This window comes from Lacticaseibacillus suihuaensis (genome assembly GCF_054785075.1).
The window spans coordinates 1-48,689 of record NZ_BAAGBJ010000016.1; the positions used below are offsets into that span (position 1 = coordinate 1).

Genomic DNA, 48,689 nt, shown 5'->3' on the forward strand with positions numbered 1-48,689 from the left:
GACCTATGGTCTTCCACATCGATTAGTGACTGATCAGTACGGAGCGACCCTAAAGGCAATTAAAAAGCTTACTAGGGAAGGCTATCTGCACAAAGGTGTGCATCAGTGCTCCAAATATCGCAATAATTTGATTGAGCAAGATCACCGTTTTATTAAGCGGCAACAGGTTCGTTCCGCAAGTTATCAGAGCACTCGGACAGCAGCTAGTACATTATACGGCATTGAAACCATGCATGCGATACACAAAGAAAGCCGAAAGAAGCTAGGCCTCTTCGGCTTTTCAGCGTACCAAGAAGTCGACCAATTGTTAGCGGCATAGGCTACAACCACTAAAAACAGTCACTTTGATCTACGCTTAATTTCAACTTTGCACCAGAACCCCCAGCATACACCACTCCCTTAACTTCTATGCAGACAATATCGCCGGCTGATGTTGCAATCATTTGTTCAAAGCTCGGCTTAAAGCGATTAAAGGTGTTTCTTTCAGCATCAGAGCTGCAATCCTGAGCTACACGCGAAACAAATTGTGACAGGTCAAGTGGCTGCGTTGGCTCGTTTTCACGAATCCATCCGATACCAACGATGCTAAATCTAAGCCATAGTCGTCCGGCTTGTTCCTTCGTTCCCGTTTTTTCAACTGGATTATGGTTATACCAATACACTTTGGGCATTTAACTGACCCCCATCATTGTGTGGTTGCTAGGCGTTTTGTGCTGCATAAGAAGCCGAAATTGGAGTGTCATTAGCTGGATGTATGGAAGCCGCGTAACATTAGCGAGATTTGCGTACAAGAGGGCCTGAGCCTCGGCATACGATTGGCGCTCTGCAAAGTGCCACGTGGCTCCATCGACTTGTCTAACCGAGCAACGGTAAAAGTGCCATCCTACCTTAAGGATGAGGACATCACCAGGTCGAATATCAATGATTGTTTTGTAGTCACGCTTGAGACGATCACGTCTGTTGGGCCATCGACGCAGCGCTTCTTGATAAAGAATCTTCGGGCGCAAAGGCCAGGCATTTTGAACAACAACGGCATCTGTGCCGAAGATTCTTGCTGTAAGCCAGGTTCGGCCAACTTCGCGGGAAGGGGCACGCCAGAAATAAACTTTAGTCATTGGCAACCTCATTCCCTTGTTTGGCGCGGTAGGCTTCATAGTTTGGGGTAATATCAGCCTCCGTCAGTTGTTCCCGAATGGAAGGCGAAAGCGTGCTTTGGTAGTAATGTCGCAGAAAGGCGGCCGCGTCACTGACTTCGGCAAACTGATCGACTGTTTCTCCGGTATCGGGGTTTTGATAGTAACCGTAACTTAGCGTGAGCCGTGGGCGGATATTGTAGTCGTTAATGTTGCGTGGCTGGTTATGACCCGCCTGCTTAGGGACCAACAGTTGAATCTTAATTACGTTATTGCCAGTTATAGGGAATCCGGTATCCTGTTTGACTCCACTCGAGCCGTTAACACGTGCGGTGCTTTCGTTCCCAATTGAAACTTTGTACACGGATCCTTGCGGGTGATAAACATTGTGTGTTGGGACCAAGATATAAAGACTCGCGGTGTATTGTCTGGACATAAAAGTTCCTCCTTGGTTGGCGCCTGTTCCTAAGATCCCATTTCACAGATATTATATCCGAGTAATTAGTTCCGGTCAACCGAAAGTTAGGCTTTAAATTCCGATATATATCTTATTGAAGATGATTTCGGCGTGGCGTCTGCGAGGACTCATTATCTAGTCTGTGCTGACAACCCTAATGACTAGTCCATAATTATATGTGACAGCAAAGGAGCCGCCACCTCCAGCGGGTGACGGCTCTTGTTGATTGGAAACAAACGATGTCAATACATAGTTTTTGTATACGGTATACGAGGAGTAAGCAACACTGCCTTCAGATAAGCCGACTCATTCTGCACCTGGCCCCACAGGGTCCTCTATCTACCACGTTTTGCTGCTACCCACATGTCCGCTCGACAGAGCAACCGATTGGCGGCCTTGATTCCTTGCCAGAAAATCCAGATAATACCCGCAGCAATCAGTGACTTAGCGCCAAATCGAAAGAGGCTTCCCAGCGCCACAAAGACCCCACCGACAAAGGGGGCAAGGAATAAACCACCCACAACCACCGGCCACTCATACAACGCCCAGAACGCCACCAGAATCACTATCAGGACCCCTAAGAACATGGCAACGCCTGGTAGACTGTTGCCGAAGATCGCGTGCAGGATATAGCTGAACATGGGCTTCAAGACGTGTGAGAAGATATATTGAAATGGGGCGATGATCAGGTACCCAAGAGCGTTCAAGATGCGCAGTAGATTATCAAGTACAACGTCCAGTGCCCAGCTAATCCAGTTTGTTAGTTGCGTTGTGCCTCCCATTTCCCCATCCTCCGTTTTCTATTGTAAGTCTTTGACCTTATCGCTTAGTTTCCCAACTTTGCTGCGCAGCCTGTTGCGCTTCCGGGCAACGGCGCGGGTGAGCTTACGATGTCCTTCGTACTCTTTGCGGTGAGTTGCCAACTTATCTCCCAGCTCCGCAACCCGGTGCCCCATCGCCTTAATCTGTGCTGGCGTAGCCATTTCGTCCGTTAGCGTTAGCATTTCGACCGATGGTTCTACCTTGCCGCTGCGATAGCGGCGCTGCTGCCCAACGTGGCTGTATGCGTAGAGTACCGACTGCGGCCGACCCTCTCGCCCTGGCACCTTGATGATCTGGCCGAAGCGTGCACTAGATAGGTCAATCGTTTCTGGAACTAACCACTTGTAGGTGTGCGGATTCAATGAGCCATCGTCGTTAAGAAAGTAAGCTATTGCGATGGTAGCATTCCGCTTCAATACCGCATAGCGTTGCGGGTTATTGTTCTTTGGTGCCTTGGCATCGAGTCCCCGCAGCTCGCGCTTCACACGGTTCAGAGCTGTCCGCTGCCGTTTTAGTTCAACTTCTCGTTCTGAGACTTTCGGCTTCTTTGGCTTCGGCACGACGGGTGCTGGGGCTTTCTTGTGTGGTTGCCCCGGCACCTGCAAGTCCCGCCGCCTGATCTGTATCTTCTTTGCCATCCATTCCTCCCTTGACGCTGTTATGCGAGCGTCCAACCAATTTGGCTGTCGTAGTCGTAAAGGGCTTCAAAATCTGTTTGTGACAAGGCCAGGAGGCGTCCGGTAGCGAGCCTAATCAGGATGTCACCAACCTCCAGGGAAAAGCTTGGCTGCTTGCTGCCAGCATAAGCGTCAACTTGAACCTTATCATGCTTTTTGGTGAAGTGCGCATTTGCTGGTTCAGCTATCTTCTGAATAGCGGCGAGGTTCCCGCCGTCAAACTGAACGTACTGATCGGCCTGGCTTTGCTTGCGCAAGGCCGTCCCTTTGGCAAGCTCAATCTCACCCCAGGTAGCAATCGTGCCACCTGCGCGGCCCATGCGCTTGATTGCCTGGTCTAGCGTTATGACCTTGGTTCCTTCTATTGCGATACCGAGCCTAAGAGCCTCACTTGATTCCATCTTGCGACGTTGTTTGCCACGAGCAAGCACACTCTGTTCCTGTCGATGGGTGACGGTACGGATGATGCTAACGGAGCCATCATCTTCTTCTACTTCCCACACAGCAGGAATAGCCTTTTGCGTCGGTGTCTCAACCATGTCCAGTTGAACCGCGCTGGTGGCTTCAGGATGACCGTCAAGCTGCAAGGAAATCAAGTTAATCTCATCGCACACGGCACAATCCGGGTCGCTGCCGGGCTCATGTAGATCATCGAGCCCGGTTTTGGTGTGCTTTGCATAGGCTGCATACAAATCCTTCTTTGTTACTGCCATGTTTCTCCCCCTAGCCAGGTGAGCAGCAGCCGCTCCCTGGGATTTATACATACACGCTAACGCCGTCAAAATATTAGTAAGGTGTGGTTCTCCGAAAAGCCTTAGTTGGTGTCGTTGCATCCAATGTTACTTTGGTACTTTAGTAACTGAACGCTGCTTGGTTTACACATTTACACTGGTGTAAATGTACACATGTACTTTGTTCCTAAAGTCTACTTTTCCATTATCTGTTTCAGCGCAAGGTTAAACTCGTCCTGGAAATGCTCAACCTTTGCTGTCGAAAGCCTCTGATTGACATACGCGTCAGCCAGGGCACTGACTAACACGTCGAACGTAACCCTGCCTTCCGCCGAACGCAACTCGGTCACATACTCTTGCAATACATCAAGCTTTGCCTTAGTTGCTGGTGATATTCGTTGGGGTAATGTTGCAACATACAACGGGTCTTTTTTGGGCCTGCCCATGGTTACAGTATCAGAGTTCCTCTTTTGGTCAGGTGACTTAGTCTTTCGCGATGATTCGGGTCGTTCCTTTGCCCGCATTGTCTCCCGCTGTTTAGGTAACATCAATCCGCCCCGAGAAAAATCATCGTCACCTGCAATGCTGACCGCTGGCTTCGGTTTCCGTACCAGTTGATTAAATGCCTTGGGCGCATTCCCCTTTGAGGAAGGGAACTCGTTACGTGCCGTCATAGTTTACGCCTCCTTATTTCCCTGAACGTATTCATCACGCGCATCCAGTTCATTCAGAAGGTCGATGAAACCTGCGTGTGCACGATAGTCCCACTGTTCATAGTTACCGTTTCGATTTCTATTAAGTGTAATACCAGTACGTGAATATCCCTTCAAACGTTTTTGGTACTTAATAACCGTAGAAGAAACGGCGTCTCCAAACTCCTTGCGGGCCTCAGCGAGTACGTCATGATCCAATTTGTCGTCTGAGGTTAGCATACAAGGGATAATGTCGATTACTTGTAGTGAAATTCCGTAGTGATCCACCATGAAGTTTTGGTAACTCACGTACTTCTTCACGCCTTGCAAAGACTCGTCGACAGTCTGGAAAGCAATTATAGAGTAATCACTCGCCGCCATTGCGTTATCGGAGAAAACTGAAATGGTTGGTGGAACGTCCAGAAAAATTGCCTGGTAGTCGTCTTTGAGCGGATCAAGAAGATTTTTGAACACAGTCACTTGGTCGGCTTCGTCTGGGAAACCTTGGATAACGTATTTTTCAAAGGTCGAGAACTTGGTCGTACAAGCAATCAGATCAAGATTGTCGGATAGTTTTATGATTCCCGCTCTCATATCGCCGGCGTTAATGCCATCCATGATGGTGACCGGTATTTCATCAATCCCAAACGACTTTCCGAGAACATCACTGGCATTAGCCTGTGGATCCAGATCAACCAGTAACGTTTTTTGCCCGCGTACTTCTGCGTTGTCGTAAGCAAGCATCGTGGCAATTTTTGTTTTACCAACGCCGCCCTTAAAATTACCTACTGTGAATGTTTTCGCTGTCATAGCATTTCCCTCCACCTTATTTACTAGAAGTATACGAAAAGTGCAGAACCCGGTCAATAGCGTATACGAAAAATATGTATTTTGGCCGGTATGGTGTACGCATGCGACATTTAACATAACGTATACGGTATACGGTGACCGGTGATCTCCTGAAAACCCAATACACGGCTGATATTTAGGAATTTTGAAAAGAGATTGTATTGGAAGTTGATTGACGGATCTACATTTCGTATACCGTATACGAAATTTATATTTACGTATACGGTATACGTAAACTAAGCAGAAAAGGGAGACAATGCCGGTACCCATACTGCTTAAGGTCTGGCAGGTATCTACTCATCCGGCATGTCAATGTGGTTTCTTTTAGTATACCGTATACGAAAAGCATATTTATGTATACGGTATACGTAAACTAAGCAGAAAGGCGAGACAATACCGGTACCCATACTGCGTAAAGTCTGGCGGGAATCTACCCATCTTGTATGTCGGTGTGGTTTGTTTTCGTATACCGTATACGAAATGCGTATAAACGTATACGGTATACGACAAGTGTTCCTACCTTCACTCTGTTTCACCAACAGTATTAACTGGATCTCTCGACCTGTGGGTCGAGCATTGCCATTTTCTCGTTGGTAGTACCGACCGCAACCGAAAAGTTCAGAATACACAAACAGTCCTCGCTTTCAGCAGATGGTGAAGTGAAAGCCCTGGGTCCAGGTTGTATTAGTTACTCCAAAAGCAGGTCCAAGGGATTAACGTGTCGGCAGCATCTAAGAACCGACCATCCGTCCGGAAACTTGTGCTTCACAAAAAATTTTGGGAACACCCACTTCAACTAATCTTGCATTTTCGTATACGGTATACGTTATTTATTGAACTTTACGTATACAGTATACGTTTTGTGTTTAAGTTCCGTTTGTTTTTCACCCTAAGCAAAACTAAGCACGGTAAGCATTTCCGATTTTCGTATACCGTATACGCGCTGACGGGTTAACGTATACCGTATACGCAAGGATTTCTTTTCGTATACGGTATACAAAAACACTCTCCGTATACCGTATACGAAAAGTGTTTTATGCATTGCGCCAGGCAAATCACCATGGTACTCTCCAGATATAAAAGAAAGCCCGATCCGTAGACCGAGCAACCAAAAATCTTCTTCAAAGATATTCTACCGCATTCTCTGGAATTTTGGTAGTGAGGTTGCTTCAAAGTTGCACAATAGAATGTGGCAGGTTATATTTACCTCGAACTACTTCTGTTTGTGATTAGAGTCGTCTGCGGAATCGCAGGGGACTCTTTCGTGTGTCAACACAACAGGAGGAAACAAAATGTCGAAATTCAACTACACAAAGAAGGCTACGGTCTACGAACGCCAATTCTTCAAATTTCCCGCGGCTCTTCTTTACGCTGAAAAGTATCGGACACTCAGTGACAAGGCAAAGATTGCCTACATGGCTTTACAGGATCGCTTACAATTCTCAGTCCTGAACAACTGGGTTGACGCTGATGACAACGTATATTTCATCTACACGATTAAAGACCTCGAAAGTATTCTTAATTGCGGTCATTCTACCGTTGTCAAAGTGAAACACGAGCTTGAAGAAACCGGCTTACTTGCCCAAAAACAACTCGGGTTGAATCAACCGAATCATCTGTATCTCGCTGAGCTCGAAATTGATACCAGTGAAACCTACAATCAGGATCCAGTAGAAGGCGCGCTCCATTCAGTTTCAGAAAGCGGAGTTCCAGAAAGTAGAACCCCAAAGAACGCCGTGGATAAAGGACTTCCACTTCCTGGAATTCCGAAAAGTGGAAACAATCTAGAACTAGGTTCTAGAGACCTTACTAGAGACCTTAGAGAGACTGCGAATACCGACTCTTTAAACACGGAGTCTTCGACACCGGAAAAGGGAGCAGAGCAAAACCAACCACTCAAGTCCGAGCTTTCGCCTGAGAAGGATGACGAGCTAGAAAGAATGCTGCTGGATAACTTCGCAGACAGCATTGATCCAGCTGTGTCTGGCGACATTCTGAGTCGTAGTAGTCTTCAGCTGATTGGCAAATGGAGCCACTCGGTGAAGGAGGCCCGCGAACGCGTGGGGGTTATCCTGAACGCCAAGCGCGACGCGGAACTGGAATACGACACGTACCTGGTCACCGAGGATTTGCAAGACGAGCTCAACAAGGCACTGCTGCGAGTCGTTATGCGCTGGAAAGACCAACTTGACGGCCGTAGCGAGCGCTCTATCCGCAACGTAGACAATTACCTCTACGGCGCTATGAAGCAGATCTTTGAGAACGAGTCTGTGCGCCAACTCAACCTTCAAGCTAAGGACGACGAAGACCGTGCGGCGTTGCGTGACCTGCAAGATCGCTTTGCTGACGTGCGGACGGGTAAGCAGGCCCGGATGGAAGCGCGAGAAGCAAACCGGGCCCGGCGGCGCCAACGTGAACACAAGAAGGCCAATGCTTGACTTGGTAAAACTGTGAGGTATTATAAGATTGTAAACCGAACGTGTGTTCGATTTACGAAGTTTAGCCTGGCATTGTTGGGATTTTACAAGGGTTTAAGCAACATAATTGCCTTTGGGATAGCGCTTACAAAATATTGAAAAATATTTACAGTTGACTTTTGCGAGGGGTCTGATATTCTGAAGGCTTAAATTGCGAGTGTCGCACTGGCACAAAAAAAGTGGGCTAACCGAAAGTGCTGACCGGGCTATCAACCCGGTTTAAGCGCAAATTCGGAGTCACACGATGGAAAAGCAACTTCCTGAGTGACTACCCCCTACTGTGCATCCACAGCATTTCAAGTTTAACACGCAGACACGCGGAAACCCCGCGTCACGCATGGGAAACAGCGAGTGAAGGATGCATCGAGGGAGGTTACAGGGAAGTCTGTAACCTCCCTTTTTTCGTACCTCTCGCAATTTACTCGGTTGCAATTTTTGCATGAAGCAAGAGTAGGAGTGGGGAAGATGGGAAGATACGTCGCCATTGACGAACTGGTGCATAGCGCAGCTGCTATCCGCACCTGGGATCACCGCTATTTCATCAATCTGGGTGACGGTCGCTTATACGATCGTTTCCAGGGCCAGCACGTGCTCCTGGAACGTGTCTATCCCAGTATCCGCACCGTGTATAACTCGCAGCATCGTGCCATCGCGCACCGGAAACATCCGCGCGACAAACTGACGACGATACCGCCAGGCGCAATCTAATCTAGCAACATCGTGTGCGAAATATGCGTGCGCTTAACAAGCACACCACCTCTATGACGCGTTGAACTAGTGGCACCGTCCGCTATCCGCAGGCGCGCTGGTCCTTTGACAACTGAATACCTTTATCCCTGCCCGCTTCTGGTCACTCTTACTGCGGGACACTCAGCCGGGGACAGATTCGCGTGAGATCCACGCAGACTACAAGAAGACGTGACCCAGATTCAAAACGAGCCACCTCACTAGTCGCTTAGGCGGCAAGGTACTTGATGGGCGCTGGCATTATCAGCGTTGCACTTAATCGCTAGACGGCGAATGCCATTGCGAGGACATGAAAAGGCGGGAAAGGTCGTAGGGGCGCACGCCAAAAGCCCCTTGTCGTGCAGCATAGCTGCTAAGGTCAGTCCGACTCAGGGCCTAAAGCCGGATGAAATGCTGAAGTCAAAAACCAAATAATATGTACTCTAAAAATTAAACAGAAGTAGCAAAAACCGTTAAACCCTACGTGTTAAGCGTAGGCATATTTCACACGCAAAATCATGTATCACAGGAGGTAGGCCAATGCGACAGACAGAACGTGTACAATTAGTGGCGAGCCAACTCACCGACTTTCTAAAGCAGCACTCAGGCAGCGCAACCTATCAGGATTACGCCCAGTATCGGCATGCTATTGGGAAGCCAATCACCGCCGCCGAAGTTGGCATTTTGAGCAACATAACCCGCTTGGCCACAGGGGTGACAAGAGTCTACAAGAAGCATGACAACCGCGTTGATACATTCTGGATTCTGGATAGGAATCCAGAAGCGGTACATGTGTAAGTTACTACTTTGGCGGCTTACACGACAGCACAGTGTTCTGGAACCCTTTCGTCTCTCGACAAGACGATCCTCCAAAGTCAGGACAGTGTGTTGCCTTGTAAGCCGCTAAGGAGGACGAGGAATATGCTCAAAGAACAAGAAAAGCAAATATTTGACGGCCTTGGGCGGCCAATCAAGACGCTGGCCAAGGGCGTTCGCTACAAGATGATTGACCATGGTTATTACACAACGGCTTTGAAACCTGGTGAAACAGATGCAGTCAGGCCGGTGCTTCCTAGAGAGGAGCAACGGTATCTGGATGCAAAGCTGAAGCTCAAAAAGACGCAATAGAGAAGAGCGCCTGGCTGATTGGCTAGACTGTTGGATAAAGCACGAGGATACGGGGGAGAGAGAAAAATGAAAAAGACAACAATCACGGCGGGTAGCCTGATTCTACTGACAGCACTGACGCTTGCGGGCTGCGGATCAAAACCCGCAGCTAAGACGAGCACCAAGGACACCACAACTGTTGCAGTTTAGACTCTAGCAAAGTACAGTTTACAAGGGACTACACAGGGTAACGGTCTGACGGGAGGATTACCGCCCGTCAGATTTTCCATGTAATGTTCAAGCTGTCGCTTGTGGCGGCAACGGTGGTAATCATCAAATCCACCACCCGCCGCTTGTCGTCAGTGGTATATTATCCTCAGACAGAGCTAAAAGAGAGAGCGGAACATGAAAAGCGATTATTCAAAAGAAAGCATCACAGAGTTTTTAAGCCGAAAGTACGGTGAGGATATAAGGCTTTTTCCGATAAAAGAAGGGCAGGAGTCACAGGCGTATTGGTTTTCGCGTGGCGGCAGAGAATATGTCGTGCGCATAAATTCAAATATGGAAGGCTTCAAAAAAGACAAATACGCCTATGAGCACTTCCGCTCGGATAGAGTTCCTATTCCAGAGGTTGTTGAAACAGGCAACTTTGACGGCACGCACTACTTCTGCATCAGCGTAAAAGCGGACGGGATTACATATGAGGACTCCGATGAAGAAACGGTTGTGCGACTGCTCGGCGATATTACGGATGTAACCGAAGCAATATCGCGAACCGATATATCAGGCACTTCCGGCTGCGGCGTGTTTGACAGCGATACGGGAAACGCTCCGTTTTACAGCTGGAGAGAATATCTTGCGGAGGTATTCGAGAGAGACTGGACGGCGGTAAGCAGGAGCTATGTTAACCTCTCACTCATCGACGAGCTTCTCGCGGCATATCGTGAGCTTATATCTTATTGCCCGGAAGAAAGAGCGCTGTTCCACGGGGATTTCGGCTCGAATAATGTTATCGTAGGCAAAAAATCGAGGATAAGTGGCGTTATAGACTGGGACTGCGCGGCTTACGGGGACTTTCTTTACGACATCGCGACCGCGTATTTTTGGCGGACATGGCTCATGTGCATGGAAAAAACTGCGGCGTATTGGGAGAGAAAATACTCTCACCTGCCGAGATATACCGAGCGAATTTTATGCTATGAGCTGCGGATAGGGCTGACGGAAATATACGAAAACGCTGTCGAAAACGATACTGAGACAACAGAGTGGCTTCAAAACAGGTGCCGCGAGATTTTGAGAGAATACAGACAAAGAAAGGCATGATAAAATGAGAATACTGTTCACAGGCTTTGACCCGTTCGGGGGAGAGAAAATCAATCCTGCGGGAGAAGCCGTAAAAATGATGAAAAACGAAATACAAGGCGCGGAAATTTTAAAGCTCGAAGTGCCGACGGTGTTTGGAAAGGCAGGAGAGGTTCTTAAAAAAGCGGTGGAGCAATACAGACCCGACGCGGTGGTGTGCGTAGGTCAAGCCGGAGGGAGAGCCGCCATTACTCCCGAGATGATAGCCGTGAACATAATGGACGCGCGCATTCCCGACAACGCCGGAAACAAGCCGTGCCACGAGCTTATAATAAAAGAGGGAAGAGAAGCGTATTTTTCCTCACTTCCGGTGAAGGATATATAATTGGAGGAGATAAAAATGAGATCAGAAAAGGAAGTTTATGATATTGTTTTGAATTTTGCAAAAACAGACAAACGCATTCGCATGGTTACTTTGGAAGGATCTAGAACAAATACAAATATTCCGCCTGATGATTTTCAGGATTTTGATATTACTTTTTTTGTTACGGATATGGACAGCTTCACAAGTGATGATAAATGGCTAGATATATTTGGTGAAAGGTTGATTCTGCAAAAGCCGGAAGATATGGAATTATTTCCAGCTGTAGAAAAGGGATTTTCATATTTAATGCTGTTTACTGATGATGTTAAGATAGATTTAACTTTGCTGCCGCTGGAACTGATAGACGAGTATTTTACATGGGATAAACTGGTAAAGTTACTGTTGGATAAAGACAACCGTATCGTAAAGCCGCCAATACCAACGGATATAGACTACCACTTGCAGAAGCCTACTCAAAGAATGTTTGACGATTGCTGTAATGAATTTTGGAATACTACAACATATGTAGTAAAGGGCTTATGCCGCAAAGAAATTCTTTTTGCTATTGACCATATGAATGATATAGTACGAAAAGAATTGCTTCGCATGATTTCCTGGCTGATTGGTATCAAACAGGGATTTCATTTCAGTTTGGGAAAAAACTATAAATTTATGAAGCAATATGTCCCAGAGGAATTGTGGGAACGACTTATGTCCACTTATAATATGGATTCCTATCCCCATATGTGGGAATCCTTTGAACAATGTATGGCATTGTTCCGGGAGGTTTCGTCAGAAGTGGCATGCCAGTTGGATTACCAGTATCCACTATATGATGAAAAAATCAGTAATTATGTGATTCGGCAAAAGAAAAAATATGGCATTGAAGATGATAACAAATAAAATTTTTTCAATCGAAAAAATTTATTTTGATTATTCAATTTTGAAAAACTGAATACCTCAAAATCAGAAAGAGCGCGGACAAGCACTTTGAGGGATTGGCCGCCTTGTCCACCCATCCAGCGGGGCGGCGGGCGGCGGTCAAGGCCGGGTGTAACCCCGTTCATTTCAGCCTTGACGGTTGCCCGCTGTCCTGCTACTTTTCCGGGAGTGTGGCCACAACTTCGGGACACTTTGTCCACAAGTCGGAGCGTAGGACGAGGGACGGGGGCTTTCATATACCTGCCGCCGTTCTCTGAAAACAGGCCGATTTTTTGCTCATTCCCATTCGCAAAAATTCAGCCTGTTTTCCTGCCGGAGCAAACGGGGCGCAAGAAGCACCGCACCCCGTTTCCCCCGTCAGCCACGCCAGCAGGTATAACACACTACACTTTGCAAGCAAAGTCGTGTGCCAAAGGGGGCACCCCTTTGGAAACCCCGGACAACAAAACAGGCGGTATGCTGCCCTCTCCGGGAGCATACCGCCGTTTGTTGTCAGCAGCCCGTTTCACGGTCTGCGTGTAGTTCCTTGTAAACTGACCTAAAGGACGTTCAAGGCCTCTTCAGCAGCAAGAAGTATGAGCTGCCAAGCAAAAAGGTGACCAAAGCCAAGATTACTGCTGCGGGCAAGCAGTACAAGAAGGTCTACAAGCTGCGTGGCGATCTGACCAAGGCGCAAAAGAAGACGCTGCGTGTCAGCAAGTCTCGCATTGCGGCGATTAAGCAGATGGTCGCCGTCAACACGGAGATCAAGGCTGTGCTCAAGGACAAGCGCGTGATTAAGGATCTTACTTAATCAGACGATGCGCTCCAACAGACTCTAACCGGTCTGAAGTCGAAGTACGCGAAGTTTGTCAGTCAGAAGCAAGATGACGCCACTCTGATTCATAACGAAGTGGCGGCCATTGCCAAGGTGAAGTCCAGCACCACCGGTGACCCAGACCAGGCGAAGATAGACGCCGCTAAGACAGCGGTCGATGCAATCCCGGTTGCCGCCTTCAAGGCTTTTTGGTCACCAAAGATTCCAACCATTGAGAACGGAAAGCTGGTTGCTAAGGAAAGTCTGACCGCTGGCACCGATAAGGTCTCGGCAACGGTGACACAGGAGACTAGCGCCGCTGCTAAGAGCAGCAGTGCATCTGCACCGGCAGCTTCTTCCAGTGCAAAAGCCAGCCAGGCAGCAAAGACGACTACTAAGTCAACGCAAGCTACTACGACCAAGCCTTCCACACCAGCAGCTAGCGCAAGCCACAGCACAACCACTAGCCGCCCGACCACAACGACGCCTTCTCACTCCACTACGACGACAACCAAGCCGTCTACTGGTTCTTCTACTGGCACGAGCCACACCACAACGCCTAGCAAGCCATCGTCCTCTAGCTCAAGCACCAAGCCAACTGAGCCAGTCAAGAAGCCGCACGTCCTAGAGCCAGGAGAATACATCGGCAACGGTGGCCTCTTATCTTCAATGAGCGCGGCCATGGCGGCTATGAATAAGGCATTGGATGACGCCGCTGACGCTGGACAAGGGCGGCAAGCACATGCTTTCAGCGTCTCATATCAAGACGGAACAACCTTCTACTCTTGGGAATGGTCAGACTAAGTTAATTCGATAGTGTAATGCACAGCGACTCATACAAAATGGGCCGCTTTTTTTGTGCTCAAAATTAAGGAGATGAGATCTATGACCAGTATCCGCGCACCGGCAGATATACGATTTGTTGCTACTAAATCTATTTTGAGAGGAGATTCCAAACATGAACAAACAGACTAAGAGCCATTTGTGGCGCGGTCTCATTGCAGCTCTAGGCTTAATGCTTGGTCTATTGTTCGCGTTGAATGCTGTTCAGGCGAGTACAGTAAGTGCCGCGTCGGTAACGATGGAGCACGGGGGCCATGGGACTAAATCAACGTGGGTGAAGCCAGGCGGTGGCACATTTAAGGAGGGTGGGACACCCACGCTCCATCTAAACTCGGCGAGCGGGCCGGTGGTATTTTGTATCGATCCGGGGCAAGGCGTTGTAGCCGATGGAGAAGGGTACACGGGTACAGGTTACAAAACCTATCAGGACTCTTCGGCTGCCAAGCAAATGATTTCTGCAATCGCGTACTATGGCTACCAGAAAAAAAAGAGCGTCAATAACTACATCATGACGCAATGGATGATCTGGGAGGAACTTGGCTACAAGCTCCAGAGTGTTCAAGCCGGGCCCGTGTCAAAAGCGACCTACAATGCTTTCAAGGCAAAAGTGAATGGGCAGATTTCTCCATTCACCGGCGTAACGTCGTTCAACAACACCACGGTAACTGTTAAGGCCGGCCAATCGGTCACCGTCACCGATTCCACTGGCCGTTTTGCTAACTACGGTGCCACTACGTACAAAAATACGACTGGCACTACCGTTACCAAGAACGGTAATTCTATGACCATTACTGCGAGCGCTTCCTCAAACGAGTCGGGCAACATTCAGTTTGTTCCGCAGATTGACGCTAACTATCAAGGCACTCCACTGATTGCGTCCCACGCAACACGCCAGGACGTTATTCGACCATTGATTGACCCGGTCAGCAACCGGACAGTTATCAACGTTAAGGTTGAAAAGAACGTCAACGTCGTTTTGCAGAAGTACGACATTTCGACTGACTTTGGCAATAATGATCCGCTGGCAGGCGTAACCTTCCACTTCACCAAGGATGGCAAGGACTACGGCGACTTCACCACGGATGCCAAGGGCCAGATCGACCTCAACAAGAACATCTCTGAAATGACTGGCAACTGGACTTACCAAGAAACAAAAACTGTTGATGGGTTCAAGCTCGATTCTACCGTCAAGAAGTTCAGCATTGCCGCTACTGATGCTGGCAAGACTATTAACCTGACCGCCACCAACGAACGTGTCCCTGAAGAGGTTCACACGACCGTGACCTCCGAGGATGGTACGCACATCCAAGAACCGCACAAGCAGGTGACGATCACTGATCGCGTATTCTACGCCAATGCCGTACCTGGCAAGGAGTACACGGTTGTTGGCAAGCTGATGGATAAGGCGACTGGCGACGCGCTCCTTGACGACAACGGCAAGGTTGTCACCAAGACCATGACCTTTGTTGCCAAGACCGCGACTGGCTACGTTGATATGCCGTTCACGTTTGATGCAGCGCTGCTGGCGGGTAAGACCGCCGTTGCGTTTGAATCACTCTCCCGCGACGGCCGCGAAGTGGCTGTTCACAACGACATCAACGACGTACCACAAACCATCACCTTCTCCACGCCAAAGATTGGCACCACCGCCACTGACGTAGATGGCTCTCATGACGTTCTGTCAGATGGCGACCTGGTGATCAACGACGTTGTGACTTACCACGATCTGATTGTTGGTAAGACCTACAACATCAAGGGCCAACTGATGGACAAGGCGACCGGCAAGGTTGTCTTGGACGCCAAGGGTAACCCAATTACCGCTGAGAAGACGTTCGTTGCCGACAAGGCTGACGGTTCGGTTACCATGACCTACACAGTCGATGCTTCTAAGGCAATGGGCAAAGAATTTGTTGTCTTTGAAAACCTCTACCGTGACAACAACCTGGTTGTTAGCCACGCTGACATCAACGACGAAGGCCAAACCGTCAAAGTGGTAACCCCTGTGGTTCACACGACGGCGACCTCTGATGAAGGCGACAAGCAAGTAATGCCTGAAGAAGACGTCACCATCAAGGATGCTGTTGCGTACAGCGACCTGGTTGTCGGCAAGCACTACTCCGTGACCGGCTACCTGCACTACACCGACGGCTCCTTTGTCCTTGATGCAAAGGGCGAAAAGATTTCCAAGACGGTTTCCTTCACCGCCGAGAAGACCGAAGGCACCATCGACGTGACCTTCACGGTTGATGGCCGCCTGCTGGCGGGCAAGGACGTGGTTGTGTTTGAAAACCTCTACCACAACAACAATCTGATTGCCTTCCACGAAGACGTGAACGACAAGGATCAGACCGTGACCTTCCCTAAGATTGAGCTGCACACGACTGCAACTGACTCTGAAGGCTCCAAGGAAGTTGTCCCAGAAGAAAAGGTAACCGTTAAGGATGCTGTGGCTTACCACGATCTGATTGTTGGCAAGACCTACACCGTGACTGGCTACCTGCACTATACCGACGGCTCTTTCGTTAAGAACGCCGATGGTTCAAAAGTTTCCAAGACCGTGACCTTCAAAGCCGAAAAGGCTGACGGCACGATTGACGTTGAATTTGTCGTTGACGGCCGCGCCTTGGCTGGCAAGGACGTTGTGGCCTTTGAGTACCTCTACCACAACAACAAGTTGATTGCTTCGCACGAAGACATCAACGACAAAGACCAAACCGTTCACTTCCCGAAGATTGAGCTGCACACGACGGCGACCTCTAACGGCAAGAAGACGGTGACTGCTAGCCAGAACATGACCATTAACGACGTTGTTGAGTTTAATGACCTCGTGGTTGGTAAGACCTACACCGTTAAGGGCTACCTGATGGACAAGGCCACTGGCAAGCCGGTTCTGATCAACGGCAAGAAAGTCACTGCTGAAAAGACCTTCAAGGCAACCGCTAAGGACATGAAGGTGACTATGACCTTTACGTTCGATGGCAGCTCCCTGGGCGGCCATGACGTGGTTGCTTTTGAAGACCTTTACCACGATGGCAAGCTGATTGCTAGCCACGCTGACATCAACGACGCGGGCCAAACGGTTCACATCGCACCAGCACCTAAGCTGACCCAGACTGACGACTCCCTGAACGGTGCACTGCTGGCCTTGGGTGTGGTTGCTCTGATCAGTGCTGCGGGTATTGCCTTCTACCTGCTGCGTAAGCGGGCCTAGTCAATGCACAAGCGGCGCTGGCTGGTTGGCTTTCTACTGCTGTTTTTGGTGGTCGGTATCGGCCTCATTGCGTGGCAGCCGCTGCACGAAGTCAACAAGGGACGCCGTGCAAGCACTGAGGGCAAACAGCTCATCAAGGCACTAAAGAAGGGCCAGTCGGTAGAAATTAAGACAACGCCCCAGAGAACGCACATACGGGCCGACACAGCGCTTTCAATTCCATCCGTTGGGATTGACCTGGCAGTCTACAAAACGACCGCAGGGCTTGCGTATGGCGCATATGCGGAGCTTTCAGGGGTAAAGGCGGACACCGCGCCAGGCGATAACAACTATGTCCTAGCCGGGCACTCTAGTTATCTTCACGGTGTGTTGTTCGCAAATCTCTTCCAGCTGACCACCAGCCGGGGCTATGAGCGTCGGGCTGGGGCTGCTTACCGGCCATCGGACTATCAGGGCGGGAAAGGGGCAGGCGGACTGATTCAGGTGTACACAAAGTTAGGCACCTATACGTATCAAGCCGATGTTGCTTATACCGTCAATGGAGATGACGCGTCGATTCTGAGTGATCCACAAGCAGGCTCGGCAAAGCAGATTCACCTTTTCACTTGTCCTCGCACCGGGCACAAACACCCGCCATTTCGATACGTTGTCCAAGGTCACTTAATCAAGGTAACACCAACTAAACTTGGCCTCCAAAAGCACCTTGATACGTCTCTAACGGCATCTGATCCAACCGCGTATCGCGTGGGCACGTTGACAAGTGATTAATTACCACTACCGCCACCGGGATAGCGTTAGCGCCTGCTGACGCTGCCAGGGTTCGACTCTCTGGGGCGGTCTTGCACCAAGATTTTTGAGGAGGTAGTCACTGATGGAAAAATCACAAAAAAGAGCCCCTTTCAGGGCTTTTCACTTACCGTATAGTTCGTCATGGGAGCCTGTTCGCAGCATAGTCGCGGTCAGGTTATCCTGATCGAGCCTGTACATCAATAGCCAATTCCCACGGGCGCCTTTGACCACGTGTAGTTCGCGGTTTCCTTGCAGATTTCCTGATAACGCATGGTCGGCATATCGGGTCGCCAACGATTCCTTGTTGACACCCTCTAAAATGAGGGCAACCACCTGCTTGAGTTCTTTCATTGGATAATGTTTCTTGCCGAGTCGCTTAACATCGCGGTCGAATGCGTTAGTTGTCTTTAGGCTAAACACCGAGCTTCCTCCACATGTCTTCGGCGCTAGCATATTGGTTAAGCCGCTCCGGGTGGTCGGCATCGTCTAGTGCTTCGAGTGTGTCTGCTGGCAGCGCCGTTGGCATGAACGGAAGTTGCCGGTCTTTAACCATCTGGGTTAGCGTCAGTCTAACTACCGTACTGAGGTCAATTCCCATGTCTTCTGCTACCGCGGTCGCCTTCGCCTTCAACTGTGGGTCTAGCCGAATATTGAGCCGTGCCTCTGGTTTTTTGGTGTCCATCAAATCCCCTCCTTGTTGAGACCATTGTAACACCATTGGCGCACAATGGGAACCGTTCGGAACACAAGAACTGATCAAGGGTTGACTATCAACTAGCAAATTGTACGGTAACTGGTAATCTGAACTACGGAATCTTGTTGATTCTGCTGTCATCTGTGGGACTATCGACGTCATCGCGGCGAGCTAAGGTTCGACTCCTTAGGATGACCTTGGTAGGCAGCAGCCCCGTTGCCTACCATGCACCAACGATTTTTCATTCTATTCCCTTTTGTGCTCCTACCTCTCCCCCAGAGAACAAAGTAGGAGTGCGTTGCTGCCACCGGCTTACCCATTCCTAGAGTAAGGTCAGGGTTCAACTCCCTGGGGCAGTATAAGTTGCTAATCGGCTGATAAAGCAACACCGATAGTATAAAATGCTGTATATGGAAAACGAAAGTAGGGTGAGAACGTGAAGCTGCAAGATGAGACTGCCAGAGTCTTTGCGCGTGTTGATGTCGCTACCAAAGCAGCCGCAGAAGAAGCCTTATCAGAAATGGGCTTCTCAGTGAGCGCTGCTATCACAATCTTTCTGCGTCAAGTTGCAAGGGATAAGAAATTTCCCTTCACGCCAGATACCGGCTACCTGGCTAAGATTGGTTTAGACAACAAAGGCAGGAAGAAGAAACAGAAGAAGTAAGACTACCAAGGCCCTCAATCGAGGGCCTTTGCTGTACTCGGAAAACTAAGCTTCGACTCCTTAGTACAGCTTAGGCAAAGTCTGGCCTGACGCTGACTTTGCCTAATCCCCCAAAATTTTAGTTCTCTACCCGGCCCCTTCTGCCCGAAGGGGCTTTTTGCTGTCGTCGGTGGTCTAATCCAGGGTTCAACTCCCTGGGGCAGCGTCGGCCCGATGGGCCGCAGTCATTTGATAGAAAGGAGGAACGCACATGGAGAAAGGAGTGTATGTTGATGAACGCTTTTTGGCGCGTGAGATTGGCACCAGCGGCAAGGACAAAGAGGGGAACGAGATTCTGTTTGTACGTGTGAAAAAGAGCTTCTTCAGCGCAAACCCGGAAGCCAAGAAGTTGATGGTACCGGGTATTCTGCTCGCGATTGGGCACGTAGCCCCGCAAATTGCACGACCGGCTGGATTCTACCAAAAGCTCGGCTACCTAGCAGCGCTTGAGGTACACCGCATCAGTAAAGCGCCAGATGGGGACTGGCTGATTGAAGGCTACCGAGACACGCATTATCGAAGGGAGTTTGTGTAATGGCTAAAGTCTTGAAATTAGATCCAAGCACGGCATCCGTTGTTGATTGTGGGGCTAATTGGATCAGAGTCACAATTTATAACTCTGGCTTCGGACAGCATATCGAAGCGGGTTATCACGCTGTGCTGAAGACCGGTTGGTGGGCGGATCCCGAACTGCTGGATCTGGGCGAGGTGCAAGAAACGCGTCCTGTTAGCCTCCGCAAGGTTGAACTACTGATTGTGAACTAGAAAGGATTGAGAACATGGCAAATCGTGCTGAACAGAACCAAAACAAACGCCTTGCTACCGCTATTTTGGCAGCCAAGGGAATCAAGATGGAAGACTGGCTCAACGACAAGTATCAGGAAATCATTACGGAGAACACATCGCTATTGATTAAGTCGATGACGGCGCAGAAGAGCCAGCCTACGCGGGAACTAACTCAGGAGGATCGTGAAAATGGATAAAATCTTGCAGGCATTACAATTCTTTGTGACGGCAATCGGGACAGTCTCAGGTGCATACGCAGCCGTGAAATTAGGATTATACGGGCTCGCTCACATGACGAAGAATCGCCAAAAAATTGAAGAGGCCAGAGATGGTATGACTAACACCGCAATTGGGTTATTCATTGCCTTGTCGGCTACCGCCATCGTGACTTGGCTGAAAACCATTTAATCACGCTGAAGGAGGTGAGTAGCGATGTATGTGTTGCTGAAGCGCAGCCGCTTTGCCTGGCCTTTCTTTTCCAAGCTCTCCAAGACCCGCCGTTACTCACTGCATGAGGCGGAGAAGACCATCCGAGAGACAAATCGCGCTTGTCTGGATAGCCACAAAAAGCTGGTTGTCGTGATTAGCATTCATGACCAGCCAAACGGTGACCTGCTTTTCCGTGATGCACTAGAGCTTGGAACGGATGCGCCGTATATGAGCAACCTGTTGGCACTGGTTCAGCATACCTTTAAAGAAGTGCTAGATAATGTCTCTTCGGACGATGTCCAGCGATTCATAGCGATGCTTCAGGCAGCTTTGGTCGCGGAGACAACGCCGGGGCCTAATCCAGAATCCGATCGGGATCCTGGTGCAGCGTCAGAGGAAAAGCCTGAATCAGCCGACAAAAAATCCCCTCAATCAGAGACGGGTCGTTCTGAAGGCGCACCAGAGCAGCGTGAAGCAGCCCACCCATCGCCGGAGGCTGAACCTGACGCTACGTTGGAGGATGATTCCAATGCCGAACCAGAGCCAGTAGAAGAACCGCCTCGCCGTGAACCCGGGCAACCTGAACCGAAGGTAGAACGGGAACGGCGCGCCAGGCGCCGCCTCGCGCAAGGAGACATCATTCGTAAACACAAACGGCTGTTGATTGGACTGGCGGCTGCGCTATTGGCGCTGCTGTGTGTGTTTGGGTCGTACCGGTTCTTTTTCTCATCCAAGGCGGCGCCACAACCCAGTTACCAATCGCTGGTGCGTGGCGAGAAGTATATCCAAGCAGCTCAGGTGTACCCGGAAAAGCGCAGCAATATTGAAGCCGTGGTGGTCACTGATGGGACGACGGCACAATTAGCGAAGTTTCAGGCGAAGTACCCCAGCGCAAACGGTAAGTTTGACCTAGCCTACGCACAGCAAAAGTACCTGGTAGTGATCACTGCTAGCCAGGAAGCAGCGATGACCAGGGTTCGTAAGTCTAAGTTGGCCGTGGCCTATATAAAGACCAAACAGTATGAGCAGGCGGAGATTCTTAACCAGGATCTGAATGACCAGGACTTGCAAAGTCTGATTGCGATAGGCTACATCCAGACTGGAAAGTTCGATCAAGCGAAGCAAATCAATGCTGAGTTGAAGAACAAGACCATAGACCAGGCCATCCAAACCGGGGAAACCTACCAAAAGGCGGTTGAGCACTATCAATCTATTGCAAATGATAAAACCAAGAGTGCTGCTGAAAGAGCGCAGGCAAAAGCTAGCGCTGCTTCATTTCAACATCAACTCGAAACTTTAGGAGAGTGACAAGAATGGCACAGGAACCAGAACAAGAGAAGAAGGGCAGCCGCAAGATTCTTGCGGCTGTTTTAATTTCAGCCGCCGTGCTTGGTGGTGGTGGCTACGGTATCTATCAGGCGGTGGCGGGGCCAGCGCAGCAGACCGAAAAGACAGCGAAGCCTGCAACAAAGAAGAAGCAGGATACCGTGAAGTCAGTGATCAAGGAGGCCGCTGGCAGCGACTCGCAAAGCAACAAGGACGATAGCGCCAAGTCTGTTATCCAGGACGCGTTCCCGACACTCTTGGAGAACGATGAGGGCAATGGCGTGGCCGGAGTCCTGCTCGACAATGGCGTGCAGAAGCTAGCAGACAACCTCAACTCTGATCAGACCAAGGGCCTTGTGGCACTGGCAACGGATGCCACCAAGCCAACACCAGAACCGATTGAGCCAGCAACACCGGAGGTGCTTCCTGGTGGAGACAGCGGCACGTCTGGCAATCAGCCTGGGACACTTCCTGGTGATGGCGGACAGACCGGCGGGGGCACTGATGGTGGAGGCTCAGATTCTGGTGTAACCACACCTGACCAGGCACCATCCATCAGCGCACCGGCGACGATGACGGTGCACAAGGGTCAGGAATCAGTCAATTTCCGGCTCGGCGTGACGGCAAGTGACCCAGAAGATGGCGATCTGACAAACGCGATTGGCTATACAACCACGCTTGATAAGAACACGCCAGGCACCTATACCGTTACCTACTCAGTAACGGATAGCGAGGGGCACACCGTATCAGTGACGCGTGAGATTACAGTAATCAACGACAAGCCTTCTATCGTGTTTCTGAATGACAATCCGGTTGAGGTGGGTACAACCTTCGACGCCTTGAAAGACGTTCACGCTGCCGACTTCCAAGACGGCGATGTGACGGGCAAGGTTACTGCTGAAGGTAAGGTTGATACAACGACTCCTGGTCAGTATGAACTGACCTATTTTGTTACCGATAGTGACGGGCAGACGGTCACCAAGCAACGCACAGTCACGGTTTACGCTGACAAGCCAGTCATTGACACTACCGACCAGAACACGAGCATCGCAATCAACACTAACTTCGATGCCCTTCAGGGTGTCAAAGCAACCAGCAAGTATGGCGAATCTGACCTCAAGGTAGACGGAAGCGTCGATACCAGCAAGCCTGGCGAAAATAAGCTGACCTACACGGCGACCGATAAGTTCGGGCAGACGACGACCAAGACTGTGACGATTAACGTCACGGCCGACAAGCCGAGCTTGGATGTTGCTAAGGTGCAAACGACGCTCAAGGTCGGTGATCAGTTTGATGCCCTGGTTAACGTAACCACAACCAGCCCTTACGGTGAGGCAAGGGTTACCGTTGATGGTTCCGTTGATACGGCTGTGGCAGGTGACTACAAGTTGACCTACACAGCGACTGACAAGTTTGGACAGACCACAACTAAAGAAGTCACGGTTACTGTGGCAGCTGATGACAGCGCGGATGTAACCGAGGAGGAATAGCAATGACTAAGATGATGAATGACATGACCGTTATGGGTCGTGTAATGCCGGAGACGCGAAGTAATGATAGCAACGGCCGTACCTACGTGAACGGGTACCTCTCCAATGAACGCAGTTTTGACACTGGGCGTAGCGAGACGAACAAAGTTCCATTCACCCTTTCTGGTGAGGCGGCCACCCGCTTCCTTGACGAAGTAGAGCCAGGTGCCGTGATTGTGGTTAATGGCTATTTCCAAAGCAGTGAGTTCAAGCGCGATGATGGCAGCCAGGCGGTTTCCTACCGCCTAAGGGGCTATGACTTCTACCGGGTCTACCAGCCAGGCGAGGTCGCTAAGCCGCTGCAGCAGGCCATCCAGCCGGAATTTGAACGCGCACCTGAGGCTCCGGCCCAGCCAGCACCACAGCCGCAGCCTAAGCCCGTAGAGCCGCAACCAGAACCGTCAGCGGCCCCAACTCAGCAACCGACGCCACAAGCACAGTCGCCGTACCAGGGTTGGTAGAGGAGGCTGCTATGAATAACGATTTAATCATGTTGGTTTCGGTAGATGGGCAGAAGGTGGTTGGTGAGGATGTTGCCACCGGTGAGCCTTTGACGATTACTGTGACGCCAGAGCGGGCCGAAGTCTTAAAGGCGATCATGGCCGAAGCGGGCACCGAGGAGGGCATTGATTACCGGGAGGTTGGCCGCGAGGTGCAATCCGATTCGGTAGAACCAGAAAGCCCCGCCTACCTGACGAGAGAAGGCTTTATGACGGAGGTGGTCGAGTAATGGCCGCTAAACGGGCATATACGCCAAAGACCCCGGAACAGATCAAAGCAGAAGTTGCCAAAGTCGTAAAAGACGCCTTGCCGAAGATCAAGTTGCAGTCAAGTAGCCCGGAAGAGCGCAAGGCGTTTTTGGATTTCATGGCCACCGGGTATCACTATTCACCTCGAAACGTGGCGCTGATTCGATCCCAGTTTCAACAGGCCGGGCTGGTCGGTTCCTTCAAGTTCTGGAAGGATAAAGGTTTTTCAGTGCAGAAGGGCGAACACGCGCTCAAAATTCTGGTGCCGCACGACTTGAAGCTCTACCGCGATCCTAGTTCCAAGCAGTATTTGAGCTTTACGAAGCTAAGCAAAGAATTACAGGCGCGGGTGAAGACTGACCCTGATGCACTCAAGACCATAACGAGCCGGTTTTACAACCTGGGGAACGTCTTTGATGTGTTGCAGACCAACGCACAGCCAGAAGATTACCCTGACCTGTACCCGAACCGGCCATTTGATCTTGATAATCCGAACCCCGAAGGGACCAAGAAGGCGGTCGAAACACTCAAAGTGGTCGCCATGCAGGAAGGAATCCGGGTGACTAGTCCCGAGACGACGGAGTTTCCGTCCTACCAGTTAGGGGCTGCCAAAGGGGCAACAATCAACGTCGATGGCAAAGCCAAAGAGATTGTGATGAAGAACAATCTCGGTGATCCCGAATATGCGGCCACTTTAATCCACGAGCTGGCTCACGCAAAGATGCACAATGCAGATCATGCGGGAGCATCAAAGTTCTGGGCGTTAAAGGATACCAAGTCAAATAAGTACCGCGACATTATGGAGTTCCAGGCCGAAATGACCAGCTATGTTGTGAGCAAGTCGCTGGGCATTGACACAAGTGAAGAAGCGATGCCCTACATTGCCTCCTGGACAGAGAACCTAAAGACGATAGAAGGGAACGAGGAGCAGCAGCAAGCCGCCATCATGGGCGACGTGCAGCGCGTTTCAAAAGACTTGATTGAGTCCATCCAGGATGGGCTGGCACCGCAGCAGGCCAAGGACGCAGGCAAGCAAATTGCTAAGCCGAAGCAATTAGCACGAAGTTAGGAGTTGAGGACATGAAGGCAGTCAAAACAATCCCGGCACTATCGAATGAGGCGTTCCAGCGGCGCTTAAACGACAGCATTCTTGATCTGGAGCGCGCTGGAATGCCGGTCGTTGGGATTCAGACCAACCAGGGGGTGTGGATTAAGCAAGGCACCATCCTGTTTGAGGACAATTTGTCTGAAGAGCAGCGACAGCTGCGGTATGAGATGACCCACAGCAAGCTAGCCACTTGGTTCAACCTAGTCGTTGATCTCCTGCTTCTAGGCGCAACAAGTTGGCTTGCACTGAAGCTGTTGGTCACTCCGCAGATCCAAGTCGCTGTACTAATCATCTTTGGGTTGTTGGCTGCTGGCATGACCCTAATTGAGTTGCTCAATGCGGCACTGGGCCTCTCCATGCGAGGGCTTGGGGCCTTTACGCTAGCGGTGGTGGTGGCTTACAAACTGCTGGTTGGCTATGTGCTTTCTACTGTTCCCGCCGCCTGGTCACTGGTTCTTGCGGTCACTTGTGTCTCCGCAGTAGCCATCGGCGGAAAGCCAATATTTGACAGAATCCAGCTCTGGTGGCAGCACGTCGCGGTCGATCGAAGGGGGTGAAACGACGAAATGAATATTGACTATAAACAATGGAAAAGCCTTTTGTCGCGGCGTGATGTAATCACCGGTACAGGGGCTTTTCTGCTTCTAATCTCATGGTGTCTGGGGTGCTTGGCAAGCCACTTGCTTGAGTACCTATTTAGTAGTTTTCAAGCCACTCTGGCAAGTTTCAACCAGGGTAAAACGATCACAAGCGCGTCAGGAATCGGCGCCGTGTTTGCACCGTTGAATTGGTTCCTACCGTCAACAAGCGGTCTATTCTGGCTCGTTACGGTTGTTGTGCTGTTTGTGTGGCTGGTGAAGGTGCCAAAGCTGCTTTACCAAATGCGTATTGCCTACCGTGATCTTAACCTTGGCTCAATGGGCACCGCTGCCTTTACACCGTTATCTGATCTTGTGGAGCAGAGTGTGGCGGTACCGCTCGACGGCTCCATCTATGATGGGTACTCCGGCGTGCCGCAAGTGCACGTGACGCCGGAGGCTGCCGAAAAACTCAACCTGCATGTCACCTCTTCCCGTGGCCCTCGCCAGAAGAAAGCGTTCGATGCGGTTGTTGCTAGACGAGAGAAGAGGCAAGGTCGACGCACAATCGGGCCCGTCCCGAAGAACGGATATGACCTGATTGACACGAACAAGACTAACGCTGCCGTTGTCGCGGGTACCCAGTCAGGTAAGACCCAGACCTTTACATACCCGGTGCTGGACTTGATTATGCGCGCAGCAAAGCAAGATTCGGTCATTGTCACCGACCTGAAAGGCGATATGGTCAAGAATACGAAGGCTGCCTTTGAGCAGCACGGCTATGATGTTCGCGTGTTCAACCTGGTTACGCCCGAGTATTCCATTGGCTACAATCCGTTGGCGCTGATTTGGGAAGCCTACGACAAGGGTGATTATGATGAGGCTCAGCTTCTGTGTAATACGCTGAGCTATTCCCTGTTTCACAATCCTAATGCTAAGGATCCAATGTGGGAGGAGGCATCTATCGCGCTCACCAACGCATTGATCCTGGCAGTGTGCAGAGTCTGCAAGATCAAGAACACACCGGAGCGCGTCACGATGTACACCGTGTCAGTCATGCTAAACGAGTTAGGGTCAAACCCTGACGAGAACGGCGACACGAAGATGGATATGTTCTTCAGCCAGCTGGAAGTCAATGACCCCGCAAAGCTGCAATACGGGACGATCACCTTTTCGCAAGGTATCACACGGGCCGGGATTTACACCGGAACCATGGCCAAGCTCAAAAACTATACGTTTAGTGCAATCGGCAAGTTGACCGCGACCAATGATCTTCATCTCGCGGATATTGCCAACGGCAACAAGCCGGTCGCGTTGTTCATTGTCTATCCTGACTATGACGATTCCAACTACTCACTGATTTCAACGCTGATCAGCCAGATTTCCTACGTCTTGTCAAAGGCTGCCACGCTGTCTGAGACGTCTAGTTTGAAGCGGCGCGTCAAGTTTGTCCTAGAAGAAGTGGCTAATATCCCGACGATAGAAGGGCTGAGCCGCTATATGAACGTTGGCCTGCAACGTGGTCTCATTTACTACCTGGTCTTCCAATCTATCGCGCAGCTCAAGGATAAGTACGGTGATCGCGGTGCCGAGGCGCTGTTGTCGGCGTGCGGGAATAAGTACGACATCCTGGCCGATGGGAAAGAAGACGCAGAATACTTCTCGCGGCTGCTTGGTAAAAAGACCATTATCGTACCTAATCGGGCTGGCGATCCCATGAGCATGGATAAGTCATACAGCGAGTCTGAACAGGCTCGCGATTTGATGACCCCTGAGGAGCTGAGCCAGCTCAAAGAAGGGGAGTGGGTGTTGATCCGTGGGAAGCAGCGGCGGGCCCTTGATGGTACGCAGATTAGCGCAAAGCCAATCTACGCCAATCAGGCTGACCAGGATCACATGCTCTTTCAGTATCAGTACCTGAAGGATTTTGATCACCCGCAGACCTTTGAAGAACTCAACGGTGACAAGCTGGCATCACATGCGGGCACCAAACTCGATGGGTTGACCATCTCGCAGAATGAATTTGCAGAGACCGCAACCACGACTTTAGACCAAGCGGAGCGCTTAAAGAACGAGCCAGATCAGTTTGAGGTGCACAGCAGCGACAACGTTCATTCGTCCTATCAGAAAGACAGCAGTGGGAACGTCACAGTCACTGAGAGTCGTACCGAGGCTGCTAAAGCAGCGGCTGAGACACGTCAGAAGGAAAAGGAAGATCCTGTTGCTGATCTCCACGAGGACGACAAGCCGCTGACACAGAACGTTAGCGACTTCGTGAGTGAGGATAGCAGATTTATCGAAGTGGCCTTGACAGAGGCCCAATTAAAAATGGTTCATGACCAGACTGAGCAGTGGCTCGACAGCGATGAGAATGCGGCGTTCTGGCGTGGCAATACCATGAGCCAGGCACAGGCGTATCTGGCTGGCCACCGCGAGGATAAGCCTGAGTTGTATAAGGCGCTGCGGATGATGTTCAAGTTGGCGCAGTTTGAGAAGAAGGAGGGAGCTCATGGGTGATCAACAAATCATTCAGATTCTACGGGCATACAGTGACTATTTGCATGTCTCCAACATGGTCAGTGACGGCCTGCGGTACATTGGCAATGTGATCATTCTGGGACTCGCCACTTTGACAAATGTAGTTAGCAGCAGTTTTCGCCAAATGTACAAGCTGCTCAACTTCTGGGAGTACAGCGGGGTCAAGAATTTTCTTAAAACCTACAATGCAGCAATCTGGGCGCTCGCCGCGGTGGCAATCGCCTGGGCAGGCCTCATGTTCATTCACAATAAGCGCGTTGACTACCAAGAAAAAGGCAACAATTTTCTGGTTGCGGTTCTCCTGTTCTTTGGAACGACCTTTTTTATGACTCAGGCCACAGGGCTAGTCAACAGCGGGATTGCTGGAAACTCCGTTGACTCGCCGGTGGTGGTATCACTGTACAAAAGCTACATTACCGATGTGTACTCACTGGACAAGGCGGGGTGGAAGCATTCCGGTACGACAGCGACGTTGCCTAGCGTTGCGAAGCGTAACGCCATTAGTGATATGGGCGATGTGAAGCTCCTAAACATCAACGAAAAGGTTGATACCGGGCACTGGTACGGCGGTTCTCAGGTCAGCTCTGACGGGAACAGCATCCTGACTCACCAGGTCTCGAAGAACTCAGATGGAACCTGGGAGCTGCACAACATGACCGGCATGTTTAAGCTCGATGATCATTACTACCGCTACTCCTGGTCGCCGTGGTACTTATTCTTCAGCATTATCTGCGTGCTGCTGGTGACCATCATTACTATTTTCAAAGTCGTCAAGATTGAGATGGAGATAGGCTTCATTGGCTTACTCACTCAAGGAATCGCCCTGACTGACATAGACTCTGGCAAGCGCAATCGGCAGTTAATCACGAAGCTGCGTGACAGTTTCGTCGTACTGTTCCTGCTAGACGTCCTAATTCAGTTCTACGGACTGTTTCTGGGGTATATCAATCAAGCGGGTCTAACGCCGGGAACCAAGATTTTAGCCATGATTGGGGCCGCGCTGTTCATTATCGACGGGCCGAACATCATTCAGGCAATCTTTGGCATCGACGCGGGCGTTGCGTCGATGGCACAGACCATGACCAACGTGATGTTCGCGAGTCGTGGCCTGGGTACGTTGGGACGCGGTGCTGGGCATCTTGCTAAAGGTGTCGCCAAGACGGCTGGAAACGTCGCCAAGGGCGGTTTGGTGGCCGGTGCCGGTCTTGCTGGCGCGGGTATGGGGCTGCTATCCAAGCCTAATCTACCGGCCTCACCACTTGCGGCTGCACCTGGTACCGGCAAAGCGTCGGGGCCAGAAGTGACCGGTGAAGCACCTGGAATGCCTGCGGGCGACACAGAGAGCGCGCCTAATCTTTCAGAAGGCGGGGGAGCACCTGGCACTCAACCCGCAGCTGTTCCGAATGGAAAGCAGTTAGGAGCAGTACCGTTCCACCCGCCGTTGGCCAACGGTAAGAGGATTTCGACTAAGACGGGGCTGCCGACAGGGATTGCGCAGCAACGCCTACAAGCGCAAAAGAGTGGTGCTGGCAAGGCCCCCGCTTTACCGGAGAGTAGCACTAAACACCAGGTGCCAAAAGTGATCGCTTCTTCGATGCCTGGCGTGACTGGGGCTCAAGCGCGAGGCGCGATGGCGGCCTTGCAGCGTGATCAACCGCAAGCTGCGACGCAGCAAACGCTTGGCCAGCGTGCTCAAGCAAAGCTGATGACGTCGCCAACGGTGCAAACCATGCACCGGGTCTATCGCCAAGGCGAAAACCAAGGCGCGCTGATCCGTGAAGCGAACCAAGAGGTCAAACGTCACCCAGTTGGTCATGCGTTGGATGACGCACCGCACCAGCCAAATATGGAAGAAAGGGAGTAAATGTGTATGTACCATCAAGTTCAGTTCTCAAAGAAGATCAACATTAAGAACCAGTACAGCAGCCACCTCACAATTACCGACTTCTTCGTGATTCTTGCTGCGGCTGGGGTTCCATGGCTGGCCTTCTCGCATCTCTTTCCTGCGGTGCTTCAGCTACTTCCGGCGGTGTTAGGGGCGGGAATCTCGTATATCCTAGTTTCGCCGTCAGGGATTCCAGAGAAGAAAACCTACCAGGTCATCTGGCAGGTATTGCGTAAGCCGCGCCGGGTCTACCACAGTATTGATAACCCGCGGTGGCGTCTACTATTTAGAGAGGGGGAGAAACATGGCCTTTGATGCTGTATCTGTTCGCAAGCAAAAGCAAGACAAACAGTCAGCTGCGATTGCAGATAAAAAGACGAAGGTGACGGCGATATTCCCCGTTACCGGTATTACGGAGAAAGGGTATCTCACCCTACACGCCGGTATTTCAGACTATTATGCGGAGGTGTTCAAGCCTAAGAAATATGACCTAGATCGCGTGACGCTTGAAGAGGCTGATCAGATTGAGGCCGGATCCTGGGAGTTTATGCGCCAATATTCTGCTTCGGTGAAAGAGGTCTTCCTCAACTTCCCGGAATCCAACAAGACTCAGCAGCATTACTTTCGGCATCTGATCGAGACCACTCGCGACCCGTTCCGTTTGGAGATGCTGCAAAGAGAATTGCTCAACATGCAGTATCTTGAGAGTCACTATCGCAAGCTCTCAAGCTGGATCTGGGTATTTGGAGACACTGTGCCAGAGCTTGAGCGACACATTGAATCAGCCTTGCAGTACAGCAGCATCTACGGTTTTGAACCGACAACCACGGTAGAGAAGCAGACCATGCTGCACTTAATGAATAATCCGGGGGTGATTGCACATGAAGAAGAATAAAGGACTGGATGACTCGTTTGTTTACCGCATTCAGCCGCAAGGGGGCATAGACACCCGCAATGAATACTACACGCGTCTAGGAAACGTCTACCTGGCCTGCGTACACGTGTATGAAATCCCCGACACGTTCACTGACTTTTGGCTGAAGGAGATTACCAGCATTGCCGGGGTTACCATCACGGTGGACTATTTCACCAATCAAAACCTCAACTACAAGAAGCGCATTGAGGGTTCAGTAACTGAGCTTGAGGTGCAGCGCTCCCATGCCAATACGACAACGGAACGCGACTTGATTGACCAGGAGCTAGACCCATTGCGTGACCTGAGCATTGCGCTCAACAAGCAAGGTGAGGTGATCAAGCAGGTGCATATTAGGGTCTACGTCTACGCTAGCAGTCTTGAAGAATTGAATACCAAGGTCAACCGAGTGATCGGGCGACTCGACAGCAGCGCCTATCAGGGCGCTGTTTTTTTGGACGAGAATGCGGACGAGTACCAGTCGATGTTTCTGCCGATGACGGCGCAGCGTCAGCTCCCCAGTCGCCGCGAAGGGCTCCCATTGAGCGGCCAGGTAATGGGGTTAGGGTTTGCCCACAACCAAACTAGCCTGGACGATCCGTATGGGTCGTACTTTGGCTATACGCCTACTGGCGGCACCGTGTACTGGGATATGTTCCGAGTCAGCCAGCAGCGGACGTACTACAACACGTTCCTGAGTGGCGACTTGGGCTCAGGCAAATCGACGTCGATCAAAAAGATGCTTTGGGAGCGGGCAATCCGCGGGGATATGGTGCGTGTCTTTGACCGCTCTGGTGAGTTTGCCGACCTGGTTCACCGCTTCCGAGGCACCGTAATCAATTTGGATGGGAGCCAAGGCCGGATTAACATGTTCCAAGTTTATCCTACCGCGGTTGATGAAAAGACCGCTGACGTGGACGTGACGGCTTCCTACCGGGCCCATATTGGTAACCTCTCGATTAAGTACCGGTTGGTTGATAGCGACGCTGACGCACGGACGGCAAGTGTATTTGGCACGCTTTGCGATCAATACTACAAGTCTAACGGCTATTTGGATAAAGGGGCCAAGCCAATTACTAGTTTAGCCAGCGAGGACTATCCGACGTTGAGCGATATTGTCGCCTACATTGAGGAACGTCGCCGTGATGAACCGGATGACCAAATGTCTAAGTATTACAACACGATTCTATTGACGCTTCGCCGCCTGGCGACGATGTATGGCCAGCTCTTTGATGGGTATTCGTCACTGCCACCGCTTCAAGATGTGCAGTTGGTCTCGTATCAGCTTGATACGATTGATCAGATGGAAGAAGGAATCCAAGACCTGGCCATCTACAACGCCATCATGGACTCCTACAACAACTGCATGGCCGTGGGGCGTCGCGAGAAGAAAGCCTATGACCATCGCGAAAAGTCACTGGAGGATGTTCAGCACTGGCTGATTATTGTCGATGAATGTCACACGATTTTGAACACTGATAAAGCCTTCGCGGCCGATTTCTTCGTCAAGCTGATGTCTGAAGACCGCAAGATGTTTGGCGCAATCGTACTAGCGACGCAGCGCCTGGAGCGCATGTTCCCGAACGGCAGCAATGTCTCTGATCGGGATATGGTCAAGGCGGTCAACTCCCTCAATCAGATCTATTCTCTATGCCAATACAAGGTGCTTTTGAAGCACGACGTTTCCACCATTCAAACGGCAAAGAACCCTGGGATTCTACGCCGTCTGTTCGGCGGCATTATGACTGAGCAAGACTTTGCGACCATTCCCAACTTTGACAAAGGAGAGTGTTATCTACTGACGGGGCCGAGCAAGCTGCACATGCAGTTCCAGGTCACAGATGATGAACTGCGGGTCTTTGCAGGGGGTGCTTGATTATGGAGCAATCCACAGCAATGCGCCGCATTTGGGTCGGATGGCGCTGGCGTAAATGGCTAGTGCCACTTGGCCTGGGTGCGGCGGTTTTTCTCCTGGGGCTGTCGCTGATGATTGGCATTCTCGCCAGTGTCGATGCGTATATGGGTCGAGAGGCTGAAGACGTGGCTGCTGACGCTGGGAGCGGCGGCTTGCTGACCAACATGGCTTTCGACGCGGCGGTATTTCATGCTGCCTGGGATAAAGGGTTCGGGCATGGCGTGCTGGCTAACCAGGAACAGTACACTATTGCCGCAGCGCAAAATGCAGGCGTCAATCCGGCGCTTTTTGCCGCCATCATGGCTAACGAGTCTGGCTGGGGCACCAGCCGTGCTGTCCGCGTAGACAACAATCCCAGTGGTCAGATGAGTGGTAACCAGGTGATTCACTTTAGCAGCATTGAGGCGGGTATCGACGGCACCGCAGCCACGCTTCACAACCTGGTCGTTGTGCGTGGGCTGAGCACTCTGACTGCTCTCCAACAAGCCTATGCACCAGTTGGGGCTGGCAACGATCCCGGAAATCTGAACTCCGGCTGGTTATCGGCCGTGACCTCTATCATTAAACAATTCATGACCCCGGCGGACGCAGATGCGCTGCTCACCGGCAAGGGAGCGAGCAACGCTAACGTCAAGATTATGGGAGACAAGATGAGCTACTTTGATCAAGCTTACGCCGCAGCAAGCGCACAGCTCGGCAAGCCTTACGTCTTTGGCGCGAACGTCTCCGGCGCAAACCCGACCGGATTTGATTGTAGTGGCCTGGTACAATGGGCGCTACGGAAGGCCGGAATTTCCTTGCCTCGTACCGCTCAGGATCAGTACGATGCCACCAAGCGGTTAAGCAAGAGTGAGGTGAAGGCCGGTGATCTGATATTCTTTGAGCACACGTATTCTGGGCCGCGTATCACCCACGTTGGTATCGTGCTTTCAAGTACGCAAATGATCAACGCAGCGGGCAGTAATGTTAATATTGCTACCTACACATCGTCATACTGGCAAGCACACTTTGCCGGCTTTGGCAGAGTCAAATAAGGAGGAGTTAGGAAATGGCAAATGGGAAAATCGTATTTGGGTTAGCAACCTGGGCAGTACTAGCCACCGGCGCAGCCGGGTTCGGATGGTACCAGGTTCATCAGGAAGCCTTAAAACCGCGCACCAATGTTGTGGTGAATAAAGGCGCTGGCAAGACGACGACCACGACGTCAACGCCGCAGGATTCCGGCACCTCGCAAGCTGAAAAAGCGGACGCAAAAGAGCTTGCCTCTTTGAAGGCAAGCAACGACACAATCACCAAACGCGCGAAGGCTTTCGTCACATTGCACACACAATTCTATGAGAATGCACGTAAGCAACACGACGATATTGAGGCCATCTCAACGAAGAAGATTGCCGACGACCTCGTGGTCGTTCCGACCGGCGGCATGGCCGCTGACAACTTCCGTTGGAGCACGACCTGGTACAACCGAGACGTGCAGATTCAGCCGGGAAACGGCAATGAACGCCAGGCAACTGTCCGGGTGGTATTCGATTTGAGCGGAGCCGGGAACACGAATCCACAGAAGCAGGACATCCTCTATCGCCTCACTTTTAAGGACGAGAAAATTACCGAGTGGAGTGAGTATGTTTACGCAGAAATGGAGCCTGGCGTGTCTATGAACCAACAGTAGAAGGGAGGAGAAGTGTTGAGTGCTTTTAGTTCAACAATCACGATGAGGCCACAGAATCGGGCCGAGAAAAAGTTCATCTATCTCCTCGCAGGAATCATCGTCGTTGTCGCCACTGCCTTTGCAGTGGCTTTTTTATTTCCCAAAAGCAGCACAGCAAGTGGCGTAAAACCAGATCAGTCTTTTACCCAAGGCGACAACCAATTCACTTTCGCTGGGGCGTCACGCTACGCCAACAAAACGACGTATCAGTTGAACCTCTATGTGAAGGATAACCAGATTGATCCGCTGCAACCAATCACCGCAAACGTGCGCACTCGTAGTGCTGGTAATGGCGAAAAGCTACCAGCAAAACTGGTTCAGGTAAGCGAAGATTTCTACGCCTTGGTCGTGAAGAATGTACCTGATAAGCAGACGAGTCTGTACGTTGCCATTGGCACAAACAAGCAACTGAACGGCGGCCTTTCCATGTCATCTTCTCAGCCAATCAGTATCCAAAAGGTGACTCTTTCTGATCATAGTTCGACACCATCGAGTCGCGCATTGGAGCAGGAATACTTCACCTACATGGTTCATTTCTACGGCAAGCGCATCACTACCTACCGTCAGAAAGTGAAGGACGCTGACGCCAATATCGCAACGCTCAAGGCTACTTTGAAGAAGCAGAAAGCGTCGCTTTCCGTTCAAACCGGATCGCAAAAGGCCGCAACAAAACAGAAGATTTCGGACACCGAAACCTCGCTAAAGACGCAGAAAACCGAACGGGCATCTGCACAAAAATCAATTAAATCTGCACGCATTGCGCGCGAAAAGTACCAGAAGCAGTTGGAATAGCATGAAAATCCCCGTGGGTTTTTCATGGGTTATCGTGGGCCTTGCTGAAAATGCGTGGGCATAGGCCCTTGAATCGTGGATTTAGGTGTTTTGGGTCCGTGGGCGTAGCGGGCTATAACGTGGGTTTTAGGGCCTAATTCCGCTATCACCCAGAATCAACCCGCACTGCGGGTTCTATCACAATGTGATAGCAGATTTCTATTATGCTCTTTCAAATGGCTTGGGCTTTTCGCCCCAGCCAGACCTTTGAACCGCCCCGCCGCAAGCGGCAGTAGAAAACAGTGCACCCTTATATGGAAGGAGGAGGCAACGTGGCAACTACAATCATTCGCAACATTCGTAGTGCAGATCTAGCGGTCATCGACGACGCTGCGTCAAAAAAAGGAGTCTCAAGAGAGCAATTCCTGAGACAACTGATCCACACCTCGGCGTCGCAATATTTCAGCGATCACGACAAGGAAAGCCTGGAGGAAACGTTGCGCAAAGCCGAAACGGTGATTGCGGAATCGACAAAAGCCATTAACAGTTTCGTCGCTGTTCTTGGCAACAAACAGGAGGGGCTATGACAAAAGTTCGTAAGCACATCGTGCTTGAGGACACCTCCAAGAATGGGTTGTCTTGGGAGTGGCTAGCCGACTACATGAAGGAAAATGGCATCCGTACGCTTGGTGATGGACTGCAACATCTCTTTATAGAATATCGGCAACTGCAACGGCAGGTTGCTGGTCAAGAGAACCTTGCAAAAGCAATCGCCAAGGAGGTTAAACCTCAGCTTGATCCAATTCGTATTCGGACGGGTTATGTCGATAAGAACGTGCGGGTGCTCACCAATTTACTCAACTCGTATTTGATTATCAGTGGCATGGAAGACGCGATTCCGGTGACCGATGTTATGGCGGAATCTATTACCGCAACACAGAAGCAGGTCGCAGATCAGATCCATGCTTACCAGGTCGCACGTAAGGATAAGCTAACGAGATCGACGCGGGGTGATGGTGATGAGTAAGTCACCTGGCATCGTGACCGTAATGAAATTTGTCCCAGCACCCGACAAGAAGTTCAGCGGTTACGTGAACTACATGGATAGGCCGGACGCAATGCGCGGTGATCACTTCAAGGACTGGAACGTTAACCGTTTCGACGGCTACAACCATTACATGAATAACCCAGAAAAGAGCAAAGGGCTGTTCACGGCAGGTAAGGATTCTTTAACGCAGGAGGAACGCACCGAGCTGAAACGACAGTTTGCGCTCGCACAGAAAAACGGCTCGCTAATGTGGCAAACTGTAGTGAGTTTCGATAACCGGTTTCTCGCAGACCACGGGCTTTATAATCTGCAAAGCAAGCAGCTCGACCAGGAGAAAATACAACAGACAATTCGTAATGGCATGAGTGGTCTTCTAATCAATGAAGGTTTAGCCAACACGGCGGTGTGGTCAGCATCAATTCACCTTAATACCGACAACATTCACGTGCATATTGCTTTTGTTGAACCCGAACCAACCCGCCAGAGTATCATGATTCATGATTCCGAGGGGCAGGCAAAAGAAGCGGCAAACGGAATGATTAAGCGCTCGACAATTTCCACCTTTAAGTCGTCAATCGCAAATGAGTTAATCAACCGGGATCAATCGCTTGCTCGCCTTTCCAGCCTGATCCGTAACGAACTTCCGCAGCATGACTATGACTGGGGGAAGCTCCCGAACTTTGACTTGCTGCGGTTGTACCAACAGATCTACAAGGCGCTTCCCGACGACAAGCGAAAATGGAAGTACAACATGAACGCACTTCAGGAAGTCCGGCCGCTACTAGACGCTTTTAGCTCAAAATTCATGCAGCGGTATCACGGAAGCAAGCTGCAAGAGTTTGATCAGGCACTGAAGGCTGAGACGGATTTTCGCGAGGCACTGTATGGTTCTGGTCAAGAAGGCAAGGAGGCTGGACGGGCCAAGGACTATGAACACGGTAAGTACGACGAGCTGTACGCCAGGATGGGCAACTCGATCCTGAGCGAGATGAGAAAGACAGACGACGCGGTTTATAGGAAGGATCATCCGAACGGGTTCTCCTACCACAAGGCCCAGCGTGGCCAGCCGAACCAGGGCATCTTCCAAGCCTTGTCGTCAATCCGCCGGGCTCTTTCCGGCGACATGAAGGCGCGTGCGAAAGCACAACGCGACTATGAACGAATGCAGGATGAAAAAGAAGCTGACCACCAGCGTCAGCAGAATCAGGGCTATGGCCCTGAACGATGATCGCAGCCAATCAGGTTGCGATTTTTTTGTGCTCAAAAGGAGGAATGACAGATGGCAACAGAAGCAACGATTGCACCGGTCACTGATGATCAAATTCTCAAATACTTGGCCGATATTGGCGATGAACTGACGACTAACCCGCGTGAAGGCATCTTTTTTTTGCGCAACGGCAGTATCATCAGTGGTCAATATAAAATGGGAACCCGTGGCGTCGATCACAACGACCTTCTTGGCCTTTTCCCAGGGCTGGATGTAACCGACGGGCACGTTGAACCATGGGGCCAGGTTCATGCCGCGACGGGCGTTGTACGCCTGGTCGCTGAGTCTGGAAAGGCACTGGTCATGGAAGGCCAGGATCTGACCGCAGCGCAGCGGAAGGTCGTACGTGATGGCAGTTATGAAGTGGTGGCGGCTACGCCAGCCGTCACCCTTGCACCAGCATCCAATCAGTCGCAGCCTCAACATTCAGAACAAAGAGACCCGGCATCAATCGTACCGGAGGTACCACACGCGGCGACAGGGAACCTGGATGAAATCATGATTAAATCTGATCAGGCCAGCGCATGGTGGTTCAAACAGCTTCGCGAACACGCCGGGCAAGCACTCAAGATTACCCAGGTAGACGCTAATGGTGAAGAGCGATTGTATGCAACACTGACGAAGAGTAGCCGCCCAGATGTAGATTTACAACTGACCAGTTTTGCTAAGGACGGCGGGCCACAGAGCCACCTGGAATTTAGCCAAAACACGCTGAAGGAATGGGAAAACAACCCGTTGCTGAGTGAGTTGCCGCATTCCTCGCCGGACACGCACTACCTGGCTAGCTGGGAAGAACAGACGGTAGAAAAAGCAAAACCAAAGTCCGCTAACAAGGGCATCACGGAGAAGATGATCTTGCATGCCAAGGCAGTTTCCATCCTTGATGTTGCCGCCAAGAATGGCGTGAACTTGGTACATGACGGAGGTGATTATTGGTCTTGGGATCAGCACGATTCACTGAAAGTGAATGCCCGAAAGAACCAATTCATTTGGAACAGCCGCCAGGTAGGGGGGTCAACCATCGACTTCATGATGAAGGTTGTCGGCGTCGATAACTTCCAAAAGGCAGTGACCGCATTAAACGACGACAGTCTCTCCACCACCAAAGTGGCTGCTGAAGACCGGCAACCGTTTAAGTACGACATTCAAAACTCTCAAGATTTCACCAAGGCTCGCGATTACCTAACGCTGGCACGCGGTCTAAATCCCTCGATTGTGGATCAGCTTCACCAGCGCGGCTTCATTCAACAGGACAGCAAGGGCAACGCGGTGTTTGTCTGGGCACATGATGGTGAGCGCGTTGGCGCTTCGATTCAGGGAACGACGATCGACAAGAAACGCAACGGCCCACGCGGTACCTTCAAGCAGATTGCTAAGAACTCAGAGCAGGACTACGGTTTCAACTTCTCCATCGGTCGGCCGAAACAACTGTACGTCTTTGAGTCGCCAATCGACGCGTTATCGTACTTGAGTCTGCACCCGCAAACAAAGGACACGATGTTCTTTGCGATGGATGGACTAAAGCCGCAGACCGTCACAAAAGCAATGGCATACTTTCATTCCCGCACTGGCGCCGTTCCCGAACGGGTCGGCTTTGGTGTAGACAATGACCCAGCCGGGCACCGCTTCTTTGATGAGATGATCAACAAACACGCTTTTGTGAACGTCAAAACCGGGGAGACCCTTCCATACGGGCACTTCATGGTTGATAACCTGGCAATTCCACAGGAACGCCTAAAGGTTCTGCAACAGCAGGCCGCCACCGCTGGTGTTCCATGGGAGCCGCTCGCCGCACTGGATAAAGTAGAAACCAACTTTCATGACGACAAGGAGGTCAACAACTGGTTTGGCCTGAAAGGCGGTTTCACTCACAGCGACGGAATGGCGGCCGGTGAAGCATATGAAGAGCGTACTGGCCAGCTGGCCGGTCTCATGCACGACCTGACCGGCCAAAATGGTCTGGATTATCAGGCGCTGGTCAAGCGCCTGGATCCGGCCCTCGATCCAACCATGCAACATGCAGTGATCACCAAGATAAAGTCATATGCTGGGCAGTACGAAAGGCTGGGCGTGAAACCGGTAAGGTATGAGATCAAAGATTGGAACGACCGACTGAAGCAGGTGCAAAACGAGAGCGGGTTTCCCACCCGCGTAATCGACCGGATTTATGCCAAGAAGGACGAAGAGAACGCACTGAAGGTGATTCAAGAACGGAACCAAGATGGTGACAATCGCTTAAAAGCGGTACAGGCGAATCAGCTCAATAAGGGTCTGTTTGAGGCTGACTCACCGCAGGAGATGGCCTACCTGATCAAGACCTATGGTTATAGCGCCGTTGATAAAGAAGACGAGCGAAAGTACCAGCAAGCACCAGGCGTCAAGGCAGAGGCATCGCAAAAGCAAGCTCCGGCATTAGCTCAGCAGCCCGCACAGGCCGCCGCACAAGCAGCCGGACGATAGGGGGCCGGAAACAATGAAGACGAAGTATTTGGGCCGCCTCTTGACCTTGGGTGCGGCCCTGGTCGCACTCAGTGGCTGTAAGGCGGTGGATGGAATATCAAGCCTCCTCCCAGGAGCAACGGTGGAGAACAGTAAGGCCGACAACGCTTTAATCAAGACACCCTTCAGCATTAAAAAGTATCCGCAGAACTACATGGTGGTGAAGGACAACAAACCGGAGTTTGAGGGCGTGTTCGCGCGTACTGTTAGCCGTGACTTGAAGGAGCCTAGCTATATCACAGCGACGACTGATTACTCGACTCTTGATCGCGCCGGGAGAACCCAGGGCGTGACGGCAATCGTTACCTATCAGTCGATGATGTTTCACAACAGTAGTGTTGTCAGCCGGCCCGCCTTCCCAGAAGAAACGCGAGTTTCTGGCGAGTATTTGCATGCCAAATACACGGCAACGAAAGCCTCAGTAGAGAAGGGGTGGCATGGCGGCATCAATAACAACCGCATTGTGCAACTCACGGGGTACCGGGGATACTTGTACAACAAGTCGCACCTGGTCGCCTGGTCACTCAATGGAGACATGCAAACCCACAACGTGATTCTTGGCACGCGGGCGCAAAATGTGGGCACCAACGACATGCGTAACCCTGGCGGCATGGCTTATCCTGAGACTCTCACACGAAATTACCTGCAAGCGCACCAGGACGAAGCGGTCGCATACCAGGCCATACCCATATATAGTGGATCGGAGTTGGTACCGCGTGGCGTACACGTGATTGTGCAGTCCCTCAAAAATCCGAACGGTCTGCGCCTGAACCTCTGGGTCTTTAACCAGCAGGCGGGCGTTAAAATCAACTATAAGACTGGGCAATTCAGCCTAAAATGATGACGACACCTGTTTACGCATGGTGAATGATTATGCTTCAAAATTGCATTAGTTCCGTCGCCGACGCGGGCGGCGGGGCTATTTTTTTGCCCTATTTTGAGGCCGTTGCCGCATAGTTGTTCGCCGTCTCGCACAAAAACGCGTCAGAATCGCCTCTGACGACACCAAAAAAGGCTGATATTAGTCAGCCTTTGACTGAGCCACGCTTCCGGGGTTCAGTAGCATTGATTACGTCGTTGATTGTTTGTAACGCTTGCGCCAGCGTGTCGGTTGCAACGGTCTCGATCCGCTCAAATCGCCGACGACGGAAATCAAACGTATGAAATTGAAGCGGGTTGATGTACCCTTCCGTTTTCTTCTGGTGAAGTGGAATGAGCAGTCCGGTGTCTCTGAATCGGTTGCTGTCTGCATGAGTAATCGGGCACACGACCGCAAGGCCCGTTAATTTTGCGTACTGGGCATTGCTGACGACTAGGGCTGGTCGGCGCTTCTGAATCTCCTTGCCAGCACTGGGGTCAAAACTGGCACTCACGATGTCGCCTTTGTGCGGAATGTACTCAGTCCCACTCACTATCCAGCACCTCCTGGTCACCCAGTACGTCGTTTTGCTTGAGGTCTGCTTTGAACCATTCACCTTCAAATGGGTTGCGGTGCTTTGGGGTAAAAACGATGGCTCCGTCGGCTTTACGTTGCACGTCAAATTCCTGTCCTTCTTCGACGCGAAGTTCCTTTGGTACTGTCAGCGTCACAGAGTTTCCAACTGATCTGGCTTTGACTGTCATTCTGAATCGCCCCTCTCGTATACACGTAGTATACACCTCGGCGGGTTTTCTGTCCATTATATCCTTCGGGGAACACGTTCAATCGTCATTAGCGCATAGAAAAAAGCCGCCTCAACGGCGGCATCCTATTATTGTGCTTCCCAGAAAAAGTTGGCTGGCAGGTACTCGTCTCTCTCAACCTCGTTGAGTGCGTCCCACTCTGAAGCGGCCTTTCGCAAGATTCGTTTGATTTCCCGGCCTTCGTCCGCCACCATCTCTGCTTGCCACTGTGCAGTCGCCTGATTAGCGCCGGGGTCGGTAGACTCAGTGGCTGAAGTAAACGACAAGTCTTGAACAATACCATTGAAGATGACCTCTTCAGTTGAGGTTAGGCCTTGGTCAACGACGATGTTGTAGAACTCAGCATCAAGCAGATTCCCTAAACTTTCATCTTCGCCGTTATACGCTTCTACCAGCTTTGCAAAGGTTGCGATTTCCATTTTGGTTGCCTCCTAAAATGTCGAAACGTGAGCATCTTCGATTGCGTCAAGGATTTGGGTGTAATCAGATTTAGTTGATTGCTCATAGATTCTTGAGGAATAAGGTGATGTGACCGTGACCTGAACGCTGTCTTCTTTTTCAACGGTGCTGACGGCCACCAGTCCGAACACGTATAGCCCGCATCCATCGCCGCCGAACGTCTCGCCTTCCTCACCATAATCCGCTGTGGCCATCACGCTGTAAAAATCTGCTAGTGTTCTCATGTTTGCCCTCCTTGGCTTTTGCCCGACCTTCTACTGCGCATTTGCGCCTTTCGTTGACTCTCAACGTCGTAGCCGTAACACCGGGTTCCTGGAGCAAGCAAGGGTGGGCTGAGCGCAAAAAGTTTTGCCGGGCTTGCAAAAGTTTTTCGCCCCTTGCTGGCGGAAGGGTTCCGGTGTAGCCGCGCAGCGGCGGTAGGCGGAGCGTGAGAACCAATGAAAGGCGCCAGGTCTTGCTGGCAGATCGCCAGGCGCTGCACAGCAGCGCAAGCCTTTGAAACTACCCGTTCTTGGTAGTTTCAGGCCGCCGCGCGGCCGAGGGAGCTTCTGGAGGCGACAAACGAGTGCGGCTGGGTTTTGCCGTACCGTTTACTATGCTGCATCCTTTTGATCGTTCGCTTCGTGATCTGTGTTGCCCGGAGGGCGTGAGGGGGCGTGGCCCCCGCCCTCCCAGCCGGGACGGCCGCCGCACTGCTCCCTCGGCCGCGCGGCGGCTACCCGGTGAGATGGCAATCAAATACCGTCAAACGCTTGTGGCTCTAAGCATTTGACGGCATCTGTGATCTAATATAGGAAGCAGAAAAGTTAATGAGCGGTGGTATCTTCATATTCGGGAGAAGGTGAGGCTTATGGGCGTAAGGTTCATAACCTTTAATTCCAACGGAAGGAGGTACGGGTTTGCTTTTGATTGGCGCTTTGGCGACAATCACGGCCTTTGTCAGTGCGCTAGCTCTGCTTGTCCTCGCGGTAACGCGATTGGTCAATGCAGTGCGCAAGCTGATGAAAGCAACCGGCTTCGGCCGGAAAAAATGAGCAAACTAAAAGCCGCTTCAACTTTGGCGAGAGGTCGCGGCTTTAGTTTGTGACTTTTGTACCACCGTTCTTTAAACGGCTTCTGCTGTGGAAGGGCACTCCTTGTGGGGTGCCTTTTCGCTTGTCTATATTATAACACGGTCTCAATGTGAAGGAAACGGGCCAGCTCCCGCTGGGCCTCTTACGCCACTTGATACACGCCGCGTGTGACACGTTCAAAATAGCGTTCGTCCTGCACCACCTGTCGGGCCTTTGCTTGCCAGTTAGGGTTTCCTTGCGCCTTGGCAGTCTTGGCCAAGGCGTCGTATAGGTCGGCCAGCTTCGTAACGCCGCGTCCCCTGACAATAGAATAGATGAGGTCCCGCCAAGTTGCGTGTGGCATGTCGGCCATTGTTCGGGTGAAGTCTTTGGTGTACTTGATGTTGACCTGCCAGATTTCGCCCTTTTTGAATACCAACAAGTGCTCGTGCGCGATAGGGACAAACGTCCCGCCGTAGCTCTTCCGCCCGCTAACAGTGTTGAACTGCTCCTTGATGAGGTGACACTCTAGGTCGCCGTACCAAGTCATGTCCTTAATAATCGAGTAGTAGTGGCCTTTCTTGCGAACGTCTCCGACTAGGAAAGCATGTCGTCCGCCCTTGACCAGACTGTCGTATATCTTCTCGTTGATAATGTCTAGCTCCTTGATGAAGTCCGCGTAGGGCATGGCATTTGATAGGTCGTCCGGGTCGTAGGCGCCGCGTTGGGTCGCGTAGTCGATGATGTCCCAGTACGGCGGGTGCGAGAACACAAGGTCTGACTGCACCGGCATGTCGTCCTTGAGCGCGTCCCAGCCGGTCAATAGGTCTAGGTGAACACTGTCAGTGAGGCCAAGGTCGGTAGCTACGTCCTTGCCCGTGCCGCCACCGCTAAAGACCTCCACAAATTTCTTCGGCCGATACGTCTCTAGTAAGTCTTTGATGACGTGGCCTGATACGTTACCTCGGTAACTGCTCTTGCCCCACCGGCCCCGGTCTTGGTAACTTAGAATGCTTGATTTCAATGGCATTTTTGCTCACGCTCCTAACATTGCTTGGTCAAATACCGCTTTCAGGTCGGGGGCCAAAAGTCCGCCGTCGGGCCCGGCCAGCGCCGCTAGCGTGGCCCGATTGACGGCCTCCAGCTCTTGCTGGCTGGCCTTACTAGGGTTGATGCCCAGCTCAATGCACAACAAGGCCGATACGTACCATTCACGGTTTCCCTTGTTGAACTCCACCAGCGTCTTGTAGTAGGCGCTAACCATGCTGACGCTGACGCTATCCGCGACAACCTCCTCTAGCTGTTTGGTGAGGAGCTTCTTGTAGTGCTTCTTGGGCACCACGGTTTCATTCCAGCAGTATGTCATGTCCTGCATAGTCTGGGCCAGCTTGTCGGCCGGTTGCTTCACAACGTCTTCGTATACCGTCTTCATACTGTCCGCCTCCTATCCGATGTAGTCCATGCCGATGAGTACGTGCTCCGGGCTGTCGGCCAGTGCAACGTTCACGCTGTACTCGTCCGGTCGCCGAACGGCTTGTGCAAGAATGCTCCGCTTGCCCGCTCTAAGGGCCTCCTGCTCGTTGTGCGCTGACGTGTCCCGACCAATCGGCCTGCTCACCCAGAATTTGATACCCGCAATAGATGATGTATGATTTCATGATTACCCCTCCTAGGCCATGTGGGCGTCGCTCTTGATTGAGTAGGCGTCTTCTGGCGATACGACCAGACTATCTAACATTTTAATACCCACAACGTTCCCGGCTAGCTCCATGGCTTGCATCTGCTTTCGGTCTGCGTCCGATGGGGTGCAATCACCGCTGGGGTGGTTGTGAGCCATGATGAAGCTCACGGCGTTGCACAACAGCGCTGATTGCAAGATTTCGCGTGGTGCGGCAAGGGCCTTGTTGACTGTGCCAATGAACACGCGTTAGGCGGCGATGACTTGGTTCTTAGTATCTAGATACATTACCAACAGACTCTCGCTGGCATCGTCGCCGATGATTTGTTGAGCCACGTATGTTGCCGTGAGCTCGCCAAGGATAGGAACCCCGGCCCATGACAGCGGTATTTTCGTTTGCACCAGTTTCACAGATGTTACCATAACCGCATTTTGAGTTACTTTGATTGTCGTCTTCATCAGATTACCTCCTGGGCTTCCGGCCCGACCTTCTACTGCGCATTCGCGCTTTTCTTCATCTCTCGACGTCGTAGCCGTAACACCGGGTTCCTGGAACCGGCAAGGGTGGGCTGAGCGCAAAAAGTTTTGCCGGGTTTGCAAAAGTTTTTCGCCCCTTGCCGGTGGAAGGGTTCCGGTGTAGCCGCGAAGCGGCGTTAGGCGTAGCGCGAGAGATGAAGAAAAGCGCGGCGGGCTTCTGGCGGTACGCCAGGCACTGCGAAGCAGGGCAAGCACTGATCACTCCTTCTGGATTCTTGCAAGACCGCAAAACAGCAGTAGGAGACTAAAGTAACCGTGGCGTGCGCAAGGGCCCCCTGGGCGCGCCGCCACATAACGTTGAACAGCCTACACTCGGTTTGTGAGTGCAGGCTGTGGCCTGGCTTGAAGGATCAAAAAAAGAGAACCACCATCCTGGTCTTCTCAACCTGGGCACCGGTTCTCGTTTCTGTAATCAGTCCTTGAGGTGATCTCTCTTGATGATTCGGTAGACAGTACTGCGCGCGACGCCGATTCTTCGCGCAACTTCCTTTGTGGGCACGCCTTCGCCAACAAGCTTCACCAGCTGCTCGTAGGCCAAACGATTCTTGGCGTTCTGAACGTCGGCGGAGTACAAGATTCGGCCACCTTTATACGCGCCGCGTTTCTTAGCTTCGGCGATGCCTTCTTGTTGCCGCTCCAGAATCTTTCTGCGCTCTTCCTCGGCCTGGTATTTGTTCAGCTCCAGGAAAATGTTGATGATCAGGCGGCGCAAGTTAGGTTCCTTGATCTCGCTAAAAGTAGGCAAACTCAAGATGTTCAGCATAGCGCCTTTGCTGTTGATGATCCCGATGACCTGGCTCAGCTCAGCGTTATTGCGACCCAGGCGATCTACGCTAAGCACCGCCACCTCGTCGCCTTCATGGATGTAATCAAGCATCGCCCTGAGCTGCGGCCGCTCCAGGTTTTTGCCGCTTAGCTTGTCGGCAAATACCTTCGTGACGCCCGCCTGGTCAAAGGCGGCAAATTGACGCGCCAAATTTTGATCTGTCGTGCTGACTCGCGCATAACCAACTTTGGCCATTAGTGTCCACCTCTCTGCTTAGCGTGCAAGTCGTGGTTGAGGCCGGCCTGCTGCAAGGCTAGCTCGGTCGCGAGTAGCCGATTGATAAGTTCCGAAGTTCGTTCGCCACTTGTGCTTTTGACCTGGTCTAGCACTAAGCGCTGCTCAGGCGTCATTGTGACCTTAATCTGTGTATTCGTTGCCTTGATTGCCAAAGTTACCCCACCTTTCAGCACAACTTTGGGCCGAGTTGGCCCACTTTGTCTAAATCTCCTCAAGCTCGATGTTGTCTAGGTTCGCGTGCGGGTGATCTTTACGATAAGCCTTGTACGCTTCCGTGCGGTTGAGACCGCGATATTGGCCAGCGGGTTTGCGGTATTCTCGTTCAGTACCATCCTTTTGCGTGCGTCGCGTGACCTTCATTGCCTGGTACTTTCTGGGCTTCAGCACCGGGGCCTGGTCTGTTGGTACATACACAGGTTTGTCTTCTTTGCTTAGCGCCTCATAGGCTGGACGCAGCACTTCTGTTTCCAGCAATGGCGGGTGTCCTTCCTCCCAGGGCTGATCTTCAACCAGAGAAAGATTACCGCTCACCACTTCGGTCTGCCGGGTTGGCCAGTACCCCCGGCCAGCGCCTTCCCATCTAATAATAGGTTCTTCAGAGAACGGGCTGAAGAACTCATTTTCCCGTCGTGTCAGTGCCGCAGCACTGTAACGAACCTTGAACCTTGGCTGATAGCCAAACTGCTTCTCCAGCTCCGCTTCGATTTCAGCGCGTTTCTCCACCGGATAGGCGCGGAATATGCGGCTCTCCGTATGCAGCCTCGGCAGCTTTGATTCCCATTGCCACCAGGCGTCCAGGTGGTCACTTGCAAGCGTTTCGCGTTGGTGCCAATCAAAGCTAAACGGATCCAGCTTGCTTCGGTCTGGTGTTTTGACGAGGAACTTGCCTTCAAAGGAGGCCGTGATAACGTCCGCCGACTCAATCACATCAAAGCCTCGCGGAGGCTGATCATCTGATGAGTGCCCGATAACCCCGGCATACAGATCCAACAGCCGGATCGCCTCTGCCTCACGTTCCTTCAATGCTGCGCGCTGGCTTTGTACCATTTTCTCAACTGCAACGAGATCGTCAGCCGTGGCGTATCGTTGGATGAAGCGCTTGGTTGCACTTCGATCGCTAGCAATCCGGGTCGCTTCTCGGTGAGCTGCGTTCCATTTCTGCTGCTTACTGATTGTTTTCGCCAATGCCTTCACTCCCGTCGTTGTGTTCTGATTAAGCGATTCCGACTATTTACTTCTATTATAGATGGGGTTCTCCGATAAGTACATACACATGTACCGAACCGTGGAAATTTCTTTTTCTTTGATAATACACCCTGGTGGGACACGATAAACGTTAATTTGACGGGTTCCGAAAATGTCCCACCAGGGTATACCCTGGTGGGACTGAGCTTCAGCAGCTGGACGCGGCACTACCGGGCTGCATAATCTTTTGATGAGAAGGCGAAAGAATGAATGAAGTTGCGATCATCACAATCGACGGATCGAAGGTCAGTCACAAGAAATAAAAGACAATGAAATATGAAAACGGTTCTGGTGCAAAGTTTACTCAGGGAGAGTGCATCCTGTATCATGAATTGAAACTGGAGGTTTTCAGATGACTGATCATTTTAAAGGACGGCAATTCAATCAATCAGTGATTACTTTTGCCGTAGGCTACTACTTGCGTTACAACATCAGTTATCGAGATCTAGTTGAAATGATGCGCGACCGTGGTATTTTCGTGCATCACACAACCCTCATGCGTTGGGTACAACATTACTCACCGATTATGCGGGCTCTATGGCGTAAGCGCCATCGGCGCACTTCCAAAAGTTGGCGTATGGATGAGACCTATATCAAGATCAAAGGTC

57 protein-coding genes and 2 pseudogenes are annotated in these 48,689 nt (G+C 51.3%); 38 read left to right on the forward strand and 21 right to left on the reverse strand.

What is annotated here, in order from left to right; translation table 11 throughout:
* Window positions 1–319 (forward strand): DDE-type integrase/transposase/recombinase (locus ACYVRZ_RS11590; RefSeq protein ID WP_461227054.1); only part of this gene is annotated, 319 nt, incomplete at its 5' end.
* 10 nt (window positions 320–329) lie between these two features.
* Here the strand turns inward: ACYVRZ_RS11590 and ACYVRZ_RS11595 are convergent.
* From ACYVRZ_RS11595 to ACYVRZ_RS11630, 8 genes are all read right to left on the reverse strand, one after another.
* Window positions 330–671: a hypothetical protein gene (locus ACYVRZ_RS11595; RefSeq protein WP_461227056.1), complete on the reverse strand. Its 342-nt coding sequence runs from the start codon at window positions 669–671 to the stop codon at window positions 330–332.
* Window positions 672–1,115: a hypothetical protein gene (locus ACYVRZ_RS11600; protein ID WP_054665561.1), complete on the reverse strand. Its 444-nt coding sequence runs from the start codon at window positions 1,113–1,115 to the stop codon at window positions 672–674.
* A complete protein-coding gene (locus ACYVRZ_RS11605) occupies window positions 1,108–1,569 on the reverse strand; it encodes a hypothetical protein (RefSeq protein ID WP_461227058.1) in 462 nt (153 codons plus the stop codon). The genes ACYVRZ_RS11600 and ACYVRZ_RS11605 overlap by 8 nt, the downstream gene beginning before the upstream one ends.
* 356 nt (window positions 1,570–1,925) lie before the next feature.
* Window positions 1,926–2,372: a hypothetical protein gene (locus ACYVRZ_RS11610; RefSeq protein WP_461227060.1), complete on the reverse strand. Its 447-nt coding sequence runs from the start codon at window positions 2,370–2,372 to the stop codon at window positions 1,926–1,928.
* An 18-nt stretch (window positions 2,373–2,390) separates the two neighbouring features.
* The gene (locus ACYVRZ_RS11615; RefSeq protein WP_203624234.1) at window positions 2,391–3,050 is read right to left on the reverse strand and encodes a hypothetical protein; all 660 of its coding nucleotides are present in this window, start codon (window positions 3,048–3,050) and stop codon (window positions 2,391–2,393) included.
* Between the two features lie 20 nt (window positions 3,051–3,070).
* Window positions 3,071–3,802 (reverse strand): hypothetical protein, encoded by a 732-nt coding sequence (locus tag ACYVRZ_RS11620; protein ID WP_203624233.1) that lies wholly within the window; start codon window positions 3,800–3,802, stop codon window positions 3,071–3,073.
* Between the two features lie 212 nt (window positions 3,803–4,014).
* Window positions 4,015–4,494, reverse strand: coding sequence for a hypothetical protein (locus tag ACYVRZ_RS11625; protein WP_203624232.1), 480 nt, complete (start codon window positions 4,492–4,494; stop codon window positions 4,015–4,017).
* Window positions 4,495–4,497: 3 nt separating this feature from the next.
* Window positions 4,498–5,322 carry a ParA family protein gene (locus tag ACYVRZ_RS11630; RefSeq protein WP_203624231.1) on the reverse strand — a complete coding sequence of 275 codons (825 nt, stop codon included), beginning with the start codon at window positions 5,320–5,322 and terminating at the stop codon, window positions 4,498–4,500.
* 1,331 nt (window positions 5,323–6,653) lie between these two features.
* Between ACYVRZ_RS11630 and ACYVRZ_RS11635 the strand changes: the two genes are divergently transcribed.
* The 9 genes and pseudogenes from ACYVRZ_RS11635 (at window position 6,654) to ACYVRZ_RS11675 (ending at window position 13,072) form a co-directional block, all read left to right on the forward strand.
* Window positions 6,654–7,799: a replication initiator protein A gene (locus tag ACYVRZ_RS11635; protein ID WP_461227063.1), complete on the forward strand. Its 1,146-nt coding sequence runs from the start codon at window positions 6,654–6,656 to the stop codon at window positions 7,797–7,799.
* 504 nt (window positions 7,800–8,303) lie between these two features.
* Window positions 8,304–8,546: a hypothetical protein gene (locus ACYVRZ_RS11640; protein ID WP_056989269.1), complete on the forward strand. Its 243-nt coding sequence runs from the start codon at window positions 8,304–8,306 to the stop codon at window positions 8,544–8,546.
* Window positions 8,547–9,104: 558 nt separating this feature from the next.
* The gene (locus ACYVRZ_RS11645; RefSeq protein ID WP_054663269.1) at window positions 9,105–9,362 is read left to right on the forward strand and encodes a hypothetical protein; all 258 of its coding nucleotides are present in this window, start codon (window positions 9,105–9,107) and stop codon (window positions 9,360–9,362) included.
* Window positions 9,363–9,485: 123 nt separating this feature from the next.
* Window positions 9,486–9,692: a hypothetical protein gene (locus tag ACYVRZ_RS11650; RefSeq protein ID WP_054663272.1), complete on the forward strand. Its 207-nt coding sequence runs from the start codon at window positions 9,486–9,488 to the stop codon at window positions 9,690–9,692.
* 66 nt (window positions 9,693–9,758) lie between these two features.
* Window positions 9,759–9,881: a hypothetical protein gene (locus ACYVRZ_RS11655; RefSeq protein ID WP_255533295.1), complete on the forward strand. Its 123-nt coding sequence runs from the start codon at window positions 9,759–9,761 to the stop codon at window positions 9,879–9,881.
* A gap of 195 nt (window positions 9,882–10,076) precedes the next feature.
* Entirely contained in the window at window positions 10,077–10,994 is a 918-nt protein-coding gene (locus ACYVRZ_RS11660) for an aminoglycoside phosphotransferase family protein (protein ID WP_002779679.1), read from the forward strand.
* 4 nt (window positions 10,995–10,998) lie between these two features.
* Window positions 10,999–11,349: pseudogene (locus tag ACYVRZ_RS11665) on the forward strand (pyroglutamyl-peptidase I); the annotation flags it as partial.
* Window positions 11,350–11,373: 24 nt separating this feature from the next.
* Window positions 11,374–12,240, forward strand: coding sequence for an aminoglycoside 6-adenylyltransferase AadE (locus ACYVRZ_RS11670; RefSeq protein WP_001255868.1), 867 nt, complete (start codon window positions 11,374–11,376; stop codon window positions 12,238–12,240).
* Between the two features lie 634 nt (window positions 12,241–12,874).
* The gene (locus ACYVRZ_RS11675; RefSeq protein ID WP_461227067.1) at window positions 12,875–13,072 is read left to right on the forward strand and encodes a hypothetical protein; all 198 of its coding nucleotides are present in this window, start codon (window positions 12,875–12,877) and stop codon (window positions 13,070–13,072) included.
* An 89-nt stretch (window positions 13,073–13,161) separates the two neighbouring features.
* On the opposite strand, the gene ACYVRZ_RS11680 is transcribed toward ACYVRZ_RS11675, so the two are convergent.
* A complete protein-coding gene (locus ACYVRZ_RS11680) occupies window positions 13,162–13,554 on the reverse strand; it encodes a hypothetical protein (RefSeq protein WP_461227069.1) in 393 nt (130 codons plus the stop codon).
* 479 nt (window positions 13,555–14,033) lie between these two features.
* Here ACYVRZ_RS11680 and ACYVRZ_RS11685 point away from each other — a divergent pair, with 479 nt between their 5' ends.
* Window positions 14,034–17,129, forward strand: coding sequence for a VaFE repeat-containing surface-anchored protein (locus tag ACYVRZ_RS11685; protein WP_461227071.1), 3,096 nt, complete (start codon window positions 14,034–14,036; stop codon window positions 17,127–17,129).
* 3 nt (window positions 17,130–17,132) lie between these two features.
* On the forward strand, window positions 17,133–17,897 hold the full coding sequence (locus tag ACYVRZ_RS11690) for a sortase domain-containing protein (protein ID WP_054663286.1): 765 nt from the start codon (window positions 17,133–17,135) through the stop codon (window positions 17,895–17,897).
* 141 nt (window positions 17,898–18,038) lie between these two features.
* Here the strand turns inward: ACYVRZ_RS11690 and ACYVRZ_RS11695 are convergent, their stop codons facing one another.
* Both ACYVRZ_RS11695 and ACYVRZ_RS11700 read right to left on the reverse strand, forming a co-directional pair.
* Window positions 18,039–18,338, reverse strand: a complete 300-nt coding sequence (locus tag ACYVRZ_RS11695; protein ID WP_056989271.1) for a type II toxin-antitoxin system YafQ family toxin — start codon at window positions 18,336–18,338, stop codon at window positions 18,039–18,041.
* Complete coding sequence (locus tag ACYVRZ_RS11700; protein ID WP_056989272.1) at window positions 18,331–18,600, reverse strand: type II toxin-antitoxin system RelB/DinJ family antitoxin; 270 nt, start codon at window positions 18,598–18,600, stop codon at window positions 18,331–18,333. Before ACYVRZ_RS11700 ends, ACYVRZ_RS11695 begins: the two co-directional genes overlap by 8 nt.
* A gap of 448 nt (window positions 18,601–19,048) precedes the next feature.
* Here ACYVRZ_RS11700 and ACYVRZ_RS11705 point away from each other — a divergent pair, with 448 nt between their 5' ends.
* From ACYVRZ_RS11705 to ACYVRZ_RS11820, 24 genes are all read left to right on the forward strand, one after another.
* Window positions 19,049–19,276 (forward strand): type II toxin-antitoxin system RelB/DinJ family antitoxin, encoded by a 228-nt coding sequence (locus tag ACYVRZ_RS11705; protein WP_054663292.1) that lies wholly within the window; start codon window positions 19,049–19,051, stop codon window positions 19,274–19,276.
* A gap of 250 nt (window positions 19,277–19,526) precedes the next feature.
* A complete protein-coding gene (locus ACYVRZ_RS11710; RefSeq protein WP_054663295.1) occupies window positions 19,527–19,850 on the forward strand; it encodes a hypothetical protein in 324 nt (107 codons plus the stop codon).
* A complete protein-coding gene (locus tag ACYVRZ_RS11715; RefSeq protein ID WP_054663298.1) occupies window positions 19,850–20,080 on the forward strand; it encodes a hypothetical protein in 231 nt (76 codons plus the stop codon). Before ACYVRZ_RS11710 ends, ACYVRZ_RS11715 begins: the two co-directional genes overlap by 1 nt.
* A 14-nt stretch (window positions 20,081–20,094) precedes the next feature.
* A complete protein-coding gene (locus ACYVRZ_RS11720) occupies window positions 20,095–20,298 on the forward strand; it encodes a hypothetical protein (RefSeq protein ID WP_054663302.1) in 204 nt (67 codons plus the stop codon).
* Window positions 20,291–20,509 (forward strand): hypothetical protein, encoded by a 219-nt coding sequence (locus ACYVRZ_RS11725; protein ID WP_056989273.1) that lies wholly within the window; start codon window positions 20,291–20,293, stop codon window positions 20,507–20,509. The genes ACYVRZ_RS11720 and ACYVRZ_RS11725 overlap by 8 nt, the downstream gene beginning before the upstream one ends.
* 24 nt (window positions 20,510–20,533) lie before the next feature.
* Window positions 20,534–21,838 (forward strand): hypothetical protein, encoded by a 1,305-nt coding sequence (locus tag ACYVRZ_RS11730; RefSeq protein ID WP_461227074.1) that lies wholly within the window; start codon window positions 20,534–20,536, stop codon window positions 21,836–21,838.
* A gap of 5 nt (window positions 21,839–21,843) precedes the next feature.
* Complete coding sequence (locus ACYVRZ_RS11735) at window positions 21,844–23,346, forward strand: immunoglobulin-like domain-containing protein (protein WP_056989275.1); 1,503 nt, start codon at window positions 21,844–21,846, stop codon at window positions 23,344–23,346.
* Between the two features lie 2 nt (window positions 23,347–23,348).
* The gene (locus ACYVRZ_RS11740) at window positions 23,349–23,846 is read left to right on the forward strand and encodes a single-stranded DNA-binding protein (protein WP_461227076.1); all 498 of its coding nucleotides are present in this window, start codon (window positions 23,349–23,351) and stop codon (window positions 23,844–23,846) included.
* Between the two features lie 11 nt (window positions 23,847–23,857).
* Window positions 23,858–24,115, forward strand: a complete 258-nt coding sequence (locus ACYVRZ_RS11745; protein ID WP_054663320.1) for a hypothetical protein — start codon at window positions 23,858–23,860, stop codon at window positions 24,113–24,115.
* Window positions 24,115–25,203, forward strand: a complete 1,089-nt coding sequence (locus ACYVRZ_RS11750) for an ArdC-like ssDNA-binding domain-containing protein (protein WP_054663324.1) — start codon at window positions 24,115–24,117, stop codon at window positions 25,201–25,203. The genes ACYVRZ_RS11745 and ACYVRZ_RS11750 overlap by 1 nt, the downstream gene beginning before the upstream one ends.
* An 11-nt stretch (window positions 25,204–25,214) precedes the next feature.
* Window positions 25,215–25,799, forward strand: a complete 585-nt coding sequence (locus ACYVRZ_RS11755) for a hypothetical protein (protein WP_461227079.1) — start codon at window positions 25,215–25,217, stop codon at window positions 25,797–25,799.
* Between the two features lie 9 nt (window positions 25,800–25,808).
* On the forward strand, window positions 25,809–28,337 hold the full coding sequence (locus tag ACYVRZ_RS11760) for a VirD4-like conjugal transfer protein, CD1115 family (RefSeq protein ID WP_056989277.1): 2,529 nt from the start codon (window positions 25,809–25,811) through the stop codon (window positions 28,335–28,337).
* Window positions 28,330–30,222, forward strand: a complete 1,893-nt coding sequence (locus tag ACYVRZ_RS11765) for a pLS20_p028 family conjugation system transmembrane protein (protein WP_125706243.1) — start codon at window positions 28,330–28,332, stop codon at window positions 30,220–30,222. The genes ACYVRZ_RS11760 and ACYVRZ_RS11765 overlap by 8 nt, the downstream gene beginning before the upstream one ends.
* 6 nt (window positions 30,223–30,228) lie before the next feature.
* Window positions 30,229–30,558: a hypothetical protein gene (locus ACYVRZ_RS11770; RefSeq protein WP_125706245.1), complete on the forward strand. Its 330-nt coding sequence runs from the start codon at window positions 30,229–30,231 to the stop codon at window positions 30,556–30,558.
* On the forward strand, window positions 30,548–31,138 hold the full coding sequence (locus ACYVRZ_RS11775) for a hypothetical protein (RefSeq protein WP_054663338.1): 591 nt from the start codon (window positions 30,548–30,550) through the stop codon (window positions 31,136–31,138). Before ACYVRZ_RS11770 ends, ACYVRZ_RS11775 begins: the two co-directional genes overlap by 11 nt.
* Window positions 31,125–33,032, forward strand: coding sequence for a VirB4 family type IV secretion system protein (locus ACYVRZ_RS11780; protein WP_125706247.1), 1,908 nt, complete (start codon window positions 31,125–31,127; stop codon window positions 33,030–33,032). Before ACYVRZ_RS11775 ends, ACYVRZ_RS11780 begins: the two co-directional genes overlap by 14 nt.
* Before the next feature lie 2 nt (window positions 33,033–33,034).
* Entirely contained in the window at window positions 33,035–34,105 is a 1,071-nt protein-coding gene (locus ACYVRZ_RS11785; RefSeq protein WP_461227082.1) for a C40 family peptidase, read from the forward strand.
* Window positions 34,106–34,119: 14 nt separating this feature from the next.
* Complete coding sequence (locus ACYVRZ_RS11790) at window positions 34,120–34,740, forward strand: hypothetical protein (RefSeq protein ID WP_461227084.1); 621 nt, start codon at window positions 34,120–34,122, stop codon at window positions 34,738–34,740.
* A 15-nt stretch (window positions 34,741–34,755) separates the two neighbouring features.
* Window positions 34,756–35,571 (forward strand): ABC transporter ATP-binding protein, encoded by an 816-nt coding sequence (locus ACYVRZ_RS11795; RefSeq protein ID WP_125706254.1) that lies wholly within the window; start codon window positions 34,756–34,758, stop codon window positions 35,569–35,571.
* Between the two features lie 311 nt (window positions 35,572–35,882).
* Entirely contained in the window at window positions 35,883–36,137 is a 255-nt protein-coding gene (locus ACYVRZ_RS11800) for a hypothetical protein (protein ID WP_054663354.1), read from the forward strand.
* The gene (locus ACYVRZ_RS11805) at window positions 36,134–36,577 is read left to right on the forward strand and encodes a hypothetical protein (RefSeq protein ID WP_461227086.1); all 444 of its coding nucleotides are present in this window, start codon (window positions 36,134–36,136) and stop codon (window positions 36,575–36,577) included. The genes ACYVRZ_RS11800 and ACYVRZ_RS11805 overlap by 4 nt, the downstream gene beginning before the upstream one ends.
* Complete coding sequence (mobP2, locus tag ACYVRZ_RS11810; RefSeq protein WP_225049389.1) at window positions 36,570–37,826, forward strand: MobP2 family relaxase; 1,257 nt, start codon at window positions 36,570–36,572, stop codon at window positions 37,824–37,826. The genes ACYVRZ_RS11805 and mobP2 overlap by 8 nt, the downstream gene beginning before the upstream one ends.
* Before the next feature lie 51 nt (window positions 37,827–37,877).
* Entirely contained in the window at window positions 37,878–40,325 is a 2,448-nt protein-coding gene (locus ACYVRZ_RS11815; RefSeq protein WP_461227089.1) for a DUF3991 domain-containing protein, read from the forward strand.
* Between the two features lie 13 nt (window positions 40,326–40,338).
* Complete coding sequence (locus tag ACYVRZ_RS11820; RefSeq protein ID WP_461227091.1) at window positions 40,339–41,205, forward strand: DNA/RNA non-specific endonuclease; 867 nt, start codon at window positions 40,339–40,341, stop codon at window positions 41,203–41,205.
* Between the two features lie 184 nt (window positions 41,206–41,389).
* Here the strand turns inward: ACYVRZ_RS11820 and ACYVRZ_RS11825 are convergent, their stop codons facing one another.
* The 4 genes from ACYVRZ_RS11825 to ACYVRZ_RS11840 form a co-directional block, all read right to left on the reverse strand.
* Window positions 41,390–41,776 carry a type II toxin-antitoxin system PemK/MazF family toxin gene (locus ACYVRZ_RS11825; protein WP_054663366.1) on the reverse strand — a complete coding sequence of 129 codons (387 nt, stop codon included), beginning with the start codon at window positions 41,774–41,776 and terminating at the stop codon, window positions 41,390–41,392.
* Entirely contained in the window at window positions 41,763–41,987 is a 225-nt protein-coding gene (gene mazE, locus ACYVRZ_RS11830) for a type II toxin-antitoxin system PemI/MazE family antitoxin (protein ID WP_054663376.1), read from the reverse strand. The genes ACYVRZ_RS11825 and mazE overlap by 14 nt, the downstream gene beginning before the upstream one ends.
* A 128-nt stretch (window positions 41,988–42,115) precedes the next feature.
* Window positions 42,116–42,466: a hypothetical protein gene (locus tag ACYVRZ_RS11835; protein ID WP_054663369.1), complete on the reverse strand. Its 351-nt coding sequence runs from the start codon at window positions 42,464–42,466 to the stop codon at window positions 42,116–42,118.
* A gap of 12 nt (window positions 42,467–42,478) precedes the next feature.
* On the reverse strand, window positions 42,479–42,730 hold the full coding sequence (locus ACYVRZ_RS11840) for a hypothetical protein (protein ID WP_054663372.1): 252 nt from the start codon (window positions 42,728–42,730) through the stop codon (window positions 42,479–42,481).
* A gap of 675 nt (window positions 42,731–43,405) precedes the next feature.
* Between ACYVRZ_RS11840 and ACYVRZ_RS11845 the strand changes: the two genes are divergently transcribed.
* On the forward strand, window positions 43,406–43,540 hold the full coding sequence (locus ACYVRZ_RS11845) for a hypothetical protein (RefSeq protein ID WP_257793773.1): 135 nt from the start codon (window positions 43,406–43,408) through the stop codon (window positions 43,538–43,540).
* 181 nt (window positions 43,541–43,721) lie between these two features.
* Here ACYVRZ_RS11845 and ACYVRZ_RS11850 read toward each other — a convergent pair whose 3' ends face one another.
* From ACYVRZ_RS11850 to ACYVRZ_RS11875, 6 genes are all read right to left on the reverse strand, one after another.
* A complete protein-coding gene (locus ACYVRZ_RS11850; RefSeq protein ID WP_125706265.1) occupies window positions 43,722–44,588 on the reverse strand; it encodes a hypothetical protein in 867 nt (288 codons plus the stop codon).
* Window positions 44,589–44,594: 6 nt separating this feature from the next.
* On the reverse strand, window positions 44,595–44,990 hold the full coding sequence (locus ACYVRZ_RS11855) for a hypothetical protein (protein ID WP_461227096.1): 396 nt from the start codon (window positions 44,988–44,990) through the stop codon (window positions 44,595–44,597).
* 237 nt (window positions 44,991–45,227) lie between these two features.
* The gene (locus ACYVRZ_RS11860; protein ID WP_461227098.1) at window positions 45,228–45,482 is read right to left on the reverse strand and encodes a JAB domain-containing protein; all 255 of its coding nucleotides are present in this window, start codon (window positions 45,480–45,482) and stop codon (window positions 45,228–45,230) included.
* 3 nt (window positions 45,483–45,485) lie between these two features.
* Entirely contained in the window at window positions 45,486–45,695 is a 210-nt protein-coding gene (locus tag ACYVRZ_RS11865; RefSeq protein WP_461227100.1) for a hypothetical protein, read from the reverse strand.
* A gap of 490 nt (window positions 45,696–46,185) precedes the next feature.
* The gene (locus ACYVRZ_RS11870) at window positions 46,186–46,794 is read right to left on the reverse strand and encodes a recombinase family protein (RefSeq protein ID WP_054664864.1); all 609 of its coding nucleotides are present in this window, start codon (window positions 46,792–46,794) and stop codon (window positions 46,186–46,188) included.
* A 243-nt stretch (window positions 46,795–47,037) separates the two neighbouring features.
* Complete coding sequence (locus ACYVRZ_RS11875) at window positions 47,038–48,021, reverse strand: hypothetical protein (RefSeq protein WP_461227102.1); 984 nt, start codon at window positions 48,019–48,021, stop codon at window positions 47,038–47,040.
* A 412-nt stretch (window positions 48,022–48,433) separates the two neighbouring features.
* On the opposite strand from ACYVRZ_RS11875, the pseudogene ACYVRZ_RS11880 reads away from it, so the two are divergent.
* Window positions 48,434–48,689, forward strand: a pseudogene (locus ACYVRZ_RS11880) (IS6 family transposase); the annotation flags it as partial.

What these genes read in the sequence shown, in the direction of transcription:
- ACYVRZ_RS11595 (WP_461227056.1), bottom strand. Translation starts at nt 671, where the DNA reads ATGCCCAAAGTGTATTGGTATAACCATAATCCAGTTGAAAAAACGGGA.
- ACYVRZ_RS11600 (WP_054665561.1), bottom strand. Translation starts at nt 1,115, where the DNA reads ATGACTAAAGTTTATTTCTGGCGTGCCCCTTCCCGCGAAGTTGGCCGA.
- ACYVRZ_RS11605 (WP_461227058.1), bottom strand. Translation starts at nt 1,569, where the DNA reads ATGTCCAGACAATACACCGCGAGTCTTTATATCTTGGTCCCAACACAC.
- ACYVRZ_RS11610 (WP_461227060.1), bottom strand. Translation starts at nt 2,372, where the DNA reads ATGGGAGGCACAACGCAACTAACAAACTGGATTAGCTGGGCACTGGAC.
- ACYVRZ_RS11615 (WP_203624234.1), bottom strand. Translation starts at nt 3,050, where the DNA reads ATGGCAAAGAAGATACAGATCAGGCGGCGGGACTTGCAGGTGCCGGGG.
- ACYVRZ_RS11620 (WP_203624233.1), bottom strand. Translation starts at nt 3,802, where the DNA reads ATGGCAGTAACAAAGAAGGATTTGTATGCAGCCTATGCAAAGCACACC.
- ACYVRZ_RS11625 (WP_203624232.1), bottom strand. Translation starts at nt 4,494, where the DNA reads ATGACGGCACGTAACGAGTTCCCTTCCTCAAAGGGGAATGCGCCCAAG.
- ACYVRZ_RS11630 (WP_203624231.1), bottom strand. Translation starts at nt 5,322, where the DNA reads ATGACAGCGAAAACATTCACAGTAGGTAATTTTAAGGGCGGCGTTGGT.
- ACYVRZ_RS11635 (WP_461227063.1), top strand. Translation starts at nt 6,654, where the DNA reads ATGTCGAAATTCAACTACACAAAGAAGGCTACGGTCTACGAACGCCAA.
- ACYVRZ_RS11640 (WP_056989269.1), top strand. Translation starts at nt 8,304, where the DNA reads ATGGGAAGATACGTCGCCATTGACGAACTGGTGCATAGCGCAGCTGCT.
- ACYVRZ_RS11645 (WP_054663269.1), top strand. Translation starts at nt 9,105, where the DNA reads ATGCGACAGACAGAACGTGTACAATTAGTGGCGAGCCAACTCACCGAC.
- ACYVRZ_RS11650 (WP_054663272.1), top strand. Translation starts at nt 9,486, where the DNA reads ATGCTCAAAGAACAAGAAAAGCAAATATTTGACGGCCTTGGGCGGCCA.
- ACYVRZ_RS11655 (WP_255533295.1), top strand. Translation starts at nt 9,759, where the DNA reads ATGAAAAAGACAACAATCACGGCGGGTAGCCTGATTCTACTGACAGCA.
- ACYVRZ_RS11660 (WP_002779679.1), top strand. Translation starts at nt 10,077, where the DNA reads ATGAAAAGCGATTATTCAAAAGAAAGCATCACAGAGTTTTTAAGCCGA.
- ACYVRZ_RS11670 (WP_001255868.1), top strand. Translation starts at nt 11,374, where the DNA reads ATGAGATCAGAAAAGGAAGTTTATGATATTGTTTTGAATTTTGCAAAA.
- ACYVRZ_RS11685 (WP_461227071.1), top strand. Translation starts at nt 14,034, where the DNA reads ATGAACAAACAGACTAAGAGCCATTTGTGGCGCGGTCTCATTGCAGCT.
- ACYVRZ_RS11690 (WP_054663286.1), top strand. Translation starts at nt 17,133, where the DNA reads ATGCACAAGCGGCGCTGGCTGGTTGGCTTTCTACTGCTGTTTTTGGTG.
- ACYVRZ_RS11700 (WP_056989272.1), bottom strand. Translation starts at nt 18,600, where the DNA reads ATGGACACCAAAAAACCAGAGGCACGGCTCAATATTCGGCTAGACCCA.
- ACYVRZ_RS11710 (WP_054663295.1), top strand. Translation starts at nt 19,527, where the DNA reads ATGGAGAAAGGAGTGTATGTTGATGAACGCTTTTTGGCGCGTGAGATT.
- ACYVRZ_RS11715 (WP_054663298.1), top strand. Translation starts at nt 19,850, where the DNA reads ATGGCTAAAGTCTTGAAATTAGATCCAAGCACGGCATCCGTTGTTGAT.
- ACYVRZ_RS11720 (WP_054663302.1), top strand. Translation starts at nt 20,095, where the DNA reads ATGGCAAATCGTGCTGAACAGAACCAAAACAAACGCCTTGCTACCGCT.
- ACYVRZ_RS11725 (WP_056989273.1), top strand. Translation starts at nt 20,291, where the DNA reads ATGGATAAAATCTTGCAGGCATTACAATTCTTTGTGACGGCAATCGGG.
- ACYVRZ_RS11730 (WP_461227074.1), top strand. Translation starts at nt 20,534, where the DNA reads ATGTATGTGTTGCTGAAGCGCAGCCGCTTTGCCTGGCCTTTCTTTTCC.
- ACYVRZ_RS11735 (WP_056989275.1), top strand. Translation starts at nt 21,844, where the DNA reads ATGGCACAGGAACCAGAACAAGAGAAGAAGGGCAGCCGCAAGATTCTT.
- ACYVRZ_RS11740 (WP_461227076.1), top strand. Translation starts at nt 23,349, where the DNA reads ATGACTAAGATGATGAATGACATGACCGTTATGGGTCGTGTAATGCCG.
- ACYVRZ_RS11745 (WP_054663320.1), top strand. Translation starts at nt 23,858, where the DNA reads ATGAATAACGATTTAATCATGTTGGTTTCGGTAGATGGGCAGAAGGTG.
- ACYVRZ_RS11750 (WP_054663324.1), top strand. Translation starts at nt 24,115, where the DNA reads ATGGCCGCTAAACGGGCATATACGCCAAAGACCCCGGAACAGATCAAA.
- ACYVRZ_RS11755 (WP_461227079.1), top strand. Translation starts at nt 25,215, where the DNA reads ATGAAGGCAGTCAAAACAATCCCGGCACTATCGAATGAGGCGTTCCAG.
- ACYVRZ_RS11760 (WP_056989277.1), top strand. Translation starts at nt 25,809, where the DNA reads ATGAATATTGACTATAAACAATGGAAAAGCCTTTTGTCGCGGCGTGAT.
- ACYVRZ_RS11765 (WP_125706243.1), top strand. Translation starts at nt 28,330, where the DNA reads ATGGGTGATCAACAAATCATTCAGATTCTACGGGCATACAGTGACTAT.
- ACYVRZ_RS11770 (WP_125706245.1), top strand. Translation starts at nt 30,229, where the DNA reads ATGTACCATCAAGTTCAGTTCTCAAAGAAGATCAACATTAAGAACCAG.
- ACYVRZ_RS11775 (WP_054663338.1), top strand. Translation starts at nt 30,548, where the DNA reads ATGGCCTTTGATGCTGTATCTGTTCGCAAGCAAAAGCAAGACAAACAG.
- ACYVRZ_RS11780 (WP_125706247.1), top strand. Translation starts at nt 31,125, where the DNA reads ATGAAGAAGAATAAAGGACTGGATGACTCGTTTGTTTACCGCATTCAG.
- ACYVRZ_RS11785 (WP_461227082.1), top strand. Translation starts at nt 33,035, where the DNA reads ATGGAGCAATCCACAGCAATGCGCCGCATTTGGGTCGGATGGCGCTGG.
- ACYVRZ_RS11790 (WP_461227084.1), top strand. Translation starts at nt 34,120, where the DNA reads ATGGCAAATGGGAAAATCGTATTTGGGTTAGCAACCTGGGCAGTACTA.
- ACYVRZ_RS11805 (WP_461227086.1), top strand. Translation starts at nt 36,134, where the DNA reads ATGACAAAAGTTCGTAAGCACATCGTGCTTGAGGACACCTCCAAGAAT.
- mobP2 (WP_225049389.1), top strand. Translation starts at nt 36,570, where the DNA reads ATGAGTAAGTCACCTGGCATCGTGACCGTAATGAAATTTGTCCCAGCA.
- ACYVRZ_RS11815 (WP_461227089.1), top strand. Translation starts at nt 37,878, where the DNA reads ATGGCAACAGAAGCAACGATTGCACCGGTCACTGATGATCAAATTCTC.
- ACYVRZ_RS11820 (WP_461227091.1), top strand. Translation starts at nt 40,339, where the DNA reads ATGAAGACGAAGTATTTGGGCCGCCTCTTGACCTTGGGTGCGGCCCTG.
- mazE (WP_054663376.1), bottom strand. Translation starts at nt 41,987, where the DNA reads ATGACAGTCAAAGCCAGATCAGTTGGAAACTCTGTGACGCTGACAGTA.
- ACYVRZ_RS11835 (WP_054663369.1), bottom strand. Translation starts at nt 42,466, where the DNA reads ATGGAAATCGCAACCTTTGCAAAGCTGGTAGAAGCGTATAACGGCGAA.
- ACYVRZ_RS11840 (WP_054663372.1), bottom strand. Translation starts at nt 42,730, where the DNA reads ATGAGAACACTAGCAGATTTTTACAGCGTGATGGCCACAGCGGATTAT.
- ACYVRZ_RS11850 (WP_125706265.1), bottom strand. Translation starts at nt 44,588, where the DNA reads ATGCCATTGAAATCAAGCATTCTAAGTTACCAAGACCGGGGCCGGTGG.
- ACYVRZ_RS11855 (WP_461227096.1), bottom strand. Translation starts at nt 44,990, where the DNA reads ATGAAGACGGTATACGAAGACGTTGTGAAGCAACCGGCCGACAAGCTG.
- ACYVRZ_RS11865 (WP_461227100.1), bottom strand. Translation starts at nt 45,695, where the DNA reads ATGAAGACGACAATCAAAGTAACTCAAAATGCGGTTATGGTAACATCT.
- ACYVRZ_RS11870 (WP_054664864.1), bottom strand. Translation starts at nt 46,794, where the DNA reads ATGGCCAAAGTTGGTTATGCGCGAGTCAGCACGACAGATCAAAATTTG.